49 protein-coding genes and 4 pseudogenes (2 of these 53 cut by a window edge) are annotated in these 57,671 nt (G+C 62.9%); 17 read left to right on the top strand and 36 right to left on the bottom strand.

Features of this window, described 5'->3' with window-relative positions; translation table 11 throughout:
• From FJ974_RS28235 to FJ974_RS28205, 7 genes are all read left to right on the top strand, one after another.
• Positions 1-717 carry the 3' portion of a GNAT family N-acetyltransferase gene (locus FJ974_RS28235; protein WP_140532150.1) on the top strand. It extends 123 nt beyond the left edge of the window, so the window shows 717 of its 840 coding nt (coding positions 124-840); the start codon falls outside the window, past its left edge; the stop codon is at positions 715-717.
• 14 nt (positions 718-731) lie between these two features.
• A complete protein-coding gene (locus FJ974_RS28230) occupies positions 732-2,105 on the top strand; it encodes an aspartate aminotransferase family protein (RefSeq protein WP_140532148.1) in 1,374 nt (457 codons plus the stop codon).
• A gap of 267 nt (positions 2,106-2,372) precedes the next feature.
• On the top strand, positions 2,373-3,065 hold the full coding sequence (locus FJ974_RS28225; RefSeq protein ID WP_413468378.1) for an HAD-IA family hydrolase: 693 nt from the start codon (positions 2,373-2,375) through the stop codon (positions 3,063-3,065).
• A gap of 63 nt (positions 3,066-3,128) precedes the next feature.
• The gene (locus FJ974_RS28220; RefSeq protein WP_140532144.1) at positions 3,129-4,739 is read left to right on the top strand and encodes an ABC transporter substrate-binding protein; all 1,611 of its coding nucleotides are present in this window, start codon (positions 3,129-3,131) and stop codon (positions 4,737-4,739) included.
• A gap of 86 nt (positions 4,740-4,825) precedes the next feature.
• A complete protein-coding gene (locus FJ974_RS28215; RefSeq protein WP_140532142.1) occupies positions 4,826-5,776 on the top strand; it encodes an ABC transporter permease in 951 nt (316 codons plus the stop codon).
• Positions 5,773-6,624 carry an ABC transporter permease gene (locus FJ974_RS28210; RefSeq protein WP_140532140.1) on the top strand — a complete coding sequence of 284 codons (852 nt, stop codon included), beginning with the start codon at positions 5,773-5,775 and terminating at the stop codon, positions 6,622-6,624. Before FJ974_RS28215 ends, FJ974_RS28210 begins: the two co-directional genes overlap by 4 nt.
• On the top strand, positions 6,621-8,270 hold the full coding sequence (locus tag FJ974_RS28205; protein WP_140532138.1) for an ABC transporter ATP-binding protein: 1,650 nt from the start codon (positions 6,621-6,623) through the stop codon (positions 8,268-8,270). The genes FJ974_RS28210 and FJ974_RS28205 overlap by 4 nt, the downstream gene beginning before the upstream one ends.
• Before the next feature lie 9 nt (positions 8,271-8,279).
• Here FJ974_RS28205 and FJ974_RS28200 read toward each other — a convergent pair.
• Positions 8,280-8,724: pseudogene (locus FJ974_RS28200) on the bottom strand (AsnC family transcriptional regulator); the annotation flags it as partial.
• 12 nt (positions 8,725-8,736) lie between these two features.
• Entirely contained in the window at positions 8,737-10,803 is a 2,067-nt protein-coding gene (locus FJ974_RS28195) for an FAD-dependent oxidoreductase (RefSeq protein WP_413468377.1), read from the bottom strand.
• A gap of 81 nt (positions 10,804-10,884) precedes the next feature.
• Between FJ974_RS28195 and FJ974_RS28190 the strand changes: the two genes are divergently transcribed.
• Positions 10,885-11,823: a LysR substrate-binding domain-containing protein gene (locus FJ974_RS28190; RefSeq protein ID WP_140532135.1), complete on the top strand. Its 939-nt coding sequence runs from the start codon at positions 10,885-10,887 to the stop codon at positions 11,821-11,823.
• A gap of 43 nt (positions 11,824-11,866) precedes the next feature.
• On the opposite strand, the gene FJ974_RS28185 is transcribed toward FJ974_RS28190, so the two are convergent.
• Positions 11,867-12,343, bottom strand: coding sequence for an Lrp/AsnC family transcriptional regulator (locus FJ974_RS28185; protein ID WP_140532133.1), 477 nt, complete (start codon positions 12,341-12,343; stop codon positions 11,867-11,869).
• Between the two features lie 224 nt (positions 12,344-12,567).
• On the opposite strand from FJ974_RS28185, the gene FJ974_RS28180 reads away from it, so the two are divergent.
• Positions 12,568-13,893, top strand: a complete 1,326-nt coding sequence (locus FJ974_RS28180) for an NAD(P)/FAD-dependent oxidoreductase (protein ID WP_140532131.1) — start codon at positions 12,568-12,570, stop codon at positions 13,891-13,893.
• Positions 13,894-14,153: 260 nt separating this feature from the next.
• Here FJ974_RS28180 and FJ974_RS28175 read toward each other — a convergent pair whose 3' ends face one another.
• A complete protein-coding gene (locus FJ974_RS28175; protein WP_140532129.1) occupies positions 14,154-14,861 on the bottom strand; it encodes a helix-turn-helix transcriptional regulator in 708 nt (235 codons plus the stop codon).
• A 94-nt stretch (positions 14,862-14,955) separates the two neighbouring features.
• On the opposite strand from FJ974_RS28175, the gene FJ974_RS28170 reads away from it, so the two are divergent.
• Together FJ974_RS28170 and FJ974_RS28165 are read left to right on the top strand one after the other, a co-directional pair.
• Positions 14,956-15,354: a VOC family protein gene (locus FJ974_RS28170; RefSeq protein WP_140532127.1), complete on the top strand. Its 399-nt coding sequence runs from the start codon at positions 14,956-14,958 to the stop codon at positions 15,352-15,354.
• 155 nt (positions 15,355-15,509) lie between these two features.
• Positions 15,510-16,006: pseudogene (locus FJ974_RS28165) on the top strand (Tn3 family transposase); the annotation flags it as partial.
• Between the two features lie 29 nt (positions 16,007-16,035).
• Here FJ974_RS28165 and FJ974_RS28160 read toward each other — a convergent pair.
• The 5 genes from FJ974_RS28160 to FJ974_RS28140 form a co-directional block, all read right to left on the bottom strand.
• The gene (locus FJ974_RS28160; RefSeq protein ID WP_140532125.1) at positions 16,036-17,415 is read right to left on the bottom strand and encodes an FAD/NAD(P)-binding oxidoreductase; all 1,380 of its coding nucleotides are present in this window, start codon (positions 17,413-17,415) and stop codon (positions 16,036-16,038) included.
• The gene (locus FJ974_RS28155; protein WP_140532123.1) at positions 17,412-17,711 is read right to left on the bottom strand and encodes a (2Fe-2S)-binding protein; all 300 of its coding nucleotides are present in this window, start codon (positions 17,709-17,711) and stop codon (positions 17,412-17,414) included. Before FJ974_RS28155 ends, FJ974_RS28160 begins: the two co-directional genes overlap by 4 nt.
• Positions 17,708-19,693, bottom strand: coding sequence for a hydantoinase B/oxoprolinase family protein (locus FJ974_RS28150; RefSeq protein WP_140532121.1), 1,986 nt, complete (start codon positions 19,691-19,693; stop codon positions 17,708-17,710). The genes FJ974_RS28155 and FJ974_RS28150 overlap by 4 nt, the downstream gene beginning before the upstream one ends.
• 4 nt (positions 19,694-19,697) lie before the next feature.
• On the bottom strand, positions 19,698-21,776 hold the full coding sequence (locus FJ974_RS28145) for a hydantoinase/oxoprolinase family protein (protein WP_140532119.1): 2,079 nt from the start codon (positions 21,774-21,776) through the stop codon (positions 19,698-19,700).
• Between the two features lie 89 nt (positions 21,777-21,865).
• Positions 21,866-22,768 (bottom strand): LysR family transcriptional regulator, encoded by a 903-nt coding sequence (locus FJ974_RS28140; protein WP_140532117.1) that lies wholly within the window; start codon positions 22,766-22,768, stop codon positions 21,866-21,868.
• A 117-nt stretch (positions 22,769-22,885) separates the two neighbouring features.
• Between FJ974_RS28140 and FJ974_RS28135 the strand changes: the two genes are divergently transcribed.
• The 3 genes from FJ974_RS28135 to FJ974_RS28125 all read left to right on the top strand — a co-directional run bounded on the left by FJ974_RS28135 (position 22,886) and on the right by FJ974_RS28125 (position 25,755).
• Positions 22,886-24,010: an NAD(P)/FAD-dependent oxidoreductase gene (locus FJ974_RS28135; RefSeq protein ID WP_140532115.1), complete on the top strand. Its 1,125-nt coding sequence runs from the start codon at positions 22,886-22,888 to the stop codon at positions 24,008-24,010.
• Between the two features lie 1,077 nt (positions 24,011-25,087).
• Positions 25,088-25,330, top strand: a complete 243-nt coding sequence (locus FJ974_RS28130; RefSeq protein WP_140532113.1) for a type II toxin-antitoxin system Phd/YefM family antitoxin — start codon at positions 25,088-25,090, stop codon at positions 25,328-25,330.
• Entirely contained in the window at positions 25,330-25,755 is a 426-nt protein-coding gene (locus tag FJ974_RS28125) for a type II toxin-antitoxin system VapC family toxin (protein WP_140532111.1), read from the top strand. Before FJ974_RS28130 ends, FJ974_RS28125 begins: the two co-directional genes overlap by 1 nt.
• 206 nt (positions 25,756-25,961) lie before the next feature.
• Here the strand turns inward: FJ974_RS28125 and FJ974_RS28120 are convergent.
• The 9 genes and pseudogenes from FJ974_RS28120 to FJ974_RS28080 form a co-directional block, all read right to left on the bottom strand.
• Positions 25,962-26,359: pseudogene (locus FJ974_RS28120) on the bottom strand (DUF5615 family PIN-like protein).
• Complete coding sequence (locus tag FJ974_RS28115; RefSeq protein ID WP_140532109.1) at positions 26,356-27,009, bottom strand: DUF433 domain-containing protein; 654 nt, start codon at positions 27,007-27,009, stop codon at positions 26,356-26,358. Before FJ974_RS28115 ends, FJ974_RS28120 begins: the two are co-directional and overlap by 4 nt.
• Positions 27,010-27,275: 266 nt before the next feature.
• Complete coding sequence (locus FJ974_RS28110; protein ID WP_140532107.1) at positions 27,276-27,659, bottom strand: VOC family protein; 384 nt, start codon at positions 27,657-27,659, stop codon at positions 27,276-27,278.
• Between the two features lie 364 nt (positions 27,660-28,023).
• Positions 28,024-31,494 (bottom strand): ATP-binding protein, encoded by a 3,471-nt coding sequence (locus FJ974_RS28105; RefSeq protein ID WP_140532105.1) that lies wholly within the window; start codon positions 31,492-31,494, stop codon positions 28,024-28,026.
• Positions 31,491-32,750 carry a metallophosphoesterase family protein gene (locus FJ974_RS28100; protein WP_140532103.1) on the bottom strand — a complete coding sequence of 420 codons (1,260 nt, stop codon included), beginning with the start codon at positions 32,748-32,750 and terminating at the stop codon, positions 31,491-31,493. Before FJ974_RS28100 ends, FJ974_RS28105 begins: the two co-directional genes overlap by 4 nt.
• A 796-nt stretch (positions 32,751-33,546) precedes the next feature.
• Positions 33,547-33,996 carry an ester cyclase gene (locus FJ974_RS28095; RefSeq protein ID WP_140532101.1) on the bottom strand — a complete coding sequence of 150 codons (450 nt, stop codon included), beginning with the start codon at positions 33,994-33,996 and terminating at the stop codon, positions 33,547-33,549.
• Positions 33,997-34,026: 30 nt separating this feature from the next.
• On the bottom strand, positions 34,027-34,995 hold the full coding sequence (locus FJ974_RS28090; RefSeq protein ID WP_140532099.1) for a quinone oxidoreductase family protein: 969 nt from the start codon (positions 34,993-34,995) through the stop codon (positions 34,027-34,029).
• A 121-nt stretch (positions 34,996-35,116) separates the two neighbouring features.
• Positions 35,117-35,776 (bottom strand): hydrolase, encoded by a 660-nt coding sequence (locus FJ974_RS28085; protein WP_140532392.1) that lies wholly within the window; start codon positions 35,774-35,776, stop codon positions 35,117-35,119.
• Positions 35,777-36,072: 296 nt separating this feature from the next.
• Positions 36,073-37,113 (bottom strand): LysR family transcriptional regulator, encoded by a 1,041-nt coding sequence (locus FJ974_RS28080; RefSeq protein WP_140532097.1) that lies wholly within the window; start codon positions 37,111-37,113, stop codon positions 36,073-36,075.
• Positions 37,114-37,221: 108 nt separating this feature from the next.
• On the opposite strand from FJ974_RS28080, the gene FJ974_RS28075 reads away from it, so the two are divergent.
• Together FJ974_RS28075 and FJ974_RS30335 are read left to right on the top strand one after the other, a co-directional pair.
• The gene (locus FJ974_RS28075; RefSeq protein WP_140532095.1) at positions 37,222-37,830 is read left to right on the top strand and encodes an NADPH-dependent F420 reductase; all 609 of its coding nucleotides are present in this window, start codon (positions 37,222-37,224) and stop codon (positions 37,828-37,830) included.
• Between the two features lie 85 nt (positions 37,831-37,915).
• A pseudogene (locus FJ974_RS30335) lies at positions 37,916-38,688 on the top strand (SDR family NAD(P)-dependent oxidoreductase).
• 176 nt (positions 38,689-38,864) lie between these two features.
• Here the strand turns inward: FJ974_RS30335 and FJ974_RS28065 are convergent.
• The 18 genes from FJ974_RS28065 to FJ974_RS27980 form a co-directional block, all read right to left on the bottom strand.
• Positions 38,865-39,149 (bottom strand): Atu4866 domain-containing protein, encoded by a 285-nt coding sequence (locus tag FJ974_RS28065; RefSeq protein WP_140532093.1) that lies wholly within the window; start codon positions 39,147-39,149, stop codon positions 38,865-38,867.
• A gap of 63 nt (positions 39,150-39,212) precedes the next feature.
• Entirely contained in the window at positions 39,213-39,761 is a 549-nt protein-coding gene (locus FJ974_RS28060) for a flavin reductase family protein (RefSeq protein ID WP_140532091.1), read from the bottom strand.
• A gap of 67 nt (positions 39,762-39,828) precedes the next feature.
• A complete protein-coding gene (locus FJ974_RS28055) occupies positions 39,829-40,578 on the bottom strand; it encodes an SDR family oxidoreductase (protein ID WP_140532089.1) in 750 nt (249 codons plus the stop codon).
• A gap of 133 nt (positions 40,579-40,711) precedes the next feature.
• A complete protein-coding gene (locus FJ974_RS28050) occupies positions 40,712-41,635 on the bottom strand; it encodes a helix-turn-helix domain-containing protein (RefSeq protein WP_140532087.1) in 924 nt (307 codons plus the stop codon).
• A gap of 737 nt (positions 41,636-42,372) precedes the next feature.
• Positions 42,373-43,140: an SDR family NAD(P)-dependent oxidoreductase gene (locus tag FJ974_RS28045; RefSeq protein ID WP_140532085.1), complete on the bottom strand. Its 768-nt coding sequence runs from the start codon at positions 43,138-43,140 to the stop codon at positions 42,373-42,375.
• Positions 43,137-44,102 carry a carbohydrate kinase family protein gene (locus FJ974_RS28040; protein ID WP_140532083.1) on the bottom strand — a complete coding sequence of 322 codons (966 nt, stop codon included), beginning with the start codon at positions 44,100-44,102 and terminating at the stop codon, positions 43,137-43,139. The genes FJ974_RS28045 and FJ974_RS28040 overlap by 4 nt, the downstream gene beginning before the upstream one ends.
• Positions 44,103-44,122: 20 nt before the next feature.
• Complete coding sequence (locus FJ974_RS28035) at positions 44,123-45,106, bottom strand: ABC transporter permease (RefSeq protein ID WP_140532081.1); 984 nt, start codon at positions 45,104-45,106, stop codon at positions 44,123-44,125.
• Positions 45,103-46,134, bottom strand: a complete 1,032-nt coding sequence (locus FJ974_RS28030; RefSeq protein ID WP_140532079.1) for an ABC transporter permease — start codon at positions 46,132-46,134, stop codon at positions 45,103-45,105. Before FJ974_RS28030 ends, FJ974_RS28035 begins: the two co-directional genes overlap by 4 nt.
• Entirely contained in the window at positions 46,131-47,657 is a 1,527-nt protein-coding gene (locus tag FJ974_RS28025) for a sugar ABC transporter ATP-binding protein (protein ID WP_181177054.1), read from the bottom strand. Before FJ974_RS28025 ends, FJ974_RS28030 begins: the two co-directional genes overlap by 4 nt.
• A 69-nt stretch (positions 47,658-47,726) precedes the next feature.
• Positions 47,727-48,716 (bottom strand): sugar ABC transporter substrate-binding protein, encoded by a 990-nt coding sequence (locus tag FJ974_RS28020; protein WP_140532388.1) that lies wholly within the window; start codon positions 48,714-48,716, stop codon positions 47,727-47,729.
• A 75-nt stretch (positions 48,717-48,791) separates the two neighbouring features.
• Positions 48,792-49,451, bottom strand: a complete 660-nt coding sequence (locus tag FJ974_RS28015) for a class II aldolase/adducin family protein (RefSeq protein ID WP_140532077.1) — start codon at positions 49,449-49,451, stop codon at positions 48,792-48,794.
• A 27-nt stretch (positions 49,452-49,478) separates the two neighbouring features.
• Complete coding sequence (locus FJ974_RS28010) at positions 49,479-50,255, bottom strand: SDR family NAD(P)-dependent oxidoreductase (protein WP_140532075.1); 777 nt, start codon at positions 50,253-50,255, stop codon at positions 49,479-49,481.
• Positions 50,256-50,457: 202 nt separating this feature from the next.
• Positions 50,458-51,294: a GntR family transcriptional regulator gene (locus FJ974_RS28005; RefSeq protein ID WP_140532073.1), complete on the bottom strand. Its 837-nt coding sequence runs from the start codon at positions 51,292-51,294 to the stop codon at positions 50,458-50,460.
• A gap of 70 nt (positions 51,295-51,364) precedes the next feature.
• A complete protein-coding gene (locus FJ974_RS28000) occupies positions 51,365-52,609 on the bottom strand; it encodes an MFS transporter (protein WP_140532071.1) in 1,245 nt (414 codons plus the stop codon).
• Positions 52,606-53,058: a MaoC family dehydratase gene (locus tag FJ974_RS27995; RefSeq protein WP_140532069.1), complete on the bottom strand. Its 453-nt coding sequence runs from the start codon at positions 53,056-53,058 to the stop codon at positions 52,606-52,608. The genes FJ974_RS28000 and FJ974_RS27995 overlap by 4 nt, the downstream gene beginning before the upstream one ends.
• A gap of 17 nt (positions 53,059-53,075) precedes the next feature.
• Entirely contained in the window at positions 53,076-53,495 is a 420-nt protein-coding gene (locus FJ974_RS27990; RefSeq protein ID WP_140532067.1) for a Zn-ribbon domain-containing OB-fold protein, read from the bottom strand.
• Entirely contained in the window at positions 53,495-54,646 is a 1,152-nt protein-coding gene (locus FJ974_RS27985) for a thiolase family protein (protein WP_140532065.1), read from the bottom strand. Before FJ974_RS27985 ends, FJ974_RS27990 begins: the two co-directional genes overlap by 1 nt.
• Positions 54,643-56,589, bottom strand: coding sequence for an acetoacetate--CoA ligase (locus tag FJ974_RS27980; protein WP_140532063.1), 1,947 nt, complete (start codon positions 56,587-56,589; stop codon positions 54,643-54,645). The genes FJ974_RS27985 and FJ974_RS27980 overlap by 4 nt, the downstream gene beginning before the upstream one ends.
• A gap of 134 nt (positions 56,590-56,723) precedes the next feature.
• On the opposite strand from FJ974_RS27980, the gene FJ974_RS27975 reads away from it, so the two are divergent.
• Positions 56,724-57,671, top strand: the 5' portion of a protein-coding gene (locus FJ974_RS27975) for an acetyl-CoA C-acetyltransferase (protein ID WP_140532061.1). 228 nt of this gene lie beyond the right edge of the window; 948 of the gene's 1,176 nt are visible here — the first part of the coding sequence; it begins with the start codon at positions 56,724-56,726; its stop codon lies beyond the right edge, outside the window.

Raw genomic sequence — 57,671 nt, 5'->3', positions numbered from 1 at the left:
TCCAGCGGCGCGGTGGCGCTCGACGACGAGGGCCGGGTCACCGGGACAATCCTGGTAACGCCCTACGGCGCCGATTGCGCCATGATCAACATGGTGATCGTCGACAGGAACGCGCGGGGCAAGGGGCTCGGGCGCCGGCTCATGGAACGGGCCTTTGCCCTTGCCGGCGATCGTCCACTGCGACTTGTCGCGACAACCGACGGCATGCCGCTCTATCGGAAGCTCGGCTTCGCCCCCTCGGGCACGATCCTGCAGCATCAGGGCAACGTTGCTAAGCTTTGCGCACCCGATGGCGTGGAAGCAGCAAGCGCCAGTGACCGGCCTTGGATCAAGGCGATGGACCGTGACGCTTATGGAGCCGATCGCGAAGCTTTGATCGACGCGCTCGCCGAGCGCGGCCAATTCGCCGTCATCCGCCGTGATGGCGCCATAGAGGCCTATGCCGCGATCCGCCCGTTCGGACGCGGTGAAGTGATCGGCCCGGTCATTGCGGGCAGCGTTGCGGACGCCAAGGTGCTGATCAGCTACTTCGCCGCGCCGCGCCCCGGCGCCTTCCTGCGCGTGGATACCGACAGCCGCAGCGGCCTCGCCGGCTGGCTGACCGAAATCGGCCTCCTGCATGTCGGCGGCGGCGTGGCCATGTACCGCCCATCCAGAACGGACGCCGTCCCGGCCAGACCGAAAGTTTACGCCCTCGCCAACCAGGCGCTCGGCTAGTCAGGAGGACAAAAATGCTCGCCAATTCCCTGATCGAACTCGACCGCGCCCATCTCATCCACCCGGTCTCCTCCTATCGCGGCCATGAGGCGCTCGGCGTGCGCGTGCTGAAATCGGCGAAGGGCGCGACCGTGACCGATGCCTCCGGCCGGCAGCTTATCGACGGTTTCGCCGGGCTGTGGTGCGTCAATGCCGGATACGGCCACGACAGCATCGTCGAGGCGGCGGCACGTCAGATGCGCGATCTTCCCTACGCCACCGCCTATTTTGACCTTGGCTCCGAGCCCGCCATCCGCCTCGCCTCGGAGTTGGCCGAGCGCGCGCCCGGCGATCTCAATCACGTCTACTTCACGCTGGGCGGGTCTGACGCGGTCGACAGCACGATCCGTTTCGTCCGCTACTACTGGAATGCCAAGGGCGAGCCGAAACGCGATCAGTTCATTTCGATCGAGCAGGGTTATCACGGATCGTCGGTGGTCGGCGCGGGCCTGACCGCCCTGCCCGCTTTCCATGCCGGCTTCGGCATTCCTTTCGAATGGCAGCACAAGATCCCCTCGCCCTATCCCTATCGCAATCCGGTTGGCGATGACCAGAACGCCATCATCTCAGCATCGCTTGCGGCGCTGAAGGCCAGGATCGAGGAGATCGGGCCGGAGCGTGTCGCCGCCTTCTATGCCGAGCCGATCCAGGGCTCGGGCGGCGTTATCGTCCCGCCGAAGGGCTGGATCAAGGCCGTGCGCGAGCTCTGCCGCGAATATGGCGTCCTGTTCATCGCCGACGAGGTGATCACCGGCTTCGGGCGCACCGGGCCCCTGTTTGCCTGCACCGACGAGGACATCGTTCCCGATTTCATGACGACCGCGAAGGGCCTGACCTCGGGCTATGTCCCAATGGGCGCGGTGTTCATGGCCGATCATGTCTATGACGTCATCGCCGATAGTGCGGGTGCTTCGGCGGTCGGCCACGGCTATACCTATTCCGCCCATCCCGTCAGCGCCGCCGTGGCGCTCGAAGTGTTGAAGCTCTATGAAAACGGAATTCTTGCGAACGGCATCAAGGCCGGCGCCCGCCTGATGGCGGGACTGGCAGGCCTGAGCGATCATCCGCTCGTCGGCGAGGTGCGTGGCCGCGGCATGCTGGCCGCGATCGAGCTGGTAGTCGACAAAAGGAAGAAGACGCCGCTTCCCGCTTCGGCCATGCCGGCGCGGCGCGTCTTCGACAGGGCCTGGGACAACGGCCTTATCGTGCGTGCTTTCGCGCATGGCGTCATCGGTTACGCCCCGCCGCTCTGCTGCACCGACGGCGATATAGATGCGATCGTCGAGCGCACGCGTCGAACGCTCGACCAGACACTCGACGATCCGGATGTCCGCCGGGCCTTGCCATGACGGGCGATGAATGTGTCGTGTCTCGAAATAGCGCCGGGGCGGACGATTTCGCAATTTTGTGCCGCAGCCCTGCGCGTTTTCAGCGAATCCAGCGCGGGGGAAGTGCCAGACTGCTCTCAAGACAAGGCCAGAAAGGCCCGCATTTCAAGGCTTTTGAGAAGGCCGACGCCCCGGACAGCACGAATTTTGTTCTGTTCAACACCATGCAATTCGCCCGCGCGCAGAGGAGAGGCAGTCTTGGCCAGGGGCTTTAGCGAGTTCAAATACATGACCTTTGACGTTGTCGGCACGCTGATCGACTTCGAAGGCGGCATAACGACATGCCTGGCCGCAATTGCCGCCGAGGCCGGCGTTTCTATAGACGGCGAAGCCGCACTGAGCCTTTACCGGCAGGCCCGCTACATGCCCGATGCGGGCCTGTTTCCCGACGATCTCGTGCGTGTCTACATGGTCATCGCGCCACAGCTCGGCCTGCCGGCCGAGGAGAAATACGGCGTCCGCCTGTGGGATTCCGCCAGCATCTGGCAGGGCTTCCCCGACAGCGCGGCGGCCTTGGCCGACCTTGCGAAGTCCCATAAGCTGATTGCCATGACCAATGCCCGGCGCTGGGCGCTCGATCATTTCGACAAACAGCTCGGATCGCCCTTTTTCGCTACCTTCACCGCCGACGATACCGGCACGGAGAAACCGGATCCGGCCTTTTTCCAGAAGGTCTTCGATTTCGTCGCCTCAAGGGGCGATAGCAAGGACGACATCCTGCATGTCGCGCAAAGCCAATACCATGACATCGGCATTTCAAGGTCGCTCGGCATGACCAACTGCTGGATCGAGCGCCGCTATGCCCAGAAGGGCTATGGCGGCACGATCGAGCCCGGGCGCTTCACCGCGCCGGACTACCACTTCACCTCGATGGCCGCTTTCGCCGCGGCTGTGCGGGAAAGCCTGAAGGAACGGACCTGAGCTTAAAACCCGGCAAGCCGCATCAAGACGCGCATCCGGCCAAACAACAGAAAGGGGAATGACATGACCGACAAGATCACCAACTGGACCGGAGCAGATGATGCGATGGTCGAAAACGCCATCCGGCGGGGCGCGAGCCGCCGCGAACTTCTCAAGATGCTGTTGGCCGGCGGCGCCGCGTTTGCCGCAGGCAGCCTGGTGCTCGGCCGCGCCACCAATGCCGTCGCCGCCACGCCGGTTTCGGGCGGAAATTTCAAAGCCGCCGGATGGTCGTCCTCGACCGCCGACACGCTCGATCCGGCAAAGGCCTCGCTCTCCACCGACTATGTCCGCTGCTGCTCGCTCTACAACCGCCTGACTTTCCTCGACAAGGACGGCAAGACGCAGATGGAGCTGGCCGAAAGCTTCGACAGCAAGGACGCCAAGACCTGGACCGTGAAGCTGCGCAAGGGCGTCACCTTCCATGACGGCAAGGATCTCACCGCCGACGACGTCGTCTTCTCGCTGAAGCGCCATCTCGACAAGTCGGTTGGTTCCAAGGTCGCCAAGATCGCGGCGCAGATGACCGGCTTCAAGGCGCTCGACAAGTCGACCGTCGAAATCACGCTCGCCGACCCGAATGCCGACCTTCCGACCATCCTGGCACTGCATCACTTCATGATCGTCCAGGACGGCACCACGGACTTCTCCAAAGGCAACGGCACCGGCGCCTTCGTGCTTGAGACGTTCGAGCCGGGCGTTCGTTCGGTGGTCACCAAGAACAAGAACTACTGGAAGTCGGGCAAGCCCTATCTCGACTCCTTCGAGTTCATCGCCATCAGCGACGACAGCGCCCGCGTCAACGCCCTGATTTCCGGCGACATCAATTTTGCGGCCTCAATCAATCCGCGCTCGATGAAGCTGCTGGAGAGCCAGCAGGGCTTCGAACTGTCGAAGACGACCTCGGGCAATTACACCGACCTTAACATCCGGCTCGACATGGATCCGGGCAGCAAGGCCGACTTCGTGGCCGGCATGAAATATCTCGTCAACCGCGAGCAGATCGTCAAATCGGCATTGCGCGGTCTCGGCGAAATCGGTAACGACCAGCCGGTGCCGCCGGCGAACATCTTCCACAACGCCGACCTCAAGCCGAAGGCTTTCGATCCGGATAAGGCGAAGTTCCACTTCAAGAAGGCAGGCGTGCTCGGCCAGTCCATCCCGGTGATCGCGTCCGACGCCGCCACCTCCTCGATCGACATGGCTGTGATCATCCAGGCCGCCGGCGCGGATATCGGCATGAAGCTCGATGTCCAGCGTGTCCCGGCCGACGGCTACTGGGACAATTACTGGCTCAAGGCGCCAGTCCATTTCGGCAACATCAATCCGCGCCCGACGCCGGACATCCTGTTCTCGCTGCTTTACGCTTCCAACGCGCCGTGGAACGAAAGCCAGTACAAGTCCGAGAAATTCGACAAGATGCTCATCGAGGCGCGCGGCTCGCTTGACCAGGTCAAGCGCAAGGAGATCTACGGCCAGATGCAGACCATGGTGTCCGAAGAGGCCGGCACCATTATCCCGGCCTATATCTCCAACGTCGATGCCCTCTCCAGCAAGGTGAAGGGTTTGGAAGCGAACCCGCTTGGTGGCATGATGGGCTACGCAATGGCCGAATATCTCTGGCTCGAAGCCTGAAAGGCGCCTGCCGGGGGCCGGTCAGCCGGCTCCCGGCACCGCCTTGTGCAAGATTGTCGGCCGAACGCAACCGCAGGAGCGCTTCCATGACGTCTGGGGTTTTGAACCTCGTGGTGAAGCGGCTGGGGATCGCGTTCGTCACCCTTCTGATCGTGCTGTTCGCCGTGTTTTTCGCCACCAGCATGCTGCCTGGCGACACCGCGTCCATCCTGCTCGGCCAGGCGGCGACGCCGGAAGCGGTCGCCGGCCTGCGCGAGGCCATGCATCTCAACGATCCGGCGATCCTGCGCTTCCTGCGCTGGCTTGTCGGCCTGCTCCACGGCGACCTCGGCACCTCCTACGCCAACGACATGCCGGTGGCAGCGCTGATCGGCGGGCGCCTGGTCAACACCATGAAGCTCGCCGGCATCACCACGCTGCTCTCCGTGCCACTGGCGCTGACGCTCGGCATCACCGCCGCCATGCTGCGCGGCTCTGTCTATGACCGCACCGTCACCATTGTTTCGATCGGCGTCATCTCCGTGCCGGAATTCATGGTCGCGACGCTGGCGGTCCTGCTCTTCGCGGTTTATCTGAAATGGCTGCCGGCACTGTCCTCGGTCAACGAGGCGCATTCGCTGACCGACCTGGTGCGCATCTATGCCATGCCCGTGATCACGCTCACCTTCGTCATCTCCGCGCAGATGATCCGCATGACCCGCGCCGCGGTGATCGAAACGCTCTCCACGCCATATGTGGAGATGGCGCTGCTCAAGGGCGCCTCGCGCAGCCGCATGGTGTTCAAGCACGCGCTTCCCAATGCGCTCGGGCCGATCGTCAATGCGGTTGCGCTGTCGCTTTCCTATCTGGTCGGCGGCGTCATCATCGTCGAGACGATCTTCAACTATCCCGGCATCGCCAAGCTGATGGTCGACGCCGTCGCCACCCGCGACCTGCCGCTGATCCAGAGTTGCGCGATGATCTTCTGCCTCGGCTACCTCTTCCTCATCACCGCCGCCGACGTCGTCGCCATCATGTCCAACCCGAGGCTCAGATGACGATAGCGCACGCGACAACCTCCCGACGGTCCTTCCTGGGCCACAGCTACAGCCTCGTGGGCGTCGTGGCGGCGCTGGTCATCGTGGCTTGGACGCTCGTCGCGATCCTCGCGCCCTACATCATTCCCCATTCGATCGGCGACATCGTTGACGACGACTATTTCGGCCCAATGCGCCAGGGACTGTGGCTCGGCTCGGACTATCTGGGGCGCGACATGCTTTCGCGCGTTCTGATGGGCGCCCGCTACACCGTCGGCATATCGCTCGCGGCCGTCTGCATCGCCTGCTTTTCGGGTGTCGTGCTCGGCATGATCGCGGCTGTCACCGGGGGCTGGCTCGACACCTGCCTCAGCCGCTTCCTCGACGCCATGAACTCCATCCCCAGCAAGCTGTTTGGCCTCGTGGTCGTTGCCGCGGTCGGCTCGTCCATCCCGGTGCTGATCCTGACGCTTGCGGTCATCTATATCCCCGGCGCCTACCGTTTTGCCCGCGCGCTCGCCGTCAACATCAACACCATGGACTTCATCACCGTCGCCCGTGTCCGTGGCGAGAGCACCGCCTACCTCATCGGGTCCGAGATCCTGCCCAACATCATTCGCCCGGTGCTGGCCGACTTCGGCCTGCGCTTTGTCTTCATCGTGCTTTTGCTCTCTGGTTTGTCCTTCCTCGGGCTCGGTCTTCAGCCGCCACTCGCCGACTGGGGCGCATTGGTGCGCGAGAACATCGGCGGCCTGCCTTTCGCGGCCCCCGCCGTCATCGTGCCGTCGCTGGCGATCGCCAGCCTCACCATCAGCGTCAACCTGCTGATCGACAACCTGCCGCAGAAGATCAGGGACCGCGACGCATGAGCAATCTCGTCGAGGTCAGGAACCTGCGGATCGAGGCCAAGACCGACGCCGGACGGCTTGTGGACATTATCAAGGGCGTCAGCCTGGAGATCGCCGATGGCGAGATCGTCGCGCTGATCGGCGAAAGCGGCTCCGGCAAGACGACGGTGGCGCTCTCGCTGATGGGCCATGCGCGGCCCGGCTGCCGGATCACCGGCGGCGAGATCAACGTCAACGGGAAGAACATGGCTGCTCTTTCCGAAAAGGAACGCGCCAGGTTGCGCGGCACCGACATCGCCTATGTTCCGCAAAGTGCCGCCGCCTCGTTCAACCCCTCCTCCACGATCATGGAGCAGGTCATCGAGGTCACGCGCATCCACAAGCTGATGCCACCCGAACAGGCGCGAAAGCGTGCGGTCGAGCTGTTCAAGGCCCTGTCGCTGCCGGATCCGGAAAGGATCGGCGCCCGTTATCCGCATCAGGTTTCCGGCGGGCAATTGCAGCGGCTGTCGGCGGCCATGGCGCTCATCGGCGATCCCAAGCTGGTCATCTTCGACGAGCCGACGACGGCACTCGACGTCACGACGCAGATCGACGTGCTGAAGGCATTCAAATCGGTCATGCGGGCAGGCGGGATAGCAGGTGTCTATGTCTCTCACGACCTCGCGGTCGTCGCCCAGATCGCCGACCGCATCGTGGTGCTGAAGGGCGGCGAGGTGCAGGAGACCGGCACCACGGCGACAATCCTTTCGGGCCCCCAACATCCCTACACGCGCGAACTGCTGGCCGCGTTCGAACCGAAGCCGCGGCAAGCGCACGCGGATGCCAGGACAAAGCATCTGCTGCGTATCGACAATGTGACGGCCGGCTACGGTGCGATGCGGGATGACGGACTGCCGATCATCCGCGCCGTCGATTCCGTCAGCCTGGTCGTGGAGAAGGGGCGCAATCTCGGCGTTATCGGCGAATCCGGCTGCGGGAAATCGACGCTGGCGCGCGTCATCGCCGGTATCCATCCGGCGGCGGCGGGCAATATCGTCTTCGACGGTAAGCCGCTGCAGCCGGCTGCCAGGAAACGCAGCCAGGATCAGCTGCGCGAGATGCAGATCGTGTTCCAGTATGCCGATACCGCGCTCAACCCGGCCAAGCCGGTGGAAGACATCATCGGCCGCCCGTTGGCCTTCTACCACCGGCTCGACAGGCAGGCGCGCTCGAAGCAGGTCGACGAACTGCTCGACATGGTGCGCCTGCCGAGGGGCCTGCGCTACCGGCACCCATCGGAGCTCTCGGGTGGCCAGAAGCAGCGTGTGAATTTCGCGCGCGCGCTGGCAGCCAACCCCAAGCTGATCATCTGCGACGAGATCACCTCGGCACTCGACACGGTAGTGGCCTCGGCTGTGATCGAGCTGCTCAAGGAACTGCAGCGCGAGCTGGGGCTGTCCTACATCTTCATCAGCCACGACCTTTCCGTCGTCGAGGCGATCTGCGACGAAATCATGGTCATGTACAACGGGCAGCAAGTGGAGCAGATCACGCCCGATAAGGTGAAGGCGGCCACCCATCCTTATTCAAAGCTTCTGTTCTCCTCCGTGCCGAAGCTCGATCCGACCTGGCTCGACGGCCTCGTGCGCGACCCCGAGCTCGTCAGCCAGTACGGCCACCGGTGACTGTATCGAAAGGCTGGGCAGCGGCATATGCGCCTTGACGATGGGAGACTTCAGCACCATGAAACCGAAACACTTGTAGATACCGATATTCATGTCGGCAAGCCGCTCGATCATCGCCTGAGATTCAGCAATTGCGCCACTGACGAATTTCAAGAGATAGTCATAACGCGCGCAGACGCGGTGGCCATTCGACGCCGCCATCGACCTTGTCGATGGCGCCGCGCGAAGTTGATCTGGCGACGGTTGGCCAGCGTGATTTCAGTGAAGACGGTGAGCGTCCGGCCCTCGATCTGCGCCGGATAGCGCACGATATGGCCTTGAGCCTGCAGCTTCTTCACCGGCACAGGCTGGGGGTTAGGGGAGAGACCGCCCAGCTCTGCCAGCTCCACATTCGCGATACGGCCGTTCTTCTGCAGCTCGTAAAGGATTTGATGTCAATCCGGTCGAGTTTCATGGACGCACGCGTCTACAATCGCGAGCAGAGTCGGTAGGCTTCGTAGATCGACGAGTAGATGTCCCTGCTGGCGACCGCGTCCCCAATGCGATGCAGGACGAATGATCCAGGCGCTTGGGCATTATCCCCCTTCTTGGTCCTCGTTCCCGTCATGAGCGCAATGTCGGTGACGCCATTGTTGGCGGAGCGCGCGCGCAATTCCTGGTAGGTGTCTTCCATCGGCACGGTGCCTCGCTCGACAATGAGTTGGGCCGCCGTCATTTCCGTTTCCGCGCCGGTGAGCTCGTGCCGGAACCTGGCGGCGATCCCGTTGCCTTGGCGCGCCACCTTGACGAGGCGCTGGTCGCCGACGACCCGGATTGCGAGCTCCGAGGCAAGTTTGCGCAAACTCACCCGCTCCGGATAAGGGGTCTCGAGCGCCAGGGTGTCGTCGACCATGGCCAGGCTCACCACGCGCCCCAGCCGAGCAAGATGCAGGGCGCAGGAACTGGCGGCCTGACGTCCGGTCTCGTCGTAGATCAGCACATCGCCCTTTGACGGCACGACCCCGGTCAAGACGTCCCAGACGCTATCGCAATGTTCGGCACCATCCAGCCGTTCCATGTCCGGAATGCCGCCGGTGGCGACGATGACCGCGTCCGGCTTCTCGGCGAGGACGGCCTCTGCGTCCGCATAGGTGTTGAGATGGACTTGCACGCCAAGGCGAACAAGCTCGTCCGCGCGCCAGTCGACGATGCCAATGAGGTCCCTGCGGTCCAAGGCGGAGGCCGCGACGAGCACCTGTCCGCCAAGCCTTGCACCGGCTTCAAGCAGGCTGACAGTGTGTCCGCGCTCGGCGGCGACCCTTGCCGCTTCCATCCCACCCGGACCACCGCCCACCACGACCACACGTTTCGACGTTTCAGCTCGGTCAATGATGTGGCTGATGGTGGTTTCATGGCCGCTGGCCGGATTGTGAATACAGTGCACCTTCTTGTACAGGCAGTAGGATGCGCCGACACAGGGGCGGATGCGTTCTTCCTCTCCGCGCGTCAGCTTGTTGACGATGTGCGGGTCGGCGATATGCGCCCTGGTCATGCCAACCAGATCGACAAGATTTTCGCGGATCGCATGGCGGGCCGTGGCTATATCCCTGATGGCCGCGGCGTGGATGACGGGCAGCCTGGTTTCCCGTTTGAACTGTCCGACCAGCGGCAGGAAAGGCGCGCTCTTGGTGAACATGCCGGGCATGTTCTGCTCGGCCAGGGACAGGTCGGTGTCCATGCGGCCGAAGATGCAGTTGAAGAAATCGATATGGCCTTGCCGCTCGAACAGCCGGGCGAAGGCAAGGCATTCCTCGAAATCCGATCCCTCCTCGACCGCCTCGTCGATCACGAAGCGGATGCCGACAGCGAAGTCGTCACCCACCGCGCGGCGGATCGCCTCGTGGACCATCAGGCCGAAACGCGCCCGGTTTTCCAGCGAGCCGCCAAAGGCGTCCATGCGCCTATTGGTTCTGCCAGACAGGAATTGGCCGATCAGATGGCCGCCAGTGACGCTCTCGATGCCGTCCAGACCTCCGTCACGGCAACGCTTGGCGGCACTGGCGTAATCCTTGACGATCCTGTCGATGTCCGCGGCATCCATCTCTTTCGGAAAATTCCGGTTTCGTGTCTCGCGCACACGCGACGGTGCCACCGGCGGCAGCCAGTTACCGGCATAGGCGGTGGCGCGCCGGCCAAGATGCGAGACTTGGCACATGACGGCCGCGCCGTGGCGATGAATTCGCTGCGAGAGCGACTGGAGATGCGGGATGATGCGATCGCTCGAAAGATCCAGCTGGCCGCCGCCCCAGCTCGAATCGGGCGACGTCATGGCTGAGCCGCCCGCCATGGTCATCGCCAGGCCGCCGCGCGCTTTCTCCTCGTGGTAGCGCTGGTAGCGTTCGAGCGGCAGGCCACCTTCGTCGAGCATCGAGGCATGGCTGGTGCTGACGACGCGATTGCGCAGCGTCAGGCCCTTGAGCCGAAACGGCTGAAGCAGAGGATCGCCGGATGGGCCGCCTGCTGGAGATGCCGCTATGTTCACGTCGTGCCCCATCCCATTCATGAAGGTTATAGTCCGTCATTTGTGGGGCTTGAGAAAGCTTGAAAATTATTGGGGTGCCTATACGCTGGGCGTATGGCTTGTTTTGCAAAACTCGTTCCCTCCGCGCGCGGGCTGCTTGTCTTCGAGGCGGCTGTCCGGTCGGGAAGTTTCACGGCCGCCGCTCGGGAGTTCAACGTCACGCAACCATCGATCAGCCGCAGTATCGCCCAGCTGGAGACCGATCTTGGTGTCGCTCTTTTCACCCGGGGCCCAACCCGGTTGGCCCCGACTGCAGAAGGGCGTGACCTCTATTCGGCCGTGCGGGAGGGATTCGACGGCATCGAGGAGGTGATCCGGAGAATCAAGCGGAACGGGGCCGCAAAGCCGGTGGTTACCCTTTCGCTTTCGAGCTCTCTCGCAACGCACTGGTTCGTTCCGAGATTAGGGGCGTTCAACACGAGATTTCCCGATGTGGAGCTGAGGTTCGAGCTCATCGCCGGCGTTTTGCGGGGACCGGCCGAGACTGTCGACCTTGCCACGCGAATCCTGGCCAATGACGATACGCACTATCATCACTGGCCATTCTCGCCGGAAATCATCGTGCCGGTGTGCAGCCCCTCCTACCTGTCGGCGCACGGCCGGTTGATACATGTCGGAACCGGGGAAGGTCATGTCCTGCTTCATCTGAGCGACGACAGGGAGCAGTGGCTCGACGCCTGGGGCAAAGTGGCCGACCGCAAGACCGGCAGGGCAAAGTGGCTGGAGTTTTCGGACTACGCGGTCGTGCTCCAGGCGGCGATGAACGGCGAAGGCGTGGCGCTCGGCTGGCTCAGCAATGTCTCGAGGGCATTGCTTCAGGGAACGCTTGTTCCGGCCTCGGACAGGCAGGTCAACACCGGCCGGACCCATCAGCTGATTGCGCCACGCTCACGGCCGCTACGACCGATCGTATCCGACATTTGCGCCTGGATGATCGCCGAGATGCAAGTCGAATTGAAGGCGCTGCATCCGATGTTGCGGCCGGGCGTGTAAAGTGCCTGTGCGATAACCACAGTCCACGCGCGGCCGTCGCCGACTACATCGGAAACAGGCTGGGCAGCGGCATGTGCGCCTTGACGATGGGCGATTTCAGCACCACGAAGCTGAAATACTTGTCGATGCCGATATCCATGTCGGTCAGCCGCTCCATGATCGTCTGATATTCGCCGATGCCGGCGGTCATGAATTTCATCAGATAGTCGTAGCCGCCAGAGACGAGGTGGCATTCGATGACCTGGTCGATCTTCTCCACCACGGCAAGAAAGCGGGCGAAGTCGACCTGGCGGTGGTTCTTCAGCGTGATCTCGGTGAACACCGTCAGCGTCTGACCGAGCTTGCCGATATTGACCTGCGCCGAATAGCCCTCGATGTAGCCTTCGGACTGCAGCTTCTTGACCCGCATCAGGCATGGGCTCGGCGACAGATGCACCAGGTCGGCCAATTCAACATTGGTAATACGGCCGTTCTTCTGCAGTTCGTGCAGAATCTTGATATCGATTCGATCCAGTTTCACGGCCGTCTCCACGGAAGATGGCCCACAGCACAAAATGCCGTCGCCCCGGTGAACGTCCAAATTACCATACCCCGCTGCGCTGTCCATCCGAGCGGATACCGCTTTGAAACGCAGGGACTAGCGATTTCAGTGGGATTGCCGGAAGAAAATTCTGCTTGTGCCTCAACTGCGGCAGCGGCTGCCTGCGCAACCCGATAAACTGGCGCGTCAGGAAAGAGAGGATCATGCGCGCGCCACTGCAGCAAATCGAGACATCCAGCGAACTGCCGCGATCCGCCGATGCGGTGGTCATCGGCGGCGGCATCGTCGGCGTCTTCGCAGCCTACTACCTGGCGCGGCGCGGCATGAAGGTGGCGCTCGTCGAAAAGGGACGCATCGGCGCAGAGCAGTCCTCCCGCAACTGGGGCTGGTGCCGCCAGCAAAACCGCGACGCCCGCGAACTGCCGATGGCGACCCGCAGCCTCGATCTCCTGGAGCGCTTTGCGGCCGAAAGCGGCGAGGATACCGGCTTCCGCCGCTGCGGCCTGCTTTATCTCAGCAATGACGACGCGGAATTGGCCGGCTGGGTGCGCTGGTGCGACTTCGCCAAGACTGCCGGCGTCACCACGCATATGCTTGACGCTCGAGAGGCCAGTGAACGGGGCATTGCCACTGGCCGGACCTGGAAGGGTGGCGTCTTCTCGCCGACAGACGGCACCGCTGATCCGTCGCGGGCCGCTCCGGCGGTCGCCCGCGCCGTCCTTAGGCTTGGCGGCACGGTGCTGCAGAATTGCGCCGCGCGCGGTATCGAGACCGCCGCCGGGCGTTTGAGCGGCGTAGTCACTGAAGGCGGGACGATCCGGACGAAATTGGCGGTGATGGCCGGCGGCGCCTGGGCGTCCTCTTTCTGCCGGCAGCTCGGCTTCCGCTTTCCGCAGACATCGATCCGCTCCTCCATTTTGTCGGTCTCGCCCGGCGCCGAAGGCCTGCCGGACGCGCTGCACACGGCGAAGATATCGGCGACGCGCCGCGGCGACGGCGGCTACACCCTTGCCATCAGCGGGCGCGGACGCGTCGACGTGACGCCGCAGCAGCTGCGCTTCTCCTCGCATTTCATCCCCATGTTCCTGAAGCGGTGGCGAAACCTCGCGCCCGGTGGGCTGCAAGGCGTGCTTTCGGGCCACGAGACGCTGAAACGCTGGCGGCTCGACCGGCCGACGCCGATGGAGCGCATGCGCATCCTCGATCCGGTCCCGGATCAGGCGACGATCCGCCTGACACACGCGCGGGCGCTCGAACTGCTGCCCGACCTCGCAAAGACCAGGATAAGCTCTGCCTGGGCAGGTTATATCGACAGCACGCCGGACGGCGTGCCGGCCATAGGCGAGATTGACCCCGTTCCAGGCTTCTTCCTGGCTGCCGGATTTTCGGGACATGGCTTCGGCATCGGATCCGGCGCCGGACATCTGCTCGCCGATCTGGTGACCGGGTCGGAACCGATCGTCGACCCGAAATCCTACGATCCGCGGCGCTTCGATACATCGGCCTGGGGCAAGGTCGCCGACTTCTAGAGCCGGCCGCGACTTTCGCAATCGCATCAGCTGGGGTTTGAGTAGCAACGGAACAGAAAACCTACATAGGGCGCCGTAGAGAGACAGGCGGGGCCGCCTGGACGGCATCGGGGTGGATTGCGGACAGTCCTCTTCTCGATCTGCTGGGGCACATTAGCCTCCATGCCTCGATTTCCCGTTATGTGAGTTCGGCCTTGTAAGGCTCAGGCTCGTTCTCTCTTCTTGTAGAGAATAGTATTACACCGTAAGCGTCAGGCCGCTCATCTGGCGTGTGAGTGGAGGGCGAGCTGGTTCTCGCGCCATGTGTGCCATCGCCGACGCAGTTCACCATCGCGAAGGGCGATAGCGCCCGGACAAACGTCCGCAGCCAACATTCGATCAGTGCGAAAATGTCGAAAATCCTGCCGCAGTTCGCACCATGCCACTAGTAATCGGCTGGTTTCGGAATACCCAAGAATAACAGGCCAGACGGTTCGGATCGTGATCTCGCCTGCTTCCGAGCGATATTCAAGTTGCAGCTTCCGCCCTTCTCGAATGGCCTGGCGGATAGGAGCAACATCGATGCTCTCGTTCGGCGTCGACCGCGTCGACCGTATGCCCATGCTTGGTTCCGCAATAAACGGGCGCAGTGTCTCGGGAACTACCGCCGCGATCTTACTGACAACATCACGGGCGGCGTTTGCGATCACCGCATCCGAGTGCAACGCGACCCATTGGGCGCCGAGAACGATGGATTCAACCTCGTCTGGCGTAAACATCAGGGGCGGCATGTCGAAGCCAGGCTGAAGCATATAGCCAAAACCAGCTTCGCCACTGATTGGCACACGTTGCCCCATCAGGTCCGCAACGTCCCGATAGACCGTGCGCTTGGACACTTCCAGTTCCTGCGCGATTGCAGCAGCGGTCACCGGTCGGCTGTTACGCCGAAGGATCTGTATCAGTTGAAAAAGTCGATCGGCTCTACGCATATGCTGACTCCTGCTGCCATAATGCTGGCAGCAGCGCTATGACACAAGCTCTGAAATGCGCGGCAATGGTGCCGCGCTGCCGCAGGAAATAGTCATGAAATTTGCATCCATTCGCATCATCACTGGCAACATCAAGCAGATGGTTGCCTTCTACGAAATGGTCACGGGGGTGTCGGCAGAATGGCTTGCACCTGTATTCGCAGAAATCGTCATGCCTGGCGCCGTGCTCGCGATCGGTTCTGAGGCGACAGTGCCACTGTGGCAAGAAAACAGCGCCGAGCCAGGCGCCAACCGCACGGTCTTCATCGAGTTTCAAGTCAACGATATCGATGCGGAATACGCGCGTCTTAAAGAGAGCGTACTACTCGTACACGAGCTTAAGACGATGCCGTGGGGCAACAAGACTTTCCAGTTCCGCGATCCGGAAGGCAATGCGGTATCTCTCTTCATGCCGGCTACTGAAGAAGCCAGAAGTCGATTCGCAGGCCGGTAATCTGATTGGGCCAATGGGCAATGTCCGATAACACACCGGTGGACCATAGAAACTATGTCGTGACCGTTTTGCGATCTTGCCAAACGGCTGCGAGCGACCGCAATAGCGTCGATTCTGTCGTCCCGGCTTTGCAATAAACCCCGGTTTGATGTGACGCTGCAGGCCTCACTCGGACCCTTCAGACCAATGACCGGCCAACCCGTCTTGCTCGCGCCCTGCAGGAACTCGCCGCCTAATCACGACCCTCTATCTCCTGCGATTCATCGACAATGAAAGCAACAGACGCCGTATTCTCATCCAGCTCAATCGCGGTGAAGGACGCCATCAGCTCGCCCGCGTCATCTTCCATGGAAAGCGCGGCGAATTGCGCCAGCGCTATCGTGAAGGTCAGGAAGACCAGCTCGGAGCGCTCGGCCTGGTCGTCAATCTCGTCGTACTCTGGAACACGATCTACACGGATGCCGCCCTCAACCAACTCGTGGCCGAAGGGTATGATGTCAGGCCGGAGGATGTCGCGCGCTTGTCGCCGCTCGGCTTCAGACATGTCAACATGCTCGGCCGATACGCCTTCACGCTTCCCGAATTCGTGGCCCGAGGCGAACTCAGGCCGCTACGCGATCCAAAAAACGCCGATCCGGACGAAGAGCCTTGAAATCCTTATGTAGGTTTTCTGTTCCGTTGCTACCCAGACCCCCAGCCCTCTTGGAGAAAAGCGCCGATAGGCGCGGGCCGCACGGGCGCCTGGCCGCGGAACCGGCCGACATCCTTTGCCGCGCACCCGGCCCGCGCCGCGACGATTTCGACGGTTGCCAGCTGGCAATAGCGCCCCTGACAGCGCCCCATCCCGGCGCGTGAAAGCGACTTCACCCGGTTGGCCTCGCCACCGCCGAAATCCGTGCCCTCGCGCACGCCTGCAGTCGTCACGTCCTCGCACCGGCAGACGATCGCATCATCGGGAAGTGTTCGCACCATATTGGACGGCCAAGGAAAAGCGGTAGCCAGACCGCGGGCAAAGCGCTCGAGTCGCGTGAGCTTGCGCAGATCGGCGGCGGCGGAAGGCGCCACGTGCCCGATATCGGTGAGGCATGCCACCGCCGCGAGACGCCCCGCGATCTCCGCTCCGTCCGCGCCGACGAGACGAGCCCCGTCGCCGGCAAGGTAGACTCCGTTGCCGGCCCGCCCCATCTCGTCGGTCTTCGGCAGCCATTGCTGCCATTGCTCGTCATAGGTGAAGGCGCATCCCGTCAAGTCGGCAAGATGCGTCTCGGCGCGCAGATGCCAGCCCATGCCGATCATATCGCACGGGGTGAGGCGCTGCCGTCCGCCGGCGTCGCGCCAGCGCATCGCGATGACACCTGAAGCATCGGCCTCGATGCGTTCCAGCATCACGCCGGCATGATAGCGACGGCGGAGCATGGTTCTCAGCGCCAGACCGCGCAGTGCGACCAACGGGCGGGCCGCGAGCCCTCCAAGACCCCGCATCTGCTGACGCCAAGACGAGGTGTCCAGCACTGCCGCCACATCCGCCCCGGCCTTGAGGAGTTGCGCGCCCACCAGGGTCAGCAAAGGCCCCGATCCCATCAGCACGATACCCCGTCCGAGCGTCACGCCCTGCGCCTTGAGCGCGATCTGCGCCGCGCCGAGGCTGTAGACGCCGGCACTCTGCCAGCCGGGGACCGGAGCGACACGATCGGACGCGCCGGTGGCAAGGATCAGCCGATCATAGCCGATCACCTGCACCCCGCCCTCCGCCAGAACATGCAGCCGGCCCCCGCGAACAGCGATGACCGAGCTGCCTGCGTGGTGGGTAAGCCGCCCCTCTGCCACCAGCCGATCGAACAGCGCATGCAGCGCCTGCGCCTTCGCCGCCTCCGATCCGTAGAGCTGTTCCGGCCTGCGGATGAAACCGTCAGGCGGACGGCGATAGATCTGCCCGCCGGCGCGATGCCCTTCGTCGATGACCATTGGGTGGAGTCCGGCCGCAACCAGCATTGCCGCTGCCCTGATGCCGCCGGGACCGGCGCCGACGATCACGATTTTTGGCGATGAGACGTCGCTCACGGCCAGCCCTCCGGCGGCTTCCTGCTGAGCCGCATGCCCTCGGTGACAGGCGTGGAACACGCCCGCAGGCGTGGCCCCTCCTCCTGCCACACCCAGCAATCCTGGCAGGCGCCCATCAGGCAGAAGCCGGCGCGTGGCTCAGGTCCGAACTCGGAACTCCGCAACGCGTGTCCTGAAGCCAGCATTGCGGTCAGCACGGTGTCGCCCGCAAGCGCGCTGCGCATCTCACCATCAAGAACGAAACGCACCTTTGGCCGGTCGCGCTCGGCCAGCCGGACGATGCGGCCGGTATTCATTCCGCGGCCTCTCGGCCCAGCCTGGGACGTGGCAATTCAGGGAAGCGTTCGCAGACCGCATCGAAGGCGGCCTGGACGCCATCCGCCCCGGAGCGCCCTCTCATGCGCCGAAAAATCTCCGTCTTGACGAAGAACCGCCAATGGATCGGCAAAGCATCCAATATCGCGTGGAGCCGGTCATAGGCGGCAGACGTCCATTGCGCTTCGTAGCCTTCGCGCTCGGGGCCGAAGTGGAAATGGCTGGCGGCCGACTTGTGCCGTGCGCGCAATTGCGCGGTCGCCTGCTGGTTGACCTCGCCGTCGCGGAGGACCACGCCATAGTCGCGCTCGGCTGCCGCCGGCGAGAGATAGCCGCGCCGCACGTCCTGTGCCACCCGCCACGGCTCGCGTTCATGCGGATCGCCGCGCCCGCCGCCGCCGGCGGAGCGGATCTCCAGCACATCGCCGGGCTGCAGTACGGCCGTGTCGATGTTGCCCAGCCGCCGTTCGCGCACGGTTGCTGGATTGACGACCATGTCCGACAGGCCGGCAGCTTTGCCGCCCAGCACACCCCAGGGACGGAAGAAGCTGCGGTCGCGATTGCGCGCCGTAAGCCGGGAGTCGGGAGCAAAGACGCGGAAGGCCATCTCGGTCGCCAGTCCGCCGCGCCACCGGCCCGCGCCGCCGCTGTCCCTGGCGAGCCCGTATTTCACGAACTCGACCGGGGTCTCCGTCTCGGTGATCTCGATCGGCGTGTTCTTTAGATAAGCGGCATCCGCACCCGAGCCGTTGGTCCCGTCGCGATGCGGCATCGCGCCGCCGCCGCCCACCACCGGGTTCACCGCCGCGATGACGCTCCGGCTGGTGCGTTCGTCGGTGGTCATGACGTTGACGATGCAGTTGTTGCCGGCCGGCGCTGCGGGCAGGCGCTCCGGCAGGGCTTGCGAGAAGGCGCCGAAGATGACCGAGCGCAGTCGCGCGCAGGTGAGCGAACGCATGCCGACGGCGGCGGGATAGACTGGGTTGAGCACCGAACCTTGCGGCGCGATGCAGGTGAAGGGACGCGTGAGGCCGGTGTTGAGCAGGAGCTTCGGGTTGAGCGTGTAGAGCACATAATAAACGCCGACGAGCAGCATGGTGTGGCGCGGATCACCACCCGAAGGCACGTTGAGCGAGGAGCCGAGCTGCGGATCGGACCCGGTGAAATCGAGCACCGCCTCGTCGCCTTTGATCGTCAGCCTCAGTTTCAGCCGGCAGGGATTGGTCTCGACCGAATCCTCGTCGGCATAATCGGCGAATTCCCAGGTGCCGTCGGGCATGGAACGCAGCACGTCGCGCGCCTGCGCCTCCGCATGGTCAAGGAGAGCGGAAACGCCCTCGATGAAGCCGGCCTTGCCGAACTTCTTCACCATCGCCTGGATCTTGCGCTCGCCGGTGTTGAGAGCGCCGACCAGCGCCTTGATATCGCCGATGTTGAGGTCGGGTTTGCGCACATTGGTGCTCATGATCCGCAGGATCATCTCTTCGAAGACGCCTTCCCTCACCAGCTTCATCGGCGGAAAGCGGATGCCTTCCTGGTGGATCTCGGTGAGCGCGCGGCTGAGCGAAGCCGGCACCGCGCCGCCCATATCGGTGTTGTGGATGTGACCTCCGGTCCAGGCGATGATCTCGCCGTCGACGAAGACCGGCTTCCACAAATGCGTGTCGGGCGCATGCGTGGCCACGTGGCCGGAATAGGGATCGTTGGTGAAGGCGACGTCGCCCGGCCGGTAGTCGTCGACCATCGCGATCGCGCGGTGATAAGAAAGCCCCGGATACCAGGTGGCGCCGAGTTCCATCGGGACGGCGAAGGTGGCGCCCGAGCGATCCATCAGCATGACGGTAAAATCCTGCGTCTCCTTGACGAAGGCGGAGTGCGCGGTGCGGTGCAGCGTGTGGGCCATGTTCTCGGCGGCCGCGCGGGCGTGGTTGGCCAAAACCTGCAGGTTTGTCTGATCAAACATAGCGTCACTCCGCGAAGGTCAGCAGAAGGTTGAGATGGCGGTCGACGCGTGCCTGCGCCCCCGCGGGGATGGCGAAGGTCGTGTCTTCCTGCACCACCACGGCGGGCCCTTGAAAGGTGCTGCCGGGGACAAGGGTCTGCCGGTCGTGGAGGTCGACGGTCTCGACGCTCAGGCCGGTATAGACCGGAAGCCGGCGCGCCGGACTGGCGGGAGCATCGATCCCATCGATCTCAGGAAAGACGAGTGCCGGACCCGCACCGATCGCCGACAGCCGGACATTGACCAACTCGATCGCGCCATCCGGGTCGTGGAAGTCGTAGAGCTGCTCATGGGTGCGGTGGAAAGCTTGCTCGATTGCCTCCCGGTCGCCGTCCGCCAGCCATTCCGGCGACAGGACGACTTCGATCTCGTAACTCTGCCCGACATAGCGCATGTCGCAGGAGAGATTGAGCTGAGCGGCCGTGTCGTGCCCCTGTGCTGCGAGCCAGTCGCGGCCCTCTTGTGCAAGGGCCTCAAAGGCTTCGCGGATTGTGGGGAGCGATGTGCCCGACAACGGGCTGAAGATCGTGCGGATGAAATCGCCGCGCAGGTCCGCCACCAGTCCGCCCAGCGCCGACACCACGCCGGGGCGGCGCGGCGCCATCACCCGCTTCATCCCAAGCTCGCGGGCCAGGAAGGCGCCTAGCATCGGGCCGCCGCCGCCGAAGGGCATCAGTGTGAAATCGCGAAGGTCGACGCCGGCGCGGGAAGCAAGCTTCTCGACCTCGACGAACATTTCCGACACCGCGATATCGAGGATCGCCTGCGCCGTCTGCTCGACCGGGCGGCCGAGCCGGGCGGCAAGATCGCCGACCGCGCGCTGGGCCAGGCCGTTATCGACCTTAAGCTGGCCATAGGCCATCTCGCTGTGGCCGAGCCATCCGCAGACAACCATGGCGTCTGTCACCGTCGCCCGCGCGCCGCCACGGCCGTAGCATGCCGGTCCTGGCGTCGAGCCGGCCGACTCTGGTCCGACCCTCAGAACCCCTTGCGCGTCGACACTGGCGATGGAGCCGCCGCCGACGCCGATCGAGCTGACCGACACCGACGGGATATGAAGCGGAAACTCGCCGATCAGCTCGCCGGTGCCGAACTGTGCCTCGCCGCCGATGATCAGCGCGAAATCGGCCGACGTCCCGCCGATGTCGAGGGTCAGCACCTTGTCTTCCCCGGCCTGACGCGCCAGCCACGAGGCGCCGATGACGCCGGAAGCGGTTCCCGACAAAAGCATGTTCACGCAGGCGCGCTTGCCTTCGGCGGCGTTCATCAGCCCGCCATTCGATTTTGTCAGCATTGGACGGGCCGGCACGCCGCGGCTCCTCAATCTCTCTTCCAGTGCCGTCAGATAGCCGGAGACACGCGGATGGACGTATCCGTTGAGAATGGCGGTCGAGCTGCGCTCATATTCGCGGATGACCGGCCAGACCTCGGCCGAGGTGAAGACGAAAAGATCGGGCGCGAGGCTTACGATCGCAGCTTTCACCGAGGCCTCCTGCGCCGCGTTGCGCCAGGCGTGGAGGAAGGAGACGATGACGCCCTCCGCCCCGTTCGCCTTCGCCTCCGCGACCGCGCTTTCCACTGCAGCCATGTCCGGCGCCTGGGATTCACTCCCATCGGCACGCATGCGCGCCGGAATGCCGAAGACCATGTCGCGCGAGATCAGCGGATCCGGCCGCGAGCAGAACAGCGAATACATTTCCGGCATGCGAAGCCGCGCCAGTTCGATCACGTCCTCGAAGCCGGCATTGGTGAACAGCGCCAGTGGCGCGCCCTTGCGCTGGATGATGGTGTTGATGCCGACCGTCGTGCCATGCACAAAGCGCGTCATATGGATCGGATCGAAGCCCTCGCGTTGGGCGAGAAGCGTGAGGCCGGTCATCAATTCGGCGCCCGGGTCCTCCGGTGTGGTCAACACCTTCAGCGAGGCAACGCGCCCGGAATTTGCTTCCAGCGCGCAAAAATCGATGAATGTCCCGCCGATATCGACGCCGACTTTCCAGTCGGCCGCTTGCCGCGCCTCATCCGCCGCGATCACACCGTCCATGATGCGTCCCTTCCTGTCTGCTGGCCAAAACTGGCACGAGCAGACGCTCAAGGTCCAAGACGGATGACGGGCAAGGATATAAGTCTGGCTTATGCTTTGAAGCCTTCGCCGAGGACAGCAAAACAGGCCGCGCGGATTTCATCGCGCATCATCTCGTCGGCGCGCGATAGGGCCCGGGCACGCGACGTGAGCAGCGCGATCGGAAATTCCGGCCCGCCCGCCAGCGGCCTGACTGCAAGCCCGGCAAACTGGTGCCAGGGCAAAAGCGCATCGACGAGGCCGATCCCCAAGCCGGCCTGAACGAAGCCGACCGCGGAGATGGAGATGTCGATCTCCAGCGACGGCGAAAGCGCCACGCCTTGCGCGCGTGCCGAGTGGGCCAGTTCTTCGGCGGGACGGGTATTTCCGCGATAAGATATCAGCTCCTCCCCAACGAGGTCGGCGAGCGTCAGCTCGGTTTTCCTTTGCAGCGCGTGCCCAGCGGGTAAGAGGCATGCGAAACCGATGCTGCCCATCACCTGTGCGTCAATGTCGGGAGGCAGGCGATCGTCCATGGCCACGCCGAGACTGGCATCGCCCGCGCGCAGCATGTCGACGATCGCGGCGATCGGCGCGCTATGGGCACGCAGCAATATGTTGGGCTGCTGCGCCCGGAATGCGGTGAAGGCGCGGGGCAATATCGCGATGGCCGGCGGCGGCGAGGCCGCGACCCGCACCAGTCCGGCTCGGCCGAGGCGCAGGTCCGTGGTCTTACGGCGCAAGCCGTCGAGTCCCGCCAACAGCCGCTCGGCATCGGGGAAGATTTCGAGCGCCTCAGGCGTCGGCCGCAGCCGGCCCTTGACACGCTCGAACAGCGTGAAGCCGAGTTCGTCCTCCGTATGGAGCAGCACTTGGCTGAGCGCGGGCTGGGAGATGTTCAGCATCCTCGCCGCGGCGGTCACCGTGCCGGCGCGCATCACGGCTGTGAACACTTCGAGGTGCCGGGCCCGCATTTGCCACTCCATAGGGAAAGCTTATGGCTCTCGTCCAAACCCATCTTTGACGCAATGCCGCCGCGCCGACAAGATCGGCGTATTCGAGGATGATCCGCTCCGCGCAAGGACCGACTAATGGATGTGATCGTGCTGGGCGGCGGATTGATGGGGGCGGCCTCGGCCTATTTTCTCGCCAGGCGCGGCGCACGCGTGACGCTGATCGAGCGCAAACGGATCGGCAGCGGCGCAACCGTCGCCTCCTTCGGCAACATCCGGCGCAGCGGGCGGTATCTCTCGCAGCTTCCGTTGGCCCATCGCTCACTCAGGCTATGGGGGGAGGCCGAGAAGATGCTCGGCCGAGACGTGGAATTCCGGGCCACCGGCCATATCCGGCTGATCTTCGATGAAGGCAGTCTCGCCGACATGCGCGCCTATGCCGAGGCGGCGCGGCCCTGCGGCCTCGATCTGGAAGAAATCAGCCCGCGAGAGATTAGCGCTCGTTTCCCCGGCCTGGGTCCCGACGCGATCGCGGCATCTTTCTCGCCACGAGACGGCAGCGGCAATCCGCGGCTGATCGTGCCGGCCTTTGCCGAGGCGGCCCGCAAGCTGGGAGCGGACATCATCGAGGAAGCTGACGTCGAGACCATCAAGCACACGAGCGCCGGTTTCCTTGTCGCCACCGCAAAGGGCGCGTTCGCCGCCGAGTGCCTGCTCAATACGGCCGGCGCCTGGGGCGCGCGGATCGCCGCGCAGTTCGGGGAAGAGGTTCCCCTCAGTGCCCGCGGGCCGCAGATGGGTGTCACCGAGCCGCTGCCGTATCGGATCTTGCCAGTTATCGGCATCTGGACGCGCGACAAGGACTATGGCGCCTATCTGCGTCAGGTCGAGCGGGGCAACATCGTCTTTGGCGGCGCGGCCGAAAGAGTTTCAGTGGACCTCGATCCCGGCCATGCTGCCGCCGATCCGATGCGGCTTCCGGCGCAGTTGCGCGCTGTCGCGCGGCTGCTGCCGGCGATCGCGCGGGTCGCAGTCATCCGCACCTGGTCCGGATGCGAAGGCTATGTGCGCGACATGCTGCCGGTCATGGGACGCTCGGCGACGATGCCGGGCCTGTTTCATGCCTTCGGTTTCAGTGGGCATGGCTTCCAGCTTGGTCCAGGCGTCGGCGACGCCATGGCCGAACTGATTACGACCGGCGGTTGCGAAACGCCGCTCGACGATTTCAGTGTCGATCGCTTCAGCCACAACAATGGCGCCTGATGTTCGATTGCATCAGGCCCGGTGCCATTGCTTTCCGATCGCCGATTTGCACCAATATCGCACCCAAGCTCTGCGCGAGACAGTCCGGCATTTACTTCAGACGCTGCAATCTGTCAGATCAGTCAAACCGTTGGAAGGAAATGCAGAACCGTCGGACACACTTGATGCGCAATGAGAACGGCGAGCGAAAAGGCGGTCTTATGTAGCAAACGCACCAAATTCCCGCGACTTAAAGGGCGGGTTACCATAAAATCCGGGGATGCCAAGAGTAGCGCCCATTTGTCCGCTCGACCCGATACCAGCACGCCATCAACACGCTTGTTGCCAAGCGTTCCGAGATATCCGGCCTAATCCGGGTTCAATACAAGTTTAAAGGCTGGTCCATGCGCGCCCTCCCTCGCATGATCGCAACACTAGGATGTTGCTGACACGTCTTGCAACTGCCGCCTCAGGTATGGCCCGGCAGTTTACGAAGCAATTCCGGGCGATTCCTGGCCCGCCGAATAGCCGCCCCGTCTCTTGGTATCAAACCCTACGCATAAGGGCGACGGCGGAACAAACGTCGGACCTTCGCGTTCGCTGTCGATGGCGCCTAAACGACGCCATAGGCCTGAGCCATGGAACCGTGGGAGCCTGACGATTACTTCAATATTAGCGCGCGCCTATATCAGCAACGGGCGGTGGCACATGTTGAGGATTTGCGCTCAGATATCGAAGAGACGCGCCGGATAATCGAGGACTCCCGCAGGCTGCTGGACCGGCTTGCCGCCAAGTCAGGCGCGGTCCTCCCGTAGACACCTTTGGTGCTTTGCTACATAAGGCCGCGAAGAGGATCGCCGTTTCCACCGTTTTCATCACCTCTCCCGCTCGCATTCCAATTTTTTCGTTTCGCGCTCTTCGGGCCGCGATTCAAGCCGTCAAAAAGCTAGCCGCCGCGTCGACTTCTATCGGCCGCTTCGCGGGGAGCATGAACGGCGATGCTCCAATCCGCCTATCAGAACGGGCCGCGTGAAATCTCGCAGTGGATTTTTTTAATCCAGTACGCTACATGACCATCTACATGGTCAGGAGGGTGACATGGACGCTATCAATCTGGCGGACGCCAAGGCACACTTAAGCGAACTCGTTGACCGAGTTGAGGCTGGTGATTCGATCGACATCACCCGGCGCGGCAAGCCGGTCGCCCGCCTCACAGCGGCGGTCGGGCCACGCAAGCGGATCGACGCCGCCCTTCTCCGATCCCTGACGGCAACCATGCCGCCGAAGGCGGAGGGTGCCGCCGATCTGGTGCGGTCGATGCGAGATGGCGATCGCTACTGATGCTTTATCTGGACACGTCGCTCATCGTTGCGGCGCTCTCCAACGAAGCGATGACCTCACGCGCCCAAATGTGGCTCGCTGAACAGGATCCTGCTCAGCTTCTGATCAGCGACTGGACGGTCGCCGAGATGTCCTCTGCCATGGCGATCAAGCTACGGACCGGGCAGATCAACCTGGAGCAGCGTGCCGCAGCGCTGGCAATGTTCAACAAGCTGGTTGCCGAGAGCTTCACCGTGCTTTCGGTCACGAGCGGGCAGTTTCGAGTGGCAGCGAAGTTCGTCGATCAGCATACGCTGGGGCTTCGTGCCGGCGATGCGTTGCATCTGGCGACTGCGTCGGAGCATGGCACGACAGTGTACACCCTTGACCAACGGCTTGCCACAGCAGGGCCGGTGCTCGGCGTGCCGACACAACTGCTGTCATGATCATAGCCCCTCCTGCCCCATCGAGCTTGGCTGCAGCGCAGATGGCCGGTGCGTAGGAGACACTCCGAGGTCTATCGTGCCCATGAACGGCTCGGACTATAGAACGGAGCACGTGGGTGAGAGTGGCCCGCGTCGGGATGGATAGGATGTTTCGCTGCGGCATCGAGCCGATCATGCAGGTATTCGCTGCGCCGCTTCGATCAAAACTATCCCTCCGCCTGGCCGGCCTCGGCGGTCGGCAACTCGTAGCGGGTGATGACCGCTGCGCCGTCTTCGAGCGCAATCTCGATGACCTCATTGACGATGGCAGCGTCGGCGCCGAGCTCTTCCAGGAGCGTATCGAACAGTTCTCGCTGCCTGTCGGGCGCTACCTGGGGAACGATGACGAGCAGACGGCGTGAAGCTCTTCCCGGGCATAGAGCTTCCTGAAATCGCGGGCATTGTTGGTGACGAACGTGAAGTCCTCTTCGATGATGCGAGGCATCAGATCCCAATCGGTCTCGCCGCTCAGTCCGAGCCAGTTTACGTGTCTAGCCTCATGACCGCGCGCCTCTGCGACCGCAACAAGGGACGTGTGCAGGCATTCATCGACGAGGAACTTCACGCCGGCACGGTCTTCCGCACTGAGGGACCAGGGTCACCTTTCAACGTCGTGCGTTTCGATGATGTGACCTTCAAGCCCTGATCGGAGAGCTTCTTCGGCCGACCGCGGGTCGGATGTGCCGCCGTCCATATTTTCGCCAGCTCGATCATTCTAGCCGTGAGGCTCGGATACCCCTCGAGAAGATCCGCCTTGTCAGCACCCTGCGCGAGCATGGCCGCGATCGTGCGAACGGGGATGCGGGTGCCTTTGAACACGGGCTCGCCGCCCATCACCCCTTTTACCTTGCCGATAATCGTTTCGGCTTCGTCGAGATCGCGAATGCGCGCGTTCAACTGCTTTCGGGCTTCGGCGACGTCGACGATGAGCAGATCGTCAGCTTTCACCGTCTTGGCGGCAGGGTTCGCCTTGATGGCCTCGAACAGCCGCTGACGTCGTTCTGCCGCCAGGGTGGAGCCAACGCCATACCAGAGCTTGAGGCGAAGTAGGCCGTCCCCTGTGAGGGCCCGGCGCCGAACACTCTTTTCAGGCGCAGCTGCCCCGCTCACAGTATTGACGATCTTCTTGTCGATGGCGTTGTGAACTGCCTTGATGCCTATCTGGCTCACGGCGGCGGCTTCGGCAGGGGTATATATCCGGGTAGCGGCGCTCATAATCATTCTCCTTTGAGAGAATAATATAAGCGGCGTTCTGGTCTGCGTAAAGAGCACCGGTGAAGGGCGAGCTGCTGTTTCCACATCCACTCAACTTGGCAACATTGACCGGCAATTGGTGTCGGTGTGCGGTGTTGAGCAGTGGCCAGGCGCAAGAGCGGTTGGCCTCCTAGCCGGTGGCAAAGAGCCCGACACGCACCTGAGTTGGCGGGTCATACCTGCCGACTGCCATTCCCACCTCCGTCGTCGCGAAAGCGAACCGTTCCTTATGGGGCTTCGTAGAGTTCCAGCGGCAATCCATCTGGGTCGCTGAAAAAGGTAAACCGTTGGTCTGTATATGGGTCGATCCGGATGGGCTCAACGGCTACGCCAGCGGCTTCCAGGCGCATAATTACCGGATCAAGATTCACTACGGCAAATGCCAGATGTCTCAGGCCTGTCGCCTCTGGATGAGACGGCCGCATCGCTGGTGCAGGGAAGGAGAACAATTCCAGCTGGACGGCCCCGATCCGCAGATCCGCCTTCCATGACTGCCGCTCCTCCCGATAGACCTCCCTGATCAGCTTGAGGCCGAGGAGTTCGACGTAGAACCGTCGCGACCGGTCGTAGTCGGTGCAGATGAGCGCGACGTGGTGAATAGCGTCCAGCATCTTCGAACTCTAGCCAAGCTGGGCTTTGGGGCCAAGGTCACGACTTTGTTGCTGTTGTCGGTAAGAGGATCGCTTTATCCCTGCGGTACTCATCCTCGCCTGGTCGGCTTGATGTCGGCGTAGATAGCAAGCAAATCATCATCTCGGCGAGCTTCGCGATAGGCAGTCATCAACGCGGAGCTTGTCAGAGCTGTCGCGCGGGAAAGTCCCATGTCGGCTTTCGAGCGCAACATCTGCTAAAGATAAGGTACGGCAGCGTTCAGGATTGGCTCAGGGTCGTTGTACGGCCGAAATAAGGCGCGAAGCGGTTCGTTGGCGGTGCGCCTTACCTCGAGAACGCCCCAACAACAAAATGCTGTTTGAATTACCCGAGCTCGTGGATGGCGACGTCGGGAATGACCGACTTCGCGATCTCGCATAAGTGCTGATGATGGGTGAGATAGATCACCTGGCCTACACTGGCCATCTCGCCGAACAGGCGGAAAACTTCCTCCGACCGGAGATGGTCGAAGGTCTCCATGATGTCGTCGGCGATGAACGGAACAGCCGGCCTGAGCTTGGCAAACTCGTAATACCCGGCGAGGCGTAGAGCCAGGTAGAGCTGAAAACGCGCGCCTTTCGACAAAGCGTCTGCGACCTTCGATTGGCCATCCTTCTGCGTCGCGATAACGACCTCGCCGCCCTTTACCGGCTGGGTCGTCAAGCCTGTGTACAGGCCGCGTGTGATCAGCGCGAAGGCCTCGGAGGCCTCGCTCATCATTCCAGAGCGGTGACGTTCGCGATAAACCCGCAGCGCGCTTGCCGCCGACATCACACCGAGCTTCAACTCGATGTAGCGGACTGCCTTCTCCTCCATTTCGAGAAGAACTGTGCGGCGCTCGGCATCGATCCGGGCAACTGAGCTATCGCCACCGATCGCATCGAGCTTGTCGGTCGCCCGGGTACGCCGGACGAGCTGCTGTTGCAATGCTTCATCGAGGTCGGCGAGGCGCCGCTCGATTTCCGCCCTTTCAATTGCGAGCCCATCGAGATCGAGGCTTTCCAGCAACGACTGCACCTGGATGAAGGCGTCGAGGGCGAGCCCGCTGGTGAGTCGTTCTTCAAGCTCGGCCACGGCACTTTGCAGGCCGTCTCGCTCGCGAAGCTGTTCATCGCGCTCCATGACTTCCGGCAGCGTGTTCACCCCAAAGGCGTCGAGCATTTCCTGCTTTGTCATCTCGTGTGCCGCGAATTCGGCGTCCAGTGCTTCTCGAATCTCTTGCAGTTTTTGAACGTCGAGGAGGAGATTTGCCCTTGCCTCACGGGCACGCTCGGCTTGCTCTAGACGCACTGTCAGCCTGACGCTCGCCTGTTCTGGCGCCTCGTCGCTCGCACGCTCGCCGGCCTGCGCACCAAGGCGGGCCACCTCTTCGGCAAAGGCAGTCCTATCCGCCTCCATTTTGCGGATACGGATACGCATGGCCTCACGATCCTGCAGGGCCTTTGCCAGCTCTGACAATTGATCGAGTACGCTGCCAAGTCCGGTCCCGGCGACGCCTTGTTCGAGCCAGGTGCCCCTGAGCGTTTCGCTGACCTCGGCCTGCCATGCGCCCTCTCGCCGCGCGGCAATTTCAACGGCGAGCCGCCTGGCAGCCAATTCCTCTTCTTTCGCGGCGACGCTCCTCAGCGCTTCCGCCCGTTCCGCGTCGACCTTCGCCTGTCTGTCAAGAAAGCGGTCAGCGGCGACCACCAGTGCCTCCAGAGCCTCCCCGGCTTCGGTCTGAATTCCAACACTTTGAAGAGCCGAGGCTAATCCGAGATGGATCCGCTCTGCTTCGGCTGTTGCGCGTTCAATTCTTCGGCGTGCGAGCACGATGCCGTCCCAGCCCACAAGCGCATCGGCTCGTGCGGCAATGCGCTCCTCGAGAAGTCCGATCAGGAGGTCGAGCGACTGCGCCTGGCAATCCTCAAGCAAGGCGCGGGCCATTCGCTTGATTTCAACGGATGCCATTTCTGCGCGCTGGGCTACCCCGGCGATTTGGCAGCTTACGCGCTCTATTGCCGCTTCGGTCTCGGCCGCCTTTTGCTTGATTGCGCGCAGATCCGCCAGCTCGCCCGCATGGGCCAATCGAGCCGTGCCGACATGATCGTCCTTAGCCAACGCTGCGGCAAACACATCTGCGGTTGCGGCCTTGAGGTCCGCCCGGTGATTTTGCCAGGCCTCGTCTCTCTCACGTCGTATGGATGCGGCTGTGTCATCGTCGGCGAGATCGGCTGCGGCGCGGACAGCAGCCAGGCGTGACGAAGTAGTTATCCGACTTTGTTCATACTCGGCCAGACGCTCGGAGAAGACTGCTTTGTCCCTTTGAAGGTCCGCGGCCAGTGTTTTCCAGGCAGCCATCTGCGTCGGCGGTGGAACCGATATTTTCGAAAGTGCGCCCGCATCTCCCGGCCACGGCTGGAGGCGACGCATTGCATCCGCCAAGCTTGCTTGCCGCTCGTCCTCCAACGCGCGCGCCTCTCTTATTTCCCGTGCGTGACTACTGGCCTTCGCCTCCGACGCGGCTGCCATAAGCCTGGCTCTTGCGGGCTCAGGCACCGCCCTCTCCTCGCTGACGCGACCTCGTGCAGCGTTGAGCCCGTCGAGCGTGGCTGCAGCTTCATCGCGAGCCATCCGCAGGCTCGTCGTGAGGCCGGAGCGTTGTTCGACCATATTGCGAAGCGTGCCCACCATAAAGGCAGGCAGGATGAGCCGGGATGGATGCTGTTCGGTAGACCTTCCGAGCGCGGCGAGACAGTCCGCCACCACCTGATCAAGCATCTGGACTTCCATTTTGCGGGTCGGCAGATCCATACCCGCCGATACAAAGCGCGCCTTGCGATCGGCAAGTCCTCGCACCTGTTCGGAGATCGCCAGCACAGCGTCGTCGACAGCGATTGCTTCCATCTTTGCCTTCGCCCGATCGATCTCATCGGCATTCGCCTGGAGACGGGTTCTCAGCCGCGCGCCCTGATCGATCAATTCCGCGACGCTCCCACTCCAGGTCCTGGCAGGAGACGGGATGTCAGGCAGCTCAGCCAGTCTGCTCGCCTTTCGTTTGATTTCGGCCAGGAGCGGCGCGGCGCGCACATATCGGTCGATCGTAGCCAGTCGCGCCGACAAAACCGAGCGTTCAGCCAGGCTGCGATTATACTTGTCCTGGGCCTCCACCCGTTCCGCCTCGAGCGCCTCGAATGTCGAGGCCAGGGTGTCGATCGTCTCCTTGCGTGACTTGAATTCCGCGAACCTCTTCTTCAGCAACGCGATTTCGGTGGTCTGGGCCTGTTTTCGGTGAAGCCCATCTGCCTCCGTCTCCAGTGCGGCCAATACGTCGCCGGCGTGACCAAGCCCGGCGCTGGCGGTGAAAAGAAGCTTGCCGAGATCGCCACGCGATTCAAGGATCGCCTTGCCCCCTGCTTCCAGCGTCTCGTCATCCAGTGAGAACATGCTGCTGTAGGCTTCGCGCGACAAGCCCGCGAGGTGCGCCGAAATGGCAATTTCGCTCAGCGGCCGGCCTTCGGCGTCATGCAGCGAGTTGCTGCGGCTTTTGGTGCGGGAAAAGGCAAGCGCCCGCCCCTCGAATTCGAGCAGTCCGCCGATGCGCATCGAGGTATATTCGTGCAGGAAATTGTACCGGCTGCGCTCTTCGATGCCAAAGAGCAGATCAAGGTAGGCCGAAAGGGCTGTCGATTTGCCGGCCTCGTTCAAGCCGAACACGATATGCAGATCAGGGCCAGATAGCGGCTTCTCTCCGAAGTCGATCGCCTTGTCGGTGAACTTGCCGTAGCGCGTGAGATCGAGGCGCCGCAATCTCATCGCGTTCCACCTGTCTTGAGGCTGGCTGCGACCAGATCTATTCCGCGTGCAAGCACGTCATCGAGAAACTGTTCGAGCCCCGCCTCGTCCTTGCCCGCGAAGCCGCGCGCATCGGGCGGAAGGTCCGCGATCGTCTTCAATACGAATTCCCGCGCGTCGGACCGAAATGCCTCCGAACCCGCGTTCGCGCGCATGGACTGCGCAAGTTCCAAAGTCGGATCGGCGCCGTCACCGAAACTCCCGATATCGGGAGCAGTGAGATTGAGTTCCACTTTTTCCACCCATGTATTGCCGACCTGCTCCGCCGCTTGTTGGGCCTCAGCAAGCATGAGGTCGCGGTCTCGGATCATCCTCCACGAAAGCGTGGAAGTGCCGACCAGCCCAAGGCGGGCAACGACGCATCGGGATTTGGCGGCCGCTCGCGATTGCTCCAGCGTCGTTCGAATGCGAGCAACGGCATCCGCCCATTCCGATATTCCAGTCAGGTCGATGCTTATCCGCTCGAATTGCGCGACACTGGTGAGCCTCTCCTCAATGTCCACCGAGCGATCGTCACCTACGGTCACCAAGGTGACCGACTTTTCGCCGGCCTCGTTGATGTCCCTGCCTTGAGGGATTCCCGGCATCACTAGCGTGCTTGCACCAAAATACACCTGGCGAACGTGAATGTGGCCGAGCGCCCAGTATTCAAAGCCGTGCCTATGCAGGTCGGCGACGCTGCAGGGGGCATAGGAGTCATGGCCGGGGGATCCCGCCAGACTGGTGTGCATGATGCCGACGTTTGCCGCGCCCTCCTGCGGCCCGGCATATTTCGGCAGAAGGCTTTCGGGCGCCTTGGGGTTGGCGAAACTTAGTCCGTGAAACACGACATCCACCCCTGCGCCGGACTGTACCACGGCCTGGGCCCGGCCCCCGAAAATTGTCACCGTGTCTGGGAGGACGAGTTGTTTCGAGATCCGCGACATGGCGTCGTGGTTGCCGCGGATCATATAGACCCGGACGCCAGCTTGATGGAGGCGCGTCATCTGGGACGCAAGGAACCGCGCAGTCTTCATCGAAGTCTGGTCGCCATCGTAAAGATCGCCGGCAATGACAAGAGCATCGACCCGCTCCGCAAGGCAGAGGTCCACGATCGAGCTGAATGCTTGGCGGCTGGCATCTCCGATGAGATCCGCGAGTTCGGAATTCCGCAACGCGAGCGAACGCAGCGGCGAATCAAGGTGGATATCGGCCGTATGAACAAATCGAAATGCCATTCGGGAATTCTCCAGGCCCGAACATGTCCAGGCAAATGCCGACGCTGATCAAAGTCGCCACACATCACGGCGTGCGGCGCAGGCAGCTTGGGTTCGGTAGCAAAGTCCGGCTGCGTTCGGCAACAGCCCTACGGCATTAGGGTCACGAATAGGACGACTTTCATCGTCCTGGCGGCGCATTGCGTTGAATAGCCTCGACCCAAATGTCGCATGGATAAGCGAAGCCTTTGTATTCGTTCAGCCCGCAAGGAGACTTTTAAAGAAATTGCCAATCTGAATTCGCCGGATTGGGTTCAATGCAATCCGTCGATAGTTCAGAACTAGCGATAAATAATAGTGCGGTAGGCGAACGCTCGCCTGCTGCGAGCATAATCGGTGACGTCGCGTTCAGCATCACTATATGCGTCCTATCAGAACGCGATACCGGTGGTTCGGTCGATCCGGCTTGATAACGACTCCGTCGAGAATTGCCGTCTCGAGCTGACGTCATCGCCCGCATTCCTGCGACCGAAAACCTGGACAGTAGACCGTCTCGTTGCTGGCGACAGACTTGAACTGAGCGATCGCAAAATCGAGCTCGATGCCGGATATCTCGCAGGCCTGAATGAGGTCGAGCGAGGTGAGATCACGTGCGGCTGACCGCGGCAGGCGAGCTCCTCGATGAGCGACCGCTGACAGTCATCTAAGTCCCCTCAGCGAGGGTGAGCGCATCTTCGACGTCCACCCCGAGCCAGCGAACCGTGTACTCGCCGGCACCGTGGACAACGGATAGTGTGCGTATCTGCGCGTCTTGAGATCAGTCCTTCAGGGTGTTTTGGAAGGACGTGAAGGCGGTCGCAACAGGCTTGGCGCTGAGTTGCTCCTGGAACTTGGCGAAGTCAGCGACTTCCCAGTGCTCCGCGAGTTTGCCGTCGGCGATCCGGTAGAACTGGAAGGCAGCGAAATCGACGCGGTTGCCGGTCGCCTTGATGTCCCCGAAATCATTCACCTGCGTGCCGCTGACGCGGTTCACCACCGCCACCCGATCGCCTTCACCGATAATCTGCTCGATGGTCCAGGTGAAATCGGGGAAGCTGGCCTTCAACCCCTCGAGGTAGCTCCGGACGACTTCAATTCCCGAGGTCTGCCCCTCGAGCTTGTCGCCATAGTCTTCCGACACAATGTCGGCGAGCTGGCTGAGGTCGCCGGAATTGAACATCTCGAAATAGCGATGCACCACGGCTTTGTTTGCTTCGGAGTCTGACATCAGCGGATCCTTCTTGGAACGGTGAGGCGGCTAAGCGCCTTGCGGATATAGGATATGTTTTGCCGAGGCATCGCCGGCGGCGACTGCCTCATAGGCTTTCACCGCATCATCGAGTTGCCAGGTCTTGACCGGCGACGGTCGCAACGCCCCACTCTCGAACCCCGGGCGAAGCGCATTCAGGATCGCCGCGATGTCGAGGCCTGTAAGCTTGGCGGTATCAACGCCGATCAACCGTTGCCGGTTGTGGTAGAAATCCATCAGATCGAATTCGACGCGGCGCGAGCCGACGCTTGTGATCGCCACCTGGCGGCCATCCAGACCCATCGACTTCATCGCTGGCTCGAAGATCGGCCCGCCGACGGCGTCCAGCACAAGATTCGCACCTTTGTTGTCGGTCAGCGCCGCCACCATGGCGGGCAGGTCTTTGGTCTTCGTGTTGATGAAGACATCCGCTTCAGAATTCTGATTCATGTTGACGTCGGCCCCGATCACGCGAGCCTTCTTCCAGTGCGCAATCTGGATCGCCGCGCGGCCAACGGCGCCGGACGCACCGGTGATAAGCACCGTTTCGCCGGCCCGGATATCACCTGCCACGACAAGCGCGGACCACGCCGTGACAAAGGGGACGCCGACGGTGGCGGCCTGCTCCATCGAGAGGTTCGCCGGCATCTCCGAAAGCCAATTTTCCGGCACGGCGACGAACTGGGCGTGGGAGCCGTCGCGGCCGATACCGAAACCAGCGCCGTTGCCCCATACCGACTTGCCCGCCCAACGACTTGAAGCTGCCACGACCGTCCCGGCATAGTCGCGGCCAGGCGTGCGCGGTAGCGTCGGACTGAACACGCCGGAGACAAACTTCACGTCGCTGGGGTTGATCGCGCAAGCATCAACTTTCACCAGCGCCTCGCCAGCTTGCGGGACAGGCTTTGCAATTTCCTCGACGCTCAGGACCGAGGGCGGACCATAGGCCGAGAAACGAACGGCGCGCATCGTGCTCATCGCCAAGGCTCCAGGGATAAGTCTTCAGGAATGCGAACCCCACCGGGTTAGGCCCGATCGAAATCCTCAAGGTCCAGAAGGCGAAGCCCGCGGCAGCTTGGCAGCGGGCGTCGCCGTGCCATCAGGCTCCGCCGTGCGAGCCGAGCAATTGCCACTCCCACGCCAAACTGGTGCCGGTCGCTCCACCATGGTCCAGGAGCACCTGCGCTAGCGCCGGGACGGTCGATTCCCGCGCCCAATCGCGCTGGAGTTCCGATGCGAACACTATCCAGGTCAGCGGCACGCCGCCGGCCTGGATCATCCGTTGAACGCCGCGATCATGCGCTTCAGTGCTGACGCCGCCGGAAGCGTCGGTCACAAAATAGACTTCCCAGCCTTCGCCAAGCGCCTGGATGACGGGGAAGGCGAGGCATATTTCGGTCCAGAGGCCCGCGATGACGACTTTCTTCCGGCCGGTCTTCTTCACCCAGTCGACGCAGGCCTTGTCTTCCCAGGTGTTGATAGTGGTCCGGTCGATCGGCACCTGATCGGGAAAGACGTCCTGGATCGCCTTGAGAAGCTCACCGCCGCGATCCTTGATCACCGTTGTCAGCAGTGTCGGGACATTGAAGGCCTTGGCCACCTTCGCGAGAGCAACCGTGTTGTTGATCATGATTTGCGGGTCGATGTTTCGAACACCCGCAACCTGGAACGCCTGATGATCGATAAGCACAAGGACGCAATTTTCGGGCGTCAACATCGCCTCAAGACCAACCTTGGGGAATAATACTGCAGCGGCCATGTAATTTCGTTTTTGTTGTTGTCGCAGACGGCCTGCGCCCATCTGCATGATGGCTCGATCTTCAAAACAAGGGATCGAACATCTGGTTAGTACGGGCTCAGATTTGACCGTAATCGCCTAAGGCGAACAGCCAGATACGGTCGCGCGTGACGTTCGATGCGATCGACAAGCGATCACGAGGCGTGCGGACCGTCGGACCTACCGCCGGCTTGCGTTGCGTCAGAGGAGCGCATCTCGCAAGGCCGGTGGCAACGGCAGGGCGATGCTTCTCTAAGACCGCTGGAGTGGCCGGCGACCTAGCTCGTTTCATTGCTCAATTTGACGTCTGCCGCCCGTGAACGAGCGGGCCTTCTATTTGTGCTACACGATGTCACGGGGGCATCGACAACGATGGGCGCGCCTGCATCTGTCGATGCTAAGGCGTGCAAGCTGCCGCCGTTCATACCATTGGATTGCCATTCGAACTGGTTGATCAGGAAAGAGGTGGCCGGGCCTGGAGGCATATCCGTCCGGTGGATCGCAAAGAAGCGATAGTGGCCGCCTTTGAAGTCCGGCAGGTCCAGCAAAACGAGCTTGCCGCATGCGAGATCCTCGCGAACCATGGGTTCCGGCATCGTCCCCCAGCCAATCCCCTCCCGAAGCAGCATGTGCTTTGTGCTTAGGTCGGCGACGCGCCAGGTGTGCGTGCCCATGACGCCCAGATCCTCACCGGCAGTACGCGACGTCCGATCGGTAAGGACCAACTGGACATGATGCCGCCCCGCGCCGAGCCCGTTTGCCTGGGACGCCAGGGGGTGGTCGGGTGCGGCGACTGGAACCAGATTGACACTTCCGACGCCGATCCGCTCCAGTCCGTCGATTTCCACGTCGGGCGGCCCGCGAACGCCAATCATCGATGTGCGATCAAGCACGAGTTGCGTCACGGCACCTAATGCTTCCGCCCTCAACTTTAGCGGGACGGTGGGAAATTCATCCCGGAAACTCTTGAGCGCCGCAACGATGCGCGACGCCGGCAGCATCACGTCAAGGGCGACGTGAACCTCCGGTTCAAGGCCTTGATGAAGCCCCTTGGCTTTCGCACGCAATCGATTGAAGCCCAGGGCAACATTGCGCGCTTCTGAAAGAAGCGCTCTACCGTCGTCGGTGAGCCGGGGCCGGCGGGTGGAATCTCTTTCGAAAAGCGTAACGCCAAGCTGCGCTTCCAGATTGGTGACCGTGTAGCTGATAACCGAAGTGGCTCGGTTGAGCTGGCGCGCCGCGCCCGCGAAACTTCCAACATCGATCACTGTAAGAAACACCCGCAATTGATCGAACGTTGGCGTGCCGGGATCAGACATACCGATTTCCTCGAACAGAAGACTCGAAATTTTACAAGTTTCGTACCCTAGGTCAGCAGCGCTAGCATACGCAACAGAGCACTCCACCGACGTTCGAGGACCGAGCAAATGACCTATGCGATAATCGGATCTGGCGCCATCGGCCACGCGATTGCAACGCAGTTCGCGCGCCAGGGCATCGATGTGATGGTAGCCAATAGCCGGGGTCCGTCGTCGCTCACCGACATGGCGCACGCGCTCGGTCCCAACATCAGGCCTGCCACCGCCGGTGACGCGGTCCACGCGGACGTGGTGATCCTGGCGATTCCCTTTGGTGCCGTTCGGCCGTTCGTCGAGGACGCGGATGCCGCGGGTGCAAATTGGAACGACCGCCTGGTGATCGACGCGAGCAACGCGGTCGACTTTCCGTCGTTCAAGCCTGCCGACCTGGGCGGCCGGCTCTCAACCGAGATCGTCGCGGAGGCATTTGCTGGCGCCCGGGTGGTGAAGGCCTTCAATACGGTCCCCGCCGCAAAACTGGAAGCGCCGCCAGCACAGGCAGGCGGACGACGCGTTGTGGCCTTGTCTGGTGATGACGGCACCGCCAGGTCCCAGGTTGCAACTCTCATCGAGCGGCTCGGCTATGCGGCGCTTGACCTCGGCACCCTGCGGCAGGCCAGCCATCTGCAGCAGTTTGGCGGCACCTTAGTGGCTCAGGACCTGATCAAGCTGGCCTGATCCGGCCACGCACCGAGCAACGTCGTTGGCAGAAAACGGTGAAAGCCGTTGCTGCGAGAATGAAGCTTTTGGCAGGAGACGCATCATGTTGGATGATTTCGATGGCAAGGTGGTTTTGGTGACCGGTGCCGGATCGGGCATAGGTCGGGAGGCCGCCTTGGCGTTCGCCGCACGCGGCGCCCTTGTCTTTGGCGCGGATATCAATGAGCAGGGCCTCACCGAGACCCGGGCTCTCGTGGCAAAGGCGGGGGGTAAAGCGCAGGTCGCCCGAATCGACGTGTCGTCGGAAGAGGATGTCGCGGTATTTCTGTCGCGCATCGCCGCCGAAGCAGGGCGGCTGGACGCTGCCTTCAACAACGCGGGAATCACAGGCAGTGCGCATCGGATCGAGGACTATCCCACGGATGATTTCGACAAAGTTTTGCGCACCAACCTGCGCAGCGTCTTTCTCTCAATGAAGCATGAGCTTCCGCTTCTAAAGCGCAGCGGCGGTGGTGTGATCTGCAACACCGCCTCGGTTGCGGCACTGACCGGCCCGGTGGAATGTCTGCCTACGCAGCGTCAAAACATGGCATCCATGGGCTGACGCGGGTCGCGGCGATGGAGAACGCTGCACATGGGATTCGAGTGAATGCCTTGGCGCCGGGGTGGACCGAGACCCCAATGGTCGTAACGGCGAGCGCCCAAAATCCGTCTTTTGCGGCACAGACGACGAACGCCATTCCCGCCAAACGAGGCGGTAAGCCGAGCGAAATTGCGGAAGCCGCCGTTTGGCTCTGCTCAGACGCCTCAAGCTACGTTTTTGGCCAGATGCTGATTGTTGACGGTGGCATGACCATCGGCGGATTCGAGTTTTGAGCGGAGATCGCTTGACTGCCTCGTCAATCCCTACTGACGCATACTACTGTCGGAATGGCGAGCCTGAGGCGTTCCACCGTTGCCATGGCACCAATCTCCCAACAAAACGAACTGCGTCCTTCTCTTCGTTCGCGACCAGGCGATCTGCCCGACGCTCCGCACCGGAATGACCCCCACTAACGCGGAATTTTACAGTCTCGATGGAGCACCATGCCAGCATGGTAGAGGACTCCATCTCTGAACTCACCATCGGCTGTGAAGCCGGTGTCATCCCAATAATCGATGTGGTTGCCACTGATCTCGTATCGGCCCTGGTAAGCACTTTCTCGACGGGCGCGCGCCTCGTCATAGCGACCGTTCGAAAGCAGGTTGTGGCGAATTTGGCCGTCTGCGGTGATCCATAGCCCGACATAGGGATGCGTTCTGTCGGGCGTGGAAGTTGACTTGTGTGGGCTATTCATCCGAGCAATCCTTTGCAGTCGACGATCAGCGTATTTGGTTGGCTGCAGGGCGTAGCGAGGGGCTTATGGCAATTGCCGCCACTTCGTCATGCGGTCGCTTAGATCAAGCAGGGCTCCGTCGACCATGAAACTGCCGTCACCGCGGTGATGCAGCATCCGGCGTTCTGTCCGGGCTTCATCAATCCAGATCCGTTTCGCCTCGAGGATGAACAGGTTGTAGGTATCGACAAGGCTCGAGTTGGCGACCCGGCATTCGATATTGGCCAGGCAGTTAGCGAGCAACGGGGCCTTCACCTCTTTTGCCGGGCGCGTCTTCAGCCCAAAACGCTGAAACTTGTCTACGGAATCGCCGGAGCAATTGCCGATGTCGACAACGATCTCGGCCAGATCGATTGTTGGAATGGCGATGACGCATTCACCGGTTTCTTTCAACGCCCGCTGGCTGTAGTCCCAGGGCCCGACGACGCAGCCGATCAGCGGTGGCGCATGCTGGATCATCATATGGAACCCCATGGTCATTACGTTCGGCGTCCCCTTGTGGCTCGTCGTCACCAGAACGATCGGTCCCGGTTCGAGGAGGTGGTAGGCCTGAGAAGCAGGTATCTCTTTCATCATTAACTCCTTTTCGAGGATCGCCTCTCCGCCTGCGGACGGAGAGCGGAAAGATTTCTGATTTCAATTACCAACCCTGTTCGACCGGCAGCACGAAGAGCTCCGCAACATTCACGTGAGCGGGGGCCTGCGCGGCAAAGACGATGGTGTCACCGATGTCGGAGCCTTGCAGGAACGTCATCTGCTTGGCGAGATCATCCATCTGCTGCCGGTAGCGGGCGTCGGTAATGTGATCGTAGAGTTCGGTAGCGACGGCGCCTGGCTGGATGCAGGTAACCCGGATGTTGTGCTTCTGGCCGATTTCCATGCGAAGGCCGTCGGAAAAGGCGGCTACGGCGTGCTTGGTCGCACAATAGACCGACAGCCCCTTGAAGACCTTGCGACCAGCGATCGAGGACATATTGAAGATATGACCAGAATGCTGCCCGATCATCTGCGGCAGGACGGCGGCGGTGACGTTCAACAGGCCCTTCACGTTGACATCGACCATGCGGTGCCATTCGTTGGTCTTGAACTGATCAACGTCAGAAAGTGGCATCAGCCCGGCATTGTTGACGAGAATGTCAATGGAACCGAAGGCGTCGGCCAGCTTTTTCACGCCGGCTTCGACCGAGGCGGCATCGACCACGTCCATCGCGATCATCAGAGCCTCACCGCCCATCGAAACGATCTCGCTTTTGAGTGCTTCGAGCTTGTCTGTTCGCCGCGCCGCGATACCGACCCTGGCGCCGGCCTTGGCAAGCTTCAAGGCAGTGGCGGCGCCGATGCCGCTCGAAGCACCGGTGACCAGTGCGACTTTTCCAGAAATGTTCGTCATTGTTCAACTCCTTGTTGAGTGCCCGTGCGGGGTCGTTGGAACAAGGATGAAATTAGTTGGAGTGGTCGGCGCCTTCTCACGGCAACCTGCGCGAACTGTCGGGATATTGCTCTATTGTGGTCCCGGGAAAGTCTCAGTCACGGCGATAGTCCCGGGGCGATAGCCCCGTTTCGCGGCGGAATATCTGGGCGAAATGACTGGGGCTGGTGTAGCCGACGGCCATTGCAACCTCGATGATGCTGGTATCGGTCTCCTGCAGCAATCTCTGCGCTCTGGCGACGCGCTGACGGATGAAGTGATGAGATGGCGAAAGTCCCGTCGCCTTCTTGAACAAGCGGCTGAAGTGGAACTCGCTCATGCCAACGCCCCGCGCCACCTGGGCCAGATCAAATGGCTCCTGCAGGTGCGCCTCCATGAAGGCGATTGCCCGGCGCAGTTTCGCCCCTGGAAGAGCGCTTTGCCGGCGCCCTCCGTTTTCCCAAGACGCGTAGTGCCGGACCAAATGAACAGCCAGACTTTGCGCCAATCCCTGGATGAAAAGGGCACTGCCCGCGCCTTCCGCGGTCAATTCGCGGTGAATGAGCGCCAGCAGGTGAGATAATTGCTCGTCCCGGCCGCCGGAGATGTCACGCAGGCCCAGCGTAGCTTTGCCTGATAGCTCCTCCGCCACTCGTTCAAACAATGGAACCGAGAGATAGAGATGCATGACCTGAAACGGCTCGTCGCCCTTGGCAACCCAGCGCAGTTCATATGGTGTCGCTGAGCGCGTGAGGAAGAAATCTCCGACGGCTACCCGGTTGGCCATCCATTCGCCTCCCAGTTCGCGCTCCTCGACCAGCGCTTCCCCTGACATCACCCACACGATCAATGGTTCAGCAACCGCCGGAACCAGGAACGGCTCTTGCATCGTGAGACGAGAGAAGACCTGCACGAACATGTCCCTCCACGCAGGACCATCGCCGCTGATCAGCGTGCGGCCGGCAATGTACTTCTCATGGCCCTGCGGCGAGGTGCGATCGGGAGGTGCATCGGGCTTCTTGTCTTCTTCGAAGGCCATCTCACCAATTTCCGACCCAGCTTACCACGCGGTTGCGGCAACATTTTACCCGAGGTACGCAAGCCTCTCTAAAATAGAGAATTTTGCTACTGCAGCACTTATCGCTATTGGCGCGGTTTCGATCGCACTGCTGTGTCACCACCACCATTGTCATTTTGCCAACCGTTAGCCGCAGGTCCAAGAGCATAGTCGCCGACGATATTCACACCCAGGAACCTGAAACCTGGTCCATACGGCAGACACCGGTGGTCTCAGAGAATGTCTGATTCTGGGGAACGGCAAGATCGACTTCAGCAGCCGAGCATGAGGCGCAAAGCTGCCATTCCGTAGAACAGTAAACGCCATCGGCGGGTGGTGGAACAGCTCCTTAGAGCGACACCGGCGAACTGCTCGTAAGCAATAGATTGATAACGATGATGGTTGTCGCAGAGGGAACGTCGTTTTCTACAGGAAATACGCTAGCGGATGGTTCGCCAACCCGTTTCCCTCGTATTCTCTCATGTGGTCTGGCGAACCCAATGACCAAGACCAAGGGTGATTTGAAGCTGCTCAATGCGCAATTGAACTCCTGCGTAGGATGATCCCTTCCCTCTTGAAGGCCTTCAACACTTCCTTAAACTTTCCGCTGAACCAGCCGTTCGGACCCAAATCCGACTCGTGCATTGCGTGTGGTAAACGGCGGCTCTGCGCCAAGATATGGATGACTTGGCGATCGGGCAGACCACTCCAGCGAGTGGTCAGTGGTAATAGATGCCGCCGTCGACGTTGAGCGCCTGCCCAGTGACGAAAGCGGAAAGATCGGAAGCGAAGAACAGGACCGGCCCGACGACGTCCTCCGGGGTGCCAAGACGCTTCAGCGCCGCGACGTCCTCCCAATGGCGAACCGCCGCTTCGCTGCCCAGATTGTTCTTACCCATCTCGGTCAGGATGATGCCGGGGCAGATGGCATTGACGGTGACGCCGTCCATGCCGACTTCTTGCGCCAGCACCCTAGTCAGCGTGATCACGACGGCCTTGGTTGCTGCGTAGTGACCCTGCGTCGGCACACCCTGACGGCCGGCGATTGAGGCGATATTGATCACCCTGCCCGATTTTTTGGCCCGCATGTGCGGCAGCACCGCCTGGCACATCATCAGCACGCCCTTGGCGTTGACATCGAAATGCGCATTCCAGTTGGCCTCGTCCAGATCCTGGAGCAGGCTGGGCTTCAGGATGCCGGCATTGTTGACCAGCACGTCGATGCCGCCCGCGCTCTTGAGCAGCGCTTGCGCGGTTGCCTCGATGTCCTTTTTCTTGCTGACGTCCATCGTGTAGACAAAGGCCTTGCGGCCGGCCGCCTCGATCTCGCTCTTCGTCACCGCAAGATCACCCGCCTGCGAAGGCAGGTCAGTGATGGCGACGTCGAAGCCCGCATCGGCCAGCCCCTTGGCAAGTGCCCTGCCGATGCCGCGGCTGGCGCCGGTAACGAGGGCCGTCTTGCCTTTGGCTTCGGGGAGAATGGTCATGCTGCTTCCACCTTTAATGTCTTGACCGGGAGAGAATTCATCGCCGCGATCGTGTCGTCGAACGAAACGAGTTTGCCGTCGGAGCCGAGCCCCATCGCCACTTTGGCGGCGACGGCGCTGGCAAAGCGCGCTGACTGCTTGAGGTCCCAGCCCTTGACGATGCCGACGATGATACCGGCAGTGAAGGAATCGCCGCAGCCCGTGGTGTCCAACACCTGGACCTCGAAGGCCGGCAGATGGAAATCCTCGCTATGCTCGGGCGAGACATGCACGCCATCGGCGCCAAGCGTGAGAATGCAGTTCTTCACGCCCCTTGCCTTGAAGAAGGCGGCGACGCGGGCTGGATCGCGGTCATGCGCCATCTCGCCGGACTCGTCGATGCTCGGCACGAAATAGTCGATGTAGGGCAGGCAAGGCTCGACCAGCTTCCACGTTTCGGGGGTCGCCTGGATGAGGTCGAAGGTGGTGATGCGGCCAAGCTCCTTGGCGCGCTTCAACAGCCTGACCGTGGGCTCGCCATCAAAACGCTTCAGGAGGCCGGTGCCGCCGACATGGACGACGGTCGCGTCGAGCGCGGCGTCGAGATCGGCCTCGGCGACCTCGAACAAAGTGGCGGTGCCCGGCACATGCAGCGCTGGACGCTCGCCATTCGGCCGCACCGGCAGAATGGTGGACGAGGTCTGGACGCGGCCGTCGCGGCGCACGAGATTCGTCTCCAACCCGTACTTCTTCAGCTTGGCGAGGAACCAGTCGCCCATATCGTCGGTGCCGAGCGTGGTGACGGCGCGGGTCTTCAGGCCGAGGATCGCGCAGTCCATACCGGTCGCGCCGGCCGTGCCGGCAACCGTCATGCGGATCTCCTCGATATAGTCGGCGCGGCCGCCGTCGGGGATGCGCGAGACCGGGCGTCCCAGGATGTCGAGGACGTAGAAGCCGATCGAGCTGACGTCGAATTGTGGCATTGTTGGCGAACCTTTCGGACTCAGTGAGCGGCGCGGCGCAGGCCGAAGCTCGCGGCCAGCACCAGGAAGACGAGCACGCCGATGCCGACCTGCTGCCAGTAGAAATTCCAGCCCACCAGCAGCAGCCCGTTCTTGACGATGGCGAGAAGCAACACGCCGAGCAGCGTGCCGATGACCGAGGGCTTGCGCTCGCGGCTCAGCGTCGTGCCGATGAAGGTGGCGCCGATCGCGTCGAGCAGGAAGGCGTTGCCGGAGAGCGGCACATAGGACTTCACCGTCGCCGACAAGAGTATGCCGGTGACGCCAGCGAGCAGTGCACACAGCACATGCACCATCGACAATTCGCGCGGCACGCGGATGCCGGAATACCAGGCCACGCCCGGCTGCGCGCCCATGGCCTGGACATAGCGGCCGAACACCGAGCGATGCAGCAGGAGATGGACCGCGACCGCCAGGACGATCAGCACGATCACCGGGGTCGGCACGCCGAACAGAGCGGTGCGGGCGATGACGTTGAACTGGTCTGCCGCATAACCGCTTGTGAGATAGATCGGCTGGCCGCCGCTGGTGGCAAGCTGCTGCGTGCTCTGGCCGATGAAGAGCACGCCGAGCGTCGCCAGGAACGGGCTGATGTTGAGCCTGGTGATCAGGATCGCGTTGAGAATGCCGACGATCAAAGCGGCGCCAAGTCCGCCGGCGACGCCGACCACGCCGCTGTAGCCGGCGGCCAGAAGCATGACGAAGATCATGCTTGCCATGTCGACGGACACGCCGACCGAGAGATCGATGCCGCCCGACGAGATGACGATGGTGAGGCCCAGCGCCACGATCGCGAGCATGACGAAGTTGTTGACCAGCACGTTGAAGAGGTTGGCCGGCGTCAGGAAGGTCGGGCTCGCCACGGCGAAGAAGATGACAATGGCGACAAAGGCGATGAGCACGCTGTATTTGGCGAGGAAGGCGCGCAGGCTCGTTCTGGTGTTGTCGTGGGCGGAGACGCTCATCGCGAACCCTCCGAACCGCGGGCAAAGGACGTAATGGCCACCACCAGAAGGATTAGCGCGCCCTGCACGCCGTTGACCCAGTAGCTGGAGACGTTGAGCAGCTGAAAGCCGTTGGCGAGAAGGCCGATGAACAGCACGCTGAGCAGTGTGCCGCCCATGGTCGGCACGAAGCGGCGCGAAAAGACAGTGCCGAGCAGGGCCGCGGCCAGCACCGACAGAAGCAGCTCGCCGGAGCCGGGCGTGCTGGCCGACAGGCGCGAGACAGTGAGGATCGCCGCCACAGCCGCGCAGAAGCCGCTCAGCACATAGGTGAAGGACACGTAGAACGGGACGCTGAGGCCAGCCGCGCGTGCGGCCTCGGGATGACCGCCGACGGCGTAAAGCCGCAGCCCGAACGCGGTGCCGTGAATGATGGCGACCATGATCGCCGAGAAAACGATCAGCGCCCAGGCAAGCGCGGAGATGCCGAGGAAGGTCCCAGAGACCAGAAAGCCGAGCAGCGGGGAGGATGCGCCGACGACCGTGTTCTGGGTGAGCGTAAGTTCCATGCCGGCCGCGACATTGAGCACGGCAAGCGTTGCGAGCAGCGGCAGGATGCCGAGGCCGACCACGGCCAGAGCGTTCAGCGCGCCGACCGCCATGCCGATGGCGATGGCTGCGAGCACCGAGAGGGAGTCGCCATAGCCCATCGACAAGAGCGTCGCGTAGACGGCGGCGCAAAGCCCCATATTGGCGGCGATCGACAGGTCGATGCCGCCTTCGGTAACATCGGAGCCGCCGCCGATGATGACGGCCGTCATGCCATAGGCGAGCACGCCCAGGATCGCCGACTGCTCGACGACGTTGATCAGGTTGAAGGTCGAGGTGAAGCCCGGCGCGAAGATGGCGAAATAGGCCATGATCGCGGCGAAGGCGGTGATCGCGCCAAGCCGCACGACCAGGGCGCCAAAGCGCCGGCCGGCGCTCTTGGCAGCGGCTTGTTTTTCGTCGGAAACACCGACTTCGGTGTGGAGAACAGTCGCGCTCATGCGGCCACCCCATCGGCGTTCGGGCGGGCGCCGGACGAAGCCGCCAGCAGCGCGTCGCTGTTCATCGCAGGGCCGGAGAAGCTGCCGGCAAGCCGGCCGCGATAGACGACCAGCACACGGTCACAGACGCCGACCAACTCCAACAGATCCGAAGACAGAAGCAGGATCGCCGCGCCCTCGTCCGCCAGCCGGTTCAACAGATTGTAGATTTCGACCTTGGCGCCGACATCGACCGCCACCGTCGGCTCGTCCAGCACATAGACGCGCGACTGGCAGCTCAGCCATTTGGCGATCGCCACTTTCTGCTGGTTGCCGCCTGAGAGCTCGCGCACCAGCGCGTCGCGATGCGGCGTCTTGATCGAGAGCTCTTTGATCAGGCCGTCGATGATCTGGTTCTCGGCGCCGCGACGGACGAAGCCGACTTTCGAATAGCGGCGCAGGCTGGCGAGCGAAATGTTTTCGCGCACCGACAGGCCAAGCGCGACGCCGTGCGCGCGCCGGTCTTCCGGCAGCATGGCGATGCCATCCCGCACGGCCCTGACCGGCGTCGACAGCGACAGCTGCCGTCCCTCCACCTTGATGGAGCCGCCATCGGCCGTCTGCAGGCCGAACAGGCACTGGACAATTTCCTTGGCGCCGGAGCCGAGCAAGCCGGTGAGGCCGACAATCTCGCCGGCGCGGACGTCGAAGCCGATCTTCTCGAAGCTGCCGCCGAGCCGCAGGCTGGCGACTTCCAGCACCGGCTCTCCGAGAGTGACCGTGCGCTTGGGAAACATCTCGCCAACATCGCGGGCGATCATCATCGAGATGATGTCGTCAATCGAGGTCTCGCGCGGATCGATGGTTCCGACATCCGTGCCGTTGCGCATCACGGTGACACGGTCGCAGAGTTTTTCGATCTCCTGCATGTAGTGGGAAATGAAGACTACGGCGATGCCGTCGTTGCGCAGCCGGCGCAGCACGTCGAACAGGCTGTCCACCTCGCGCTTGACCAGTGCCGCCGTCGGCTCGTCGAGCACCAGCACCGACGCCTTCTGCGCCAGCGCGCGGGTGATCTGCACCACCTTCTGCTGCGCCGTGGTCAGGTCCTTGACCAGCGTTCCCGACGGCAGCTCCATGCCGAAGAACCGCTTCAACAGGTCCGCGGCCTTGCGCTCCATGGCGCGGCGGCTGACGAACGGGCCGAGGCCGATTTCACGGCCGAGGAACACGGCTTCGCCGATGGTCGCGGTCGGCACCAGGAGCCTGTCCTGGTGGATGAAGTGCACGCCGAGCTTTTCGACTGAAGCCGGCGTGAGCGAGGTGACGGCCTCGCCGTTGATGACGATGCTGCCGCTGTCCGGCTTGATGATGCCGGCCAGCACCTTGATGATCGTCGACTTGCCGGCGCCGTTCTGGCCGACAAGGCCGAGGATCGAGCCGCGCGCGATCTCGAGGTTCGCGTTTTCCAAGGCGCGCACCGGACCGAACCGTTTCGATATGCCCCTCATCGACACAGCAATGTCACGCTTTGCTGTCTGCATGGCCGTCAAATCCTGGTTGAATGTGACGGGCAGCCGCATGGGCGCGGCTGCCCGTCGTTTCGTTCCGTCTTATTTAACGCCAGCCTTCTCGGCGGCGTCGAGGAACGGCTTTCCTCTTTCGGCCGCATTTTCCTTGTTGATCAGCACCGAAGGCACGAAAGTGAAAGGCGGCACCTTCTCACCGGCCAGATACTTGGCGGCGTTGTCGACCGAGGTCTTGCCGATCTCATAGGGCTGCTGCGCCGCGACCGCGCCGGCCGACGACTTCGGGTCCATCACCATCTTGATGACTTCCGGGCTGCCGTCGATGCCGTAGGTCTTGACCTCGTTGCGGCCGGCGGCCTCGACCGCCTGCGTGGCGCCGATCTGCGGCACGTCCCAGCAGGCCCAGACTGCGCCGATCGAGCCCTTCTCGGGCGACTTGGTGAGCATGTCGGTGACGTTGGAATAGGCGCTCTGCACCGTGTTCGGGATAACGTCGCGCAGTTCCGGCTCGACGATCTTCACACCCGGGAACGAGGTCAGCACATATTTCAGCTGGTCGTAGCGGATCTTGCAGACCGGCACGCTGTAGAAGCCGTTGAAGACCAGCACATTACCCTTGCCACCCATGTCGGCGACCATCTGCAGAGCGATCTCGGCGCCGATGTTGTAGTTGTTGGAGGTGGTGTTGTTGATGGCGTGCGGCGTCGCGGTGTCGACCGTGAACAGCGGGATGCCGGCATCGCGGATCTTCTGTAGCCACGGGTTCAGCACTTCGAGGTTGCCGAGTTGCTCGACAATGGCGTCCGGCTTCTGGGCGATCAGCGTCTGCAGCTGTGCGATCTGCTGCTGGTCCTTGCGGCCGGCATCGAGCGCGATGACCTCGCCGCCGAGTTCCTTGACGCGGTCCTGGATGCCGCGGAACGCCATCAGGTCCCAATAATGGTCGGTGCCTATTGCCGAGACGCCGATGCGCTTGCCCTTGAGCGACAGTTCCTCGGCGGTCGCGCTGGAGACGGCGGCAAGGCTGCAAGCCGCCGCCAACCCCCAAGCGAGCGCGCCGACGAGGCCTTTCATTGATCTGATCATTTCATTTCCTCCCTTGTTGATCGCTCCGGGCCTTCCCGGAGGATTCTGCCAGATGGCCGCTCCTCAGGCAGCGGCCTCATTGTCGCGCAGGCCGTAGCTCGCCATGCGCTTGATGACGTTTTCGATCTCCTCGTCCGACAGCACCGGCGGCTCGCCGATCTGCAGGGCGCCGTGATACTGGCGCGCCAACGTCTCGACCTCGACGGCAAGCCACATGGCCTGGCTGAGGCTCGATCCGACGGCGATCATGCCGTGCTGGGCAAGCAGGCAGGCCTTGCGGTCGCGCAACGCCTCCACCGCATGCGCCGAAAGCTCCGCCGTGCCGAAGGTAGCGTAGGGCGCGCAGCGTATGTCGCTGCCGCCGCCGACCGCGACCATGTAATGGATCGCCGGTATTTTCCTGCCCATGATGGCGATCGTCGTGCTGTAGGTCGGATGCGCGTGAACGACCGCGTTGACCTCCGGACGCGCCTTCATGATGTCGAGATGGAAGCGCCATTCGCTCGACGGCGGCAGGCGTCCGTCGACCCCGCCATCCCAGGCCATGAAGACGATGTCCTCGGGCGTCAGCGTGTCGTAAGGCGTGCTGGTCGGCGAGATCAGCATGCCCTCGCCGTGGCGCCGGCTGATGTTGCCGGAAGTGCCCTGGTTGATGCCCAGCGCGTTCATCTGGATGCAGGCGTCGATGATTGCCTGGCGCGCCTCCAGGTCCGTAGCGGTCATGCGATATTCCAATCCTTGCTCGGCCCGTCAGCAGGCCGTGTAGCCGCCATCAATCGATAGGATCGCGCCCGTGACGTAGCTGGAGGCGGGTGACGCCAGAAACAGGATCGCCGAAGCGATCTCCTGCGGCTCGCCCAGCCGACCCATCGGCGTCATGTCGATCCAGGTGTTGAAGAGTTCGGGACGCTCGCGCATCTTCAGCGTCATCTCGGTGCCGACATAGCCCGGCGCCAGGGCGTTGACACGCACGCCCGACTTTGCCCATTCGACGGCAAGCGCCTTCGTCATCATGTGCACGGCGCCCTTGCTCACCATGTAGGACGGAGCCGTCTGCGGACGGTTGATGATCAGGCCCGACATCGAGCCGAGATTGACGATCGAGCCCTTCTTGCGGGCGACCATGGACCGGCCGAAGGCACGCGAACCCCAGTAGACGCCGTTGACGTTGACATCCATCACCAGGCGCCATTCTTCATCCGACGTGTCGAGCGCAGTGTTGAGGCGGGCGATGCCGGCGCTGTTGACCAGGATATCGACCTTGCCGAAGTCGGCGACGATTCCGGCGGCCATCGCCTCGACAGCTTGCGGATCCGTGACGTCGAGCACGCGACCGTCGACGCTTGCCACTCCCGCTGCCTCAAGCGCCTCGGCGGCAGCTTTCAACCCATTCGCATTCATGTCGAGAAGAACGACGCTCGCGCCGCAAGTGCCTAGCGCCTTGGCGGTCTCGAAGCCGATGCCGCTGGCGCCGCCGGTGACGACGGCTACCTCGCCCGCCAGATCGAATTGCGCCCGGTAATCCATGCACGTCCTCCATCAGGACGGGCTTAGAGCGCGGGCAAAACTCCGCCCTCGCCGCCGAAGCAGCGCCGCAAGCCACCTGGTCCTGATAAATGCCTCCGGGTCAGGCTCCTCCCGACCCCATGACGAGGACGTTACAGAAGCTTCCAGGGTCCGTCAATCTGGTTATAACCAGAAACGGAATCTTTTTTGAATTGAATCCGGCTCAGGTGCGATCAACGCCATTCACCGTGGCGGACGGCTGCTCCACCGCCATGTGAATGCGGGCGACGGATGAGTTGTAGAAGGCTTCGTAATATTCGAGCGCCGCACCGTCGGCGTCATAGGCGATCGACTCGATCTCGATCAGCGGCGTGTTGGCGGCGACGCCCATCTGATCGGCCTCTTCCTTGGTGGGAAGTGCGGCGCGCAACCAGCGGTCGGCGCGCTTCACGGTCAGTCCGAACACGGCGCGGATGGTGCCGAAGATCGACTGGTTTTCCGACAGGATGTTCTCCAGCCCCGGCACCCGGTGCCCCGGCAGGCTGATGCGCGTCATGGTGATCGGCGAGCCGTCGGTCATATAGACGCGGCTGATGCGGACCACGCTGCCATTGGCGGGAATGCCAAAGATTTTGGACTCCTTGTCGTTCGGCGGGCAGCGGTAGATCTCCAGCGTGCGCGTCGACACCTTGTGACCTTTTGCGGTCAGGTCGTCGAACACGCCGAGATTGGCGGTCATGAAGTCGACATGCTCGCGGGGCGCCGCGACGAACATGCCCTTGCGCGGCATCTTGATGATGCGGCCTTCGTTGGACAGCGAGCCGATAGCGGCGCGCACGACCGGGCGCGAGACGCCGAAGAAATCGCAAAGCGCCTGCTCGGACGGAATGCGCGAATTCGCGGCAAGCAGACCGGTGTTGATCGCCTCCTCGACCTGGTTGCGCAACTGCACCCAGAGCGGGGCCGCCTCATCGCGGTTGAGCTGAACCTTTGAGCCGATCGAGCGGAAAGCCTCGGCCGCCTCGGCATCTTCCTGGTCGTAACGAGGACGCCCGCGCATTCTGGTTGCTTGTTCCATTCGGTCCCGCCGCAATTCATTTGCCGCGAACTGAGAAAGCGGCAGCGCCTCCCTAGCGGAGACCACCGGCCATTTTCACGCTCTCCGGCAAGTTTCGCAACCATAGCATGGCGGCAGCGCCCAGAAGCGGCCCGGGAACCAAGAGCACAAAGGCCCAGCGCCAGCCGCCGATAAAATTGGCGAAGCGCGGCGTCAGCCAGATGGCGAGCACCGTCAGCGCGAAGCCGGCGCCCAGTTGCACCGAAAGTGCCGTACCGACGAAGCGACGGTCGGCAAGCTCGGTGACGGCGGCGGAGAACTGCGCCGAATCGCCGATCACCGAAATGCCCCAGACGATCGCCACCAGCATGAACAGCCAGAGCGGGCCGGTGAAGAGAAAGCCCATCAGCAGCGCGCAGCCGGCCGAGACAAGCATCATGCCGGCGGTGGTGGCGGTGCGGCCGATGCGGTCCGACAGATAGCCTCCTAGCAGGCAGCCAAGGGTGCCGGATGCGACGACAAGAAAGGTCGAGAGCGACGCGGCGGCGGCGGTTCCCGTCGCCTGCGCTTCGAAAGCGGCGCGCGTATAGGCAAGCAGCCATGCCCACATGGCATAGAGCTCCCACATATGGCCGAGATAGCCGACATTGGCGAGCAGCAGCGGCTTTTCGCGGAACACCTGGCCGATGCGCGAAGGCTCGAAGGTGGCCTTGCCGAAGGGATGGGGTCCTTCCTTTGCCGACAGCAGGAAAAGCAGCGCGCCTGCCGCCGTCGCCACGCTGGCGGCGGCGACCACGGGACGCCAGTCGAGCGCGGTCGAGACGGCGCGGAAGAGATGCGGCAGCGCTGAGCCGACGGTCAGCGCGCCGATGACCGCGCCGAGCGCCAGCCCTCGGTCGCGCATGAACCAGGTGGCGACCAGCTTCAGCGCCGGAGGATAGACGCCGGCGAGCGCCGCGCCGGTGACGATGCGCGCGGCGATCACGCCGCCCGGTCCGGGATGAAGCAGCAGCGTCGCGTTGGCTAAAGCGGCGACAAGGGCCGCGGCCGCCATCAGGCGGCTGAGCCGCACAAGGTCGGGAAGATTGATCAGGCTCGCCGCCAGCGCGCCGATCACGAAGCCGACCTGGACGCCATTGGTCAGCCAGGCCTCGGCGCCCGCACCGAGCGCCAGTTCCTGCTTCAGTTCGGGAACTATCGCGGTCGCCGAAAACCAGGTGGTTAGCGACAGGACGACCGCCAGGCAAAGCAGCGACAGCACGCGCCAGCGCTCGCTGTCGGCCGCCATGCCAAGCCGGCCGCCGCCGACCGTGCTCATGCGCCTTGCAGCGGTACGGTGAAAACTGTGGCCGTGCCGGTGAGGCAAAGCTCGCCCTGGCCGTTGCGCACGCTGGTCTCGATCTTGCAGATCGGCTTGTCGGGGCGCACGTCCTTGACCTCCACGCGTCCGGTGATCTCCTCATCAACGCCAACGGCTTTGACGAACTTCCAGGCCACTTCGAGAAACACGGTTCCGGGGCCGGGCAGATCCTCCGCCACCAGCGCGTTGAGGATGCCGGAGGTAACGCCGCCCTGGACGATCAGCTTGCCGAACACCGACTTCTCGGCCAGCGCACGGTCGTAATGCAGCGGATTGCGATCGCCGGTGATGTCGGTGAAGGCCTCGATGTCGCTCATCCTCGTGCGCCGTGTGCGCTCGGCGAAGGCGCCGACCTGCGGACGACCTTTCACCACACCCACCCAACCGTCTTTCGTTTCGGTGCTCATTGCGGATTCTCCTCTGCTCAAGATTTGACCGGTTTGAAGGCCGGTAGGACGCGGCCGCCGATGGCTGTGGGCGCAAGATGCAGCATAGCCCCGACCTGTAGCGGCCGTGTGCCGGGCAGGATGAAGCTCAGCATCGTCGGCCCTTCGGCCAATTCGACCAGGCCGACCACATAGGGTGCCGCCGGCAGCCAGCCGGGATGACCGGGCTTGTGCACCTCCGAAAAGGATTTGAGCCGCCCCCTGCCCGATGCGTCTTTCCAGACCAGACGCTTGCTCCAGCAGTGCGGGCAGATCGGACGCGGATAGAAGACGGCCTTGGCGCAGTTTTGGCAGCGCTGGATCATCAGGTGCCCCTCGGCGGCAGCATCCCAGAACGGCTTGGTCAGCGCGGTGACCGTCGGGCCGGCGGCCTTGAGCGTGTTCAAATCGATGGACATCAGGCGGCTCCCAGCACGAGCGCGGTCGCTTCGCTCATCGTCGCGCCATTTCCGGTGACCAGCGCGAGCCCGGCCTTGGCGATCTGCCGTTTGCCCGCCTCTCCGCGCAATTGACGTACCGCCTCGACGACATGGGTCATGCCGCCGGCAAGGTCCGGCTGGCCGAAGCCGAGCTGGCCGCCATGCGTGTTGAGCGGCTTGTCGCCCCTGTGGGAAAGGTCATGGTGGTTGAGCCACGCGCCGAACTGGCCCGGCGGGCAGAGGCCGGCATCCTCGATAGTGGTTGCGACCATGATCGTGTAGCAATCGTAGAGCGACAGAAGGTCTACGCGGTCGGCCTGCGTGCCGGACTGCACGAAGGCGCGCGCCATGGCGCTCTTCAATGGACCGGAGGTGAGGCTCGGCGCCTGGCTGACGGCGCGGTGCGTGACCTTCTCGCCGGCGCCGAGCAAATGCACGGGAGCTTTGGGCAGCGAGCGGGCGCGTTCAGCCGAAGTGACGACGACCGCTTCGCCGCCGGCGACCGGCATGACGATTTCGAGAAGATGCAGCGGCGAAGCGATCATCGGCGAAGCCAGTACCGCTTCCACGTCGGCCGGCTTGCCGAAGAAGATCGCGTCGGGATTGAGCTGTGCATTGGCGCGCGCCGCAGCGGCGATTACGGCAAAATCCCGCGCGGTCGAGCCATGCTCCGCCATGTGCGCCTGCATCAAAAGCGCGTAGGAGATGTTGGCGCCGGAGGCGCCGAACGGCACGTCGAACTCGCGGATCGGATTGCGGTTGGGCGAGCGGGGCGCCGCCTCCTCGCGATTGTTGGCGAGCACGCACAGCACCGCTTCGCACATGCCGGCCTCTATCGCCGCCGCCGCCCGCCAGACCATGCCGGCTCCGGAGGCGCCGCCGAGATCGACGATATTGGCCATGGTCGGCGCCAGGCCGAGATACTCGGCGATGGTCGCCGGGACATGCTGCGGCGTCTCGCCGACCTGCGGGCCGACCAGCAGCCCGTCGATCCCGCCCGGCTCCAGCCCGGCATCGAGCACGGCAAGGCGCGAGACCTCGGCGATCATCTCCAGTGTCGTCACACCGCTGGTCAGGCGCTGCGGCTTCAACTCACCGATGCCGACGATCGCTCCCTTCGGCCGGCTCATGCCGCCTTGCTCCGGTCGAGCGCACGGTATTCCTCGAGGCATGCCGGATTGGCGAGCGAAGCTATGTTCCTGACCGGCTTGCCCTCGAGCGTGGTGCGGGCGGCGCCCTCAACGCGCTTGCCGTTCAGCGTATAGGGCACGGCCCGAACCGCGTGGATGCGATGCGGCACATGGCGCGGCGAAGCACCTTCGCGGATCGCGCGGCGGATTTGCGCGGCAAGCTCGGAGGTCAGCGCAAAACCGTCGTTGAGCTTGACACAGAGCACGATCTCCTCGTCGCCTTCGACGGGCGCTCCGAAAACAAGGCAATCCTCGATCTCGGTGAAGCGCTCGCAGGCGGCGTAGATCTCGGCCGTCCCGATGCGCACACCGCCCGGCTTTAGCGTCGTGTCGGAGCGGCCGTGAATGATGCCCGTGCCGTGCACCGTCATCTCGGCGATATCGCCATGCGTCCAGATCTCGCGCCGCGCGGCGAAATAGGTGGCGTGATAGCGCGCGTCGCCATCCTCGCCCCAGAAGGTCAGCGGCATCGACGGGAACGGTTCGGTACAGACGAGGTCGCCTTGGCGGCCGACGACCGGCGCGTTGCGCTCGTCCATCACTGCGACCGCTAGGCCAAGCCCCTTCACGGTCAGTTCGCCGCGTCGCACCGGGTGGATCGGCGATCCTAGCAGGAAGCAGCCGATGATCTCAGTGCCGCCCGAGATGGACGCGAAAATCATGTCGCGCTTCACATACTCATAGACCCAGTCAAACTGTGCCGGCGAAACCGGCGCGCCGGCCGAGAGCAGTGAGCGCAGCGCCGACAGATCGTGCAGGCGGCCCGGCGCGTAACCTTCGGCGGCGAGCGTCGCTAGATATTTTGGGCTTGTGCCGAAATGCGTGACGCGGGCACGCTCGGCCATCGTCCATAGCGGACTGGGGTCGAGGCCATCGGGCGATTTCAGGATCGGCGCGCCGTCATAAAGCACCACGCTCGCGCCGCAGGCGAAACCGGAGATCAGCCAGTGATACATCATCCAGGCGATGTTGGTGTACCAGCTCATCACGTCGCCCGCGTGGACGTCGCCATGGAGCAGATGCTCCTTCAAATGCTGAAGCAGCACGCCGCCGGCACGATGGACGATCGCCTTCGGCGCGCCTGTCGTGCCGGAGGTGTAGAGCACGTAGGCCGGATGGTGGAAGGGCACGTGCTCGAAGATCAGCGGACCCTCGCTACCGAAATCGTCGAACGCAACGCAATCTGCGGCACAGACCGGCTTGGCTCTGGCTTCGCCGGTCAGCACCAGCGTCGTCACCGTCGGCATCGCGGCGACGATCTCGGCCAGCCTGCCGGAGATGTCGTGCTCCTTGCCCGCATAGTGGTAGTGAGGTGCCGCGAACAGCACCTTGACGCCGATCTGGCCAAGCCGGTCGACGATCGCGGCGGCGCCGAAATCCGGCGAGCAGGACGACCAGACGGCGCCGACCGACAGCGCCGCCAGAAGCGCTGCGAGCCCTTCAACACGATTGGGCAGGATACCGCCGACGCAATCGCCCTTGCCGATACCGGCCGCGCGCAAGCCGTCGGCCGTTCTAGCGACGAGTCTGCGCAATTCGGCAAGCGTGATGGTCCGGAAATGGCCGCTCTCGTCGGCCTCTATCACTGCGACTCTCTCGCCGTCGCCACGCAGCAGGTTTTCCGCGAGATTGAGCGATGCGTCCGGCAGGAAGCGGCTTTTGGTCATCGGCGCATTGTCGTCGCGCAGGAAGGAGATGGTGCCGGGATCTCCAATGACGTAGGCGAAGTCCCACACCGCACGCCAGAATGCGCCCGGGTCGGTGATCGACCAGCGATGCAGCGTCTCGTAGTCGCGTGGGTCGAAGCCGTTGGCGTTAGAAAACCGCGCAAGGTTGGACGATTGGAACGCGGTCGGCGCCGGCGTCCAAAGCACGGATGACATGGATTTCCTCCCGCAATGCAGGCCGGACTCGATGCCGCGACCTTGCCTGCCGATGCATTTCATGATTATTGGTTATAACCAGAATGTCAAGTGACGATCTTGGCTCTACGGATCGCACCGGCGGAGGATCAGAAATGGATGCCGTCTACATCGTTGCCGCGAAGCGGACGCCTATCGGCAAGCTGAACGGCGCGTTTTCCGACCTCTCCGCGGCGGACCTGGGCGCGCAACTTATCCAGGCGATGCTTGCCGATATCCAGCTCCCGCCAGACGCCATCAGCGAGGTGATCATGGGCCAGGTGCTGACAGGCGGCGCCGGACAGAACCCGGCAAGGCAGGCCTCGATCAAGGCCGGCCTGCCGGTCAGCGTGCCCGCGATGACTGTCAACAAAGTGTGCGGCGCCGGCCAGAAGTCGATCCATCTTGCCGCCCAAGCCATTCGCTGCGGCGACGCCGACTGTGTGATCGCCGGCGGCCAGGACTCGATGACGTCAGCGCCGCATTTCATTTCGGGCGTGCGCGGCGGAGTGCGTATGGGCGACCAGACACTCAAGGATTCCATGATCACCGACGGGCTGTGGGATGCTTTCCACAATGTGCATATGGGCGTGACGGCCGAGTCGCTCGCACAGCGCTATCAGATCACGCGCGAGGAGCAGGATCGCTTCGCGCTTCGCTCGCAGGACAACGCGAACGCCGCCATTCGGGCCGGAAGATTCAACGACGAGATCGTTGCCGTCTCGATAATGACAAGGAAAGGCCATTTGGTCGTCGACCGGGACGAGCACCCAAATCCCTCGACCACCATCGACGGACTTGGCCGGCTGAAGCCGGTCTTTGATCCGGCGGGCACCATCACGGCCGGCAACTCGTCCGGCCTCAACGACGGGGCAGCCGCGGTGCTGGTAATGTCGCAGACGCGGATCAACGAACTCGGGCTGAAACCCCTCGCCCGTATCGCATCCTACGCTTCCGCCGGCGTCGAGCCGATGGACATGGGCCTCGGTCCGGTCGCAGCCTCTCGCCTCGCTCTTCATAAGGCAGGATGGCAGGCTTCCGACCTCGATGTGATGGAAATTAAC

The sequence above is a fragment of the Mesorhizobium sp. B1-1-8 genome (assembly GCF_006442795.2).
Taxonomy (GTDB): Bacteria; Pseudomonadota; Alphaproteobacteria; order Rhizobiales; family Rhizobiaceae; genus Mesorhizobium.
The sequence above is the reverse complement of the archived record's forward strand: the minus strand, read 5'-3'. Positions and strand labels throughout refer to the sequence as shown.

Coding starts and splice junctions, on each gene's coding strand:
- FJ974_RS28230 (WP_140532148.1), top strand. CDS start 732: ATGCTCGCCAATTCCCTGATCGAACTCGACCGCGCCCATCTCATCCAC.
- FJ974_RS28225 (WP_413468378.1), top strand. CDS start 2,373: ATGACCTTTGACGTTGTCGGCACGCTGATCGACTTCGAAGGCGGCATA.
- FJ974_RS28220 (WP_140532144.1), top strand. CDS start 3,129: ATGACCGACAAGATCACCAACTGGACCGGAGCAGATGATGCGATGGTC.
- FJ974_RS28215 (WP_140532142.1), top strand. CDS start 4,826: ATGACGTCTGGGGTTTTGAACCTCGTGGTGAAGCGGCTGGGGATCGCG.
- FJ974_RS28210 (WP_140532140.1), top strand. CDS start 5,773: ATGACGATAGCGCACGCGACAACCTCCCGACGGTCCTTCCTGGGCCAC.
- FJ974_RS28205 (WP_140532138.1), top strand. CDS start 6,621: ATGAGCAATCTCGTCGAGGTCAGGAACCTGCGGATCGAGGCCAAGACC.
- FJ974_RS28195 (WP_413468377.1), bottom strand. CDS start 10,803: ATGGGGCACGACGTGAACATAGCGGCATCTCCAGCAGGCGGCCCATCC.
- FJ974_RS28190 (WP_140532135.1), top strand. CDS start 10,885: ATGGCTTGTTTTGCAAAACTCGTTCCCTCCGCGCGCGGGCTGCTTGTC.
- FJ974_RS28180 (WP_140532131.1), top strand. CDS start 12,568: ATGCGCGCGCCACTGCAGCAAATCGAGACATCCAGCGAACTGCCGCGA.
- FJ974_RS28175 (WP_140532129.1), bottom strand. CDS start 14,861: ATGCGTAGAGCCGATCGACTTTTTCAACTGATACAGATCCTTCGGCGT.
- FJ974_RS28170 (WP_140532127.1), top strand. CDS start 14,956: ATGAAATTTGCATCCATTCGCATCATCACTGGCAACATCAAGCAGATG.
- FJ974_RS28155 (WP_140532123.1), bottom strand. CDS start 17,711: ATGAATACCGGCCGCATCGTCCGGCTGGCCGAGCGCGACCGGCCAAAG.
- FJ974_RS28150 (WP_140532121.1), bottom strand. CDS start 19,693: ATGTTTGATCAGACAAACCTGCAGGTTTTGGCCAACCACGCCCGCGCG.
- FJ974_RS28145 (WP_140532119.1), bottom strand. CDS start 21,776: ATGGACGGTGTGATCGCGGCGGATGAGGCGCGGCAAGCGGCCGACTGG.
- FJ974_RS28140 (WP_140532117.1), bottom strand. CDS start 22,768: ATGCGGGCCCGGCACCTCGAAGTGTTCACAGCCGTGATGCGCGCCGGC.
- FJ974_RS28135 (WP_140532115.1), top strand. CDS start 22,886: ATGGATGTGATCGTGCTGGGCGGCGGATTGATGGGGGCGGCCTCGGCC.
- FJ974_RS28130 (WP_140532113.1), top strand. CDS start 25,088: ATGGACGCTATCAATCTGGCGGACGCCAAGGCACACTTAAGCGAACTC.
- FJ974_RS28125 (WP_140532111.1), top strand. CDS start 25,330: ATGCTTTATCTGGACACGTCGCTCATCGTTGCGGCGCTCTCCAACGAA.
- FJ974_RS28115 (WP_140532109.1), bottom strand. CDS start 27,009: ATGAGCGCCGCTACCCGGATATATACCCCTGCCGAAGCCGCCGCCGTG.
- FJ974_RS28110 (WP_140532107.1), bottom strand. CDS start 27,659: ATGCTGGACGCTATTCACCACGTCGCGCTCATCTGCACCGACTACGAC.
- FJ974_RS28105 (WP_140532105.1), bottom strand. CDS start 31,494: ATGAGATTGCGGCGCCTCGATCTCACGCGCTACGGCAAGTTCACCGAC.
- FJ974_RS28100 (WP_140532103.1), bottom strand. CDS start 32,750: ATGGCATTTCGATTTGTTCATACGGCCGATATCCACCTTGATTCGCCG.
- FJ974_RS28095 (WP_140532101.1), bottom strand. CDS start 33,996: ATGTCAGACTCCGAAGCAAACAAAGCCGTGGTGCATCGCTATTTCGAG.
- FJ974_RS28090 (WP_140532099.1), bottom strand. CDS start 34,995: ATGAGCACGATGCGCGCCGTTCGTTTCTCGGCCTATGGTCCGCCCTCG.
- FJ974_RS28085 (WP_140532392.1), bottom strand. CDS start 35,776: ATGGCCGCTGCAGTATTATTCCCCAAGGTTGGTCTTGAGGCGATGTTG.
- FJ974_RS28080 (WP_140532097.1), bottom strand. CDS start 37,113: ATGTCTGATCCCGGCACGCCAACGTTCGATCAATTGCGGGTGTTTCTT.
- FJ974_RS28075 (WP_140532095.1), top strand. CDS start 37,222: ATGACCTATGCGATAATCGGATCTGGCGCCATCGGCCACGCGATTGCA.
- FJ974_RS28065 (WP_140532093.1), bottom strand. CDS start 39,149: ATGAATAGCCCACACAAGTCAACTTCCACGCCCGACAGAACGCATCCC.
- FJ974_RS28060 (WP_140532091.1), bottom strand. CDS start 39,761: ATGAAAGAGATACCTGCTTCTCAGGCCTACCACCTCCTCGAACCGGGA.
- FJ974_RS28055 (WP_140532089.1), bottom strand. CDS start 40,578: ATGACGAACATTTCTGGAAAAGTCGCACTGGTCACCGGTGCTTCGAGC.
- FJ974_RS28050 (WP_140532087.1), bottom strand. CDS start 41,635: ATGGCCTTCGAAGAAGACAAGAAGCCCGATGCACCTCCCGATCGCACC.
- FJ974_RS28045 (WP_140532085.1), bottom strand. CDS start 43,140: ATGACCATTCTCCCCGAAGCCAAAGGCAAGACGGCCCTCGTTACCGGC.
- FJ974_RS28040 (WP_140532083.1), bottom strand. CDS start 44,102: ATGCCACAATTCGACGTCAGCTCGATCGGCTTCTACGTCCTCGACATC.
- FJ974_RS28035 (WP_140532081.1), bottom strand. CDS start 45,106: ATGAGCGTCTCCGCCCACGACAACACCAGAACGAGCCTGCGCGCCTTC.
- FJ974_RS28030 (WP_140532079.1), bottom strand. CDS start 46,134: ATGAGCGCGACTGTTCTCCACACCGAAGTCGGTGTTTCCGACGAAAAA.
- FJ974_RS28025 (WP_181177054.1), bottom strand. CDS start 47,657: ATGCAGACAGCAAAGCGTGACATTGCTGTGTCGATGAGGGGCATATCG.
- FJ974_RS28020 (WP_140532388.1), bottom strand. CDS start 48,716: ATGAAAGGCCTCGTCGGCGCGCTCGCTTGGGGGTTGGCGGCGGCTTGC.
- FJ974_RS28015 (WP_140532077.1), bottom strand. CDS start 49,451: ATGACCGCTACGGACCTGGAGGCGCGCCAGGCAATCATCGACGCCTGC.
- FJ974_RS28010 (WP_140532075.1), bottom strand. CDS start 50,255: ATGGATTACCGGGCGCAATTCGATCTGGCGGGCGAGGTAGCCGTCGTC.
- FJ974_RS28005 (WP_140532073.1), bottom strand. CDS start 51,294: ATGCGCGGGCGTCCTCGTTACGACCAGGAAGATGCCGAGGCGGCCGAG.
- FJ974_RS28000 (WP_140532071.1), bottom strand. CDS start 52,609: ATGAGCACGGTCGGCGGCGGCCGGCTTGGCATGGCGGCCGACAGCGAG.
- FJ974_RS27995 (WP_140532069.1), bottom strand. CDS start 53,058: ATGAGCACCGAAACGAAAGACGGTTGGGTGGGTGTGGTGAAAGGTCGT.
- FJ974_RS27990 (WP_140532067.1), bottom strand. CDS start 53,495: ATGTCCATCGATTTGAACACGCTCAAGGCCGCCGGCCCGACGGTCACC.
- FJ974_RS27985 (WP_140532065.1), bottom strand. CDS start 54,646: ATGAGCCGGCCGAAGGGAGCGATCGTCGGCATCGGTGAGTTGAAGCCG.
- FJ974_RS27980 (WP_140532063.1), bottom strand. CDS start 56,589: ATGTCATCCGTGCTTTGGACGCCGGCGCCGACCGCGTTCCAATCGTCC.